At 70.0% G+C, this 56,612-nt stretch carries 54 protein-coding genes (1 of these 54 running past the window's edge); 34 read left to right on the top strand and 20 right to left on the bottom strand.

Annotation, left to right across the window (positions count from 1 at the left end; translation table 11 throughout):
* A protein-coding gene (uvrA, locus tag OKJ99_RS27505) for an excinuclease ABC subunit UvrA (protein ID WP_326020326.1) crosses the window boundary here: on the top strand, positions 1-2,542 show its 3' portion. It extends 518 nt beyond the left edge of the window; 2,542 of the gene's 3,060 nt are visible here — the last part of the coding sequence; its start codon lies off the left edge, out of view; it ends in the stop codon at positions 2,540-2,542.
* A 94-nt stretch (positions 2,543-2,636) separates the two neighbouring features.
* Here uvrA and OKJ99_RS27500 read toward each other — a convergent pair whose 3' ends face one another.
* Positions 2,637-3,572 (bottom strand): carbohydrate kinase family protein, encoded by a 936-nt coding sequence (locus tag OKJ99_RS27500; protein ID WP_326020325.1) that lies wholly within the window; start codon positions 3,570-3,572, stop codon positions 2,637-2,639.
* A gap of 171 nt (positions 3,573-3,743) precedes the next feature.
* A complete protein-coding gene (locus OKJ99_RS27495; protein ID WP_326020324.1) occupies positions 3,744-4,694 on the bottom strand; it encodes a hypothetical protein in 951 nt (316 codons plus the stop codon).
* A 188-nt stretch (positions 4,695-4,882) separates the two neighbouring features.
* Here OKJ99_RS27495 and uvrC point away from each other — a divergent pair, with 188 nt between their 5' ends.
* The 12 genes from uvrC to OKJ99_RS27435 all read left to right on the top strand — a co-directional run bounded on the left by uvrC (position 4,883) and on the right by OKJ99_RS27435 (position 19,886).
* Complete coding sequence (gene uvrC / locus OKJ99_RS27490; RefSeq protein WP_326020323.1) at positions 4,883-6,952, top strand: excinuclease ABC subunit UvrC; 2,070 nt, start codon at positions 4,883-4,885, stop codon at positions 6,950-6,952.
* Positions 6,949-8,043 (top strand): RNase adapter RapZ, encoded by a 1,095-nt coding sequence (rapZ, locus tag OKJ99_RS27485; RefSeq protein ID WP_407700773.1) that lies wholly within the window; start codon positions 6,949-6,951, stop codon positions 8,041-8,043. Before uvrC ends, rapZ begins: the two co-directional genes overlap by 4 nt.
* Positions 8,040-9,077, top strand: a complete 1,038-nt coding sequence (locus OKJ99_RS27480) for a gluconeogenesis factor YvcK family protein (protein WP_326020321.1) — start codon at positions 8,040-8,042, stop codon at positions 9,075-9,077. The genes rapZ and OKJ99_RS27480 overlap by 4 nt, the downstream gene beginning before the upstream one ends.
* On the top strand, positions 9,068-10,093 hold the full coding sequence (whiA, locus tag OKJ99_RS27475) for a DNA-binding protein WhiA (RefSeq protein WP_326020319.1): 1,026 nt from the start codon (positions 9,068-9,070) through the stop codon (positions 10,091-10,093). Before OKJ99_RS27480 ends, whiA begins: the two co-directional genes overlap by 10 nt.
* 203 nt (positions 10,094-10,296) lie before the next feature.
* Positions 10,297-13,245, top strand: coding sequence for a M14 family metallopeptidase (locus OKJ99_RS27470; protein ID WP_326020317.1), 2,949 nt, complete (start codon positions 10,297-10,299; stop codon positions 13,243-13,245).
* 192 nt (positions 13,246-13,437) lie between these two features.
* Positions 13,438-14,448 (top strand): type I glyceraldehyde-3-phosphate dehydrogenase, encoded by a 1,011-nt coding sequence (gene gap / locus OKJ99_RS27465; RefSeq protein ID WP_326020316.1) that lies wholly within the window; start codon positions 13,438-13,440, stop codon positions 14,446-14,448.
* 155 nt (positions 14,449-14,603) lie between these two features.
* Positions 14,604-15,815 carry a phosphoglycerate kinase gene (locus OKJ99_RS27460; protein WP_326020314.1) on the top strand — a complete coding sequence of 404 codons (1,212 nt, stop codon included), beginning with the start codon at positions 14,604-14,606 and terminating at the stop codon, positions 15,813-15,815.
* Between the two features lie 6 nt (positions 15,816-15,821).
* Positions 15,822-16,610 carry a triose-phosphate isomerase gene (gene tpiA, locus OKJ99_RS27455; RefSeq protein ID WP_326020313.1) on the top strand — a complete coding sequence of 263 codons (789 nt, stop codon included), beginning with the start codon at positions 15,822-15,824 and terminating at the stop codon, positions 16,608-16,610.
* A 116-nt stretch (positions 16,611-16,726) separates the two neighbouring features.
* Complete coding sequence (gene secG, locus OKJ99_RS27450) at positions 16,727-16,957, top strand: preprotein translocase subunit SecG (protein WP_326020312.1); 231 nt, start codon at positions 16,727-16,729, stop codon at positions 16,955-16,957.
* A gap of 229 nt (positions 16,958-17,186) precedes the next feature.
* Positions 17,187-17,522, top strand: a complete 336-nt coding sequence (locus OKJ99_RS27445) for an RNA polymerase-binding protein RbpA (RefSeq protein ID WP_003976875.1) — start codon at positions 17,187-17,189, stop codon at positions 17,520-17,522.
* A gap of 153 nt (positions 17,523-17,675) precedes the next feature.
* Entirely contained in the window at positions 17,676-19,331 is a 1,656-nt protein-coding gene (gene pgi, locus OKJ99_RS27440; protein ID WP_326020310.1) for a glucose-6-phosphate isomerase, read from the top strand.
* Between the two features lie 342 nt (positions 19,332-19,673).
* Positions 19,674-19,886 carry a DUF2087 domain-containing protein gene (locus OKJ99_RS27435; RefSeq protein ID WP_326020349.1) on the top strand — a complete coding sequence of 71 codons (213 nt, stop codon included), beginning with the start codon at positions 19,674-19,676 and terminating at the stop codon, positions 19,884-19,886.
* 65 nt (positions 19,887-19,951) lie between these two features.
* Here the strand turns inward: OKJ99_RS27435 and pgl are convergent, their stop codons facing one another.
* From pgl to tkt, 5 genes are read right to left on the bottom strand one after another with little or no spacing between them, the layout of a single operon-like run.
* On the bottom strand, positions 19,952-20,731 hold the full coding sequence (gene pgl, locus OKJ99_RS27430; RefSeq protein WP_326020309.1) for a 6-phosphogluconolactonase: 780 nt from the start codon (positions 20,729-20,731) through the stop codon (positions 19,952-19,954).
* Positions 20,732-20,755: 24 nt separating this feature from the next.
* Positions 20,756-21,832 (bottom strand): glucose-6-phosphate dehydrogenase assembly protein OpcA, encoded by a 1,077-nt coding sequence (gene opcA / locus OKJ99_RS27425; protein WP_326020307.1) that lies wholly within the window; start codon positions 21,830-21,832, stop codon positions 20,756-20,758.
* Positions 21,829-23,364: a glucose-6-phosphate dehydrogenase gene (gene zwf, locus OKJ99_RS27420; RefSeq protein WP_326020306.1), complete on the bottom strand. Its 1,536-nt coding sequence runs from the start codon at positions 23,362-23,364 to the stop codon at positions 21,829-21,831. The genes opcA and zwf overlap by 4 nt, the downstream gene beginning before the upstream one ends.
* Before the next feature lie 4 nt (positions 23,365-23,368).
* A complete protein-coding gene (tal, locus tag OKJ99_RS27415; protein WP_326020304.1) occupies positions 23,369-24,487 on the bottom strand; it encodes a transaldolase in 1,119 nt (372 codons plus the stop codon).
* A 34-nt stretch (positions 24,488-24,521) separates the two neighbouring features.
* Complete coding sequence (tkt, locus tag OKJ99_RS27410; protein ID WP_326020303.1) at positions 24,522-26,609, bottom strand: transketolase; 2,088 nt, start codon at positions 26,607-26,609, stop codon at positions 24,522-24,524.
* Between the two features lie 391 nt (positions 26,610-27,000).
* Here tkt and OKJ99_RS27405 point away from each other — a divergent pair, with 391 nt between their 5' ends.
* From OKJ99_RS27405 to OKJ99_RS27395, 3 genes are all read left to right on the top strand, one after another.
* Complete coding sequence (locus OKJ99_RS27405) at positions 27,001-27,951, top strand: heme o synthase (protein WP_326020348.1); 951 nt, start codon at positions 27,001-27,003, stop codon at positions 27,949-27,951.
* Positions 27,952-28,044: 93 nt separating this feature from the next.
* A complete protein-coding gene (locus OKJ99_RS27400) occupies positions 28,045-28,380 on the top strand; it encodes a hypothetical protein (RefSeq protein ID WP_326020301.1) in 336 nt (111 codons plus the stop codon).
* A gap of 72 nt (positions 28,381-28,452) precedes the next feature.
* Positions 28,453-29,556: an amidohydrolase family protein gene (locus tag OKJ99_RS27395; RefSeq protein WP_326020299.1), complete on the top strand. Its 1,104-nt coding sequence runs from the start codon at positions 28,453-28,455 to the stop codon at positions 29,554-29,556.
* Between the two features lie 28 nt (positions 29,557-29,584).
* Here OKJ99_RS27395 and OKJ99_RS27390 read toward each other — a convergent pair whose 3' ends face one another.
* The 4 genes from OKJ99_RS27390 to OKJ99_RS27375 all read right to left on the bottom strand — a co-directional run bounded on the left by OKJ99_RS27390 (position 29,585) and on the right by OKJ99_RS27375 (position 33,256).
* Positions 29,585-30,580: a COX15/CtaA family protein gene (locus OKJ99_RS27390; RefSeq protein WP_326020298.1), complete on the bottom strand. Its 996-nt coding sequence runs from the start codon at positions 30,578-30,580 to the stop codon at positions 29,585-29,587.
* Positions 30,581-30,689: 109 nt separating this feature from the next.
* Positions 30,690-31,478: an ABC transporter permease gene (locus tag OKJ99_RS27385; RefSeq protein WP_326020297.1), complete on the bottom strand. Its 789-nt coding sequence runs from the start codon at positions 31,476-31,478 to the stop codon at positions 30,690-30,692.
* Complete coding sequence (locus OKJ99_RS27380) at positions 31,475-32,398, bottom strand: ABC transporter ATP-binding protein (protein WP_326020295.1); 924 nt, start codon at positions 32,396-32,398, stop codon at positions 31,475-31,477. Before OKJ99_RS27380 ends, OKJ99_RS27385 begins: the two co-directional genes overlap by 4 nt.
* A 66-nt stretch (positions 32,399-32,464) precedes the next feature.
* Complete coding sequence (locus tag OKJ99_RS27375) at positions 32,465-33,256, bottom strand: aminoglycoside N(3)-acetyltransferase (protein ID WP_326020294.1); 792 nt, start codon at positions 33,254-33,256, stop codon at positions 32,465-32,467.
* 204 nt (positions 33,257-33,460) lie between these two features.
* Between OKJ99_RS27375 and OKJ99_RS27370 the strand changes: the two genes are divergently transcribed.
* From OKJ99_RS27370 to dapD, 11 genes are all read left to right on the top strand, one after another.
* Entirely contained in the window at positions 33,461-34,183 is a 723-nt protein-coding gene (locus OKJ99_RS27370; RefSeq protein WP_326020292.1) for a helix-turn-helix transcriptional regulator, read from the top strand.
* Complete coding sequence (gene sufB / locus OKJ99_RS27365; RefSeq protein ID WP_326020291.1) at positions 34,180-35,604, top strand: Fe-S cluster assembly protein SufB; 1,425 nt, start codon at positions 34,180-34,182, stop codon at positions 35,602-35,604. Before OKJ99_RS27370 ends, sufB begins: the two co-directional genes overlap by 4 nt.
* Positions 35,605-35,698: 94 nt before the next feature.
* On the top strand, positions 35,699-36,880 hold the full coding sequence (gene sufD / locus OKJ99_RS27360) for a Fe-S cluster assembly protein SufD (RefSeq protein WP_326020290.1): 1,182 nt from the start codon (positions 35,699-35,701) through the stop codon (positions 36,878-36,880).
* Positions 36,880-37,209, top strand: coding sequence for a bifunctional 3-phenylpropionate/cinnamic acid dioxygenase ferredoxin subunit (locus OKJ99_RS27355; RefSeq protein WP_326020288.1), 330 nt, complete (start codon positions 36,880-36,882; stop codon positions 37,207-37,209). The genes sufD and OKJ99_RS27355 overlap by 1 nt, the downstream gene beginning before the upstream one ends.
* Before the next feature lie 7 nt (positions 37,210-37,216).
* The gene (gene sufC / locus OKJ99_RS27350) at positions 37,217-37,981 is read left to right on the top strand and encodes a Fe-S cluster assembly ATPase SufC (RefSeq protein ID WP_266720902.1); all 765 of its coding nucleotides are present in this window, start codon (positions 37,217-37,219) and stop codon (positions 37,979-37,981) included.
* The gene (locus tag OKJ99_RS27345; protein ID WP_326020285.1) at positions 37,978-39,237 is read left to right on the top strand and encodes a cysteine desulfurase; all 1,260 of its coding nucleotides are present in this window, start codon (positions 37,978-37,980) and stop codon (positions 39,235-39,237) included. The genes sufC and OKJ99_RS27345 overlap by 4 nt, the downstream gene beginning before the upstream one ends.
* Before the next feature lie 12 nt (positions 39,238-39,249).
* Positions 39,250-39,708, top strand: a complete 459-nt coding sequence (gene sufU, locus OKJ99_RS27340) for a Fe-S cluster assembly sulfur transfer protein SufU (protein ID WP_326020284.1) — start codon at positions 39,250-39,252, stop codon at positions 39,706-39,708.
* Positions 39,705-40,043 (top strand): metal-sulfur cluster assembly factor, encoded by a 339-nt coding sequence (locus OKJ99_RS27335; RefSeq protein WP_266720908.1) that lies wholly within the window; start codon positions 39,705-39,707, stop codon positions 40,041-40,043. Before sufU ends, OKJ99_RS27335 begins: the two co-directional genes overlap by 4 nt.
* Positions 40,044-40,130: 87 nt before the next feature.
* A complete protein-coding gene (locus tag OKJ99_RS27330; RefSeq protein ID WP_326020283.1) occupies positions 40,131-40,451 on the top strand; it encodes a DMT family transporter in 321 nt (106 codons plus the stop codon).
* The gene (locus OKJ99_RS27325) at positions 40,451-40,990 is read left to right on the top strand and encodes a TetR/AcrR family transcriptional regulator (RefSeq protein WP_326020281.1); all 540 of its coding nucleotides are present in this window, start codon (positions 40,451-40,453) and stop codon (positions 40,988-40,990) included. Before OKJ99_RS27330 ends, OKJ99_RS27325 begins: the two co-directional genes overlap by 1 nt.
* Positions 40,991-41,094: 104 nt before the next feature.
* Positions 41,095-42,084: a 2,3,4,5-tetrahydropyridine-2,6-dicarboxylate N-succinyltransferase gene (gene dapD, locus OKJ99_RS27320; RefSeq protein WP_326020280.1), complete on the top strand. Its 990-nt coding sequence runs from the start codon at positions 41,095-41,097 to the stop codon at positions 42,082-42,084.
* Positions 42,085-42,157: 73 nt separating this feature from the next.
* Here the strand turns inward: dapD and OKJ99_RS27315 are convergent, their stop codons facing one another.
* From OKJ99_RS27315 to dapA, 3 genes are all read right to left on the bottom strand, one after another.
* Positions 42,158-42,481: an SCO4225 family membrane protein gene (locus OKJ99_RS27315; RefSeq protein ID WP_326020279.1), complete on the bottom strand. Its 324-nt coding sequence runs from the start codon at positions 42,479-42,481 to the stop codon at positions 42,158-42,160.
* Positions 42,482-42,524: 43 nt separating this feature from the next.
* Entirely contained in the window at positions 42,525-43,124 is a 600-nt protein-coding gene (locus OKJ99_RS27310; protein ID WP_326020278.1) for an SMI1/KNR4 family protein, read from the bottom strand.
* 64 nt (positions 43,125-43,188) lie between these two features.
* Complete coding sequence (gene dapA / locus OKJ99_RS27305; protein WP_326020277.1) at positions 43,189-44,076, bottom strand: 4-hydroxy-tetrahydrodipicolinate synthase; 888 nt, start codon at positions 44,074-44,076, stop codon at positions 43,189-43,191.
* 212 nt (positions 44,077-44,288) lie between these two features.
* Between dapA and OKJ99_RS27300 the strand changes: the two genes are divergently transcribed.
* The 4 genes from OKJ99_RS27300 (at position 44,289) to OKJ99_RS27285 (ending at position 46,233) form a co-directional block, all read left to right on the top strand.
* Positions 44,289-44,588, top strand: a complete 300-nt coding sequence (locus OKJ99_RS27300; RefSeq protein ID WP_326020275.1) for a hypothetical protein — start codon at positions 44,289-44,291, stop codon at positions 44,586-44,588.
* Positions 44,585-44,755 carry a hypothetical protein gene (locus tag OKJ99_RS27295; RefSeq protein ID WP_326020273.1) on the top strand — a complete coding sequence of 57 codons (171 nt, stop codon included), beginning with the start codon at positions 44,585-44,587 and terminating at the stop codon, positions 44,753-44,755. The genes OKJ99_RS27300 and OKJ99_RS27295 overlap by 4 nt, the downstream gene beginning before the upstream one ends.
* A complete protein-coding gene (locus OKJ99_RS27290) occupies positions 44,752-45,417 on the top strand; it encodes a hypothetical protein (RefSeq protein WP_326020271.1) in 666 nt (221 codons plus the stop codon). Before OKJ99_RS27295 ends, OKJ99_RS27290 begins: the two co-directional genes overlap by 4 nt.
* A 63-nt stretch (positions 45,418-45,480) precedes the next feature.
* Positions 45,481-46,233 (top strand): SRPBCC family protein, encoded by a 753-nt coding sequence (locus OKJ99_RS27285; RefSeq protein ID WP_326020269.1) that lies wholly within the window; start codon positions 45,481-45,483, stop codon positions 46,231-46,233.
* 51 nt (positions 46,234-46,284) lie between these two features.
* Here OKJ99_RS27285 and OKJ99_RS27280 read toward each other — a convergent pair whose 3' ends face one another.
* Positions 46,285-48,126: an endonuclease/exonuclease/phosphatase family protein gene (locus OKJ99_RS27280; protein ID WP_326020267.1), complete on the bottom strand. Its 1,842-nt coding sequence runs from the start codon at positions 48,124-48,126 to the stop codon at positions 46,285-46,287.
* A gap of 276 nt (positions 48,127-48,402) precedes the next feature.
* Here OKJ99_RS27280 and OKJ99_RS27275 point away from each other — a divergent pair, with 276 nt between their 5' ends.
* Positions 48,403-49,842, top strand: a complete 1,440-nt coding sequence (locus tag OKJ99_RS27275) for a hypothetical protein (RefSeq protein WP_326020265.1) — start codon at positions 48,403-48,405, stop codon at positions 49,840-49,842.
* A gap of 149 nt (positions 49,843-49,991) precedes the next feature.
* Here the strand turns inward: OKJ99_RS27275 and OKJ99_RS27270 are convergent, their stop codons facing one another.
* From OKJ99_RS27270 to OKJ99_RS27255, 4 genes are all read right to left on the bottom strand, one after another.
* A complete protein-coding gene (locus OKJ99_RS27270) occupies positions 49,992-50,438 on the bottom strand; it encodes a hypothetical protein (protein WP_326020263.1) in 447 nt (148 codons plus the stop codon).
* 14 nt (positions 50,439-50,452) lie between these two features.
* On the bottom strand, positions 50,453-51,607 hold the full coding sequence (locus OKJ99_RS27265; RefSeq protein ID WP_326020262.1) for a chymotrypsin family serine protease: 1,155 nt from the start codon (positions 51,605-51,607) through the stop codon (positions 50,453-50,455).
* A 50-nt stretch (positions 51,608-51,657) separates the two neighbouring features.
* Positions 51,658-51,897, bottom strand: coding sequence for a hypothetical protein (locus OKJ99_RS27260; protein ID WP_326020260.1), 240 nt, complete (start codon positions 51,895-51,897; stop codon positions 51,658-51,660).
* A 174-nt stretch (positions 51,898-52,071) separates the two neighbouring features.
* On the bottom strand, positions 52,072-52,836 hold the full coding sequence (locus tag OKJ99_RS27255) for an SDR family NAD(P)-dependent oxidoreductase (RefSeq protein ID WP_326020258.1): 765 nt from the start codon (positions 52,834-52,836) through the stop codon (positions 52,072-52,074).
* 116 nt (positions 52,837-52,952) lie between these two features.
* On the opposite strand from OKJ99_RS27255, the gene OKJ99_RS27250 reads away from it, so the two are divergent.
* Positions 52,953-54,392: an alkaline phosphatase PhoX gene (locus tag OKJ99_RS27250; RefSeq protein ID WP_326020257.1), complete on the top strand. Its 1,440-nt coding sequence runs from the start codon at positions 52,953-52,955 to the stop codon at positions 54,390-54,392.
* A 4-nt stretch (positions 54,393-54,396) separates the two neighbouring features.
* Here OKJ99_RS27250 and OKJ99_RS27245 read toward each other — a convergent pair whose 3' ends face one another.
* A complete protein-coding gene (locus OKJ99_RS27245) occupies positions 54,397-55,890 on the bottom strand; it encodes an amino acid permease (protein ID WP_407700775.1) in 1,494 nt (497 codons plus the stop codon).
* Between the two features lie 136 nt (positions 55,891-56,026).
* On the opposite strand from OKJ99_RS27245, the gene OKJ99_RS27240 reads away from it, so the two are divergent.
* Positions 56,027-56,612, top strand: a 586-nt coding sequence (locus OKJ99_RS27240; RefSeq protein WP_326020255.1) for a TerD family protein, incomplete at its 3' end; no start/stop codon positions are given.

Genomic DNA, 56,612 nt, shown 5'->3' with positions numbered 1-56,612 from the left:
GGGCTACTCCCGCGCCCGCGTGGACGGGCAGACGATCCAGCTGTCCGAGCCGCCGACGCTGAAGAAGCAGGAGAAGCACACGATCGAGGTGGTCGTCGACCGCCTCACCGTGAAGAGCTCCGCCAAGCGCCGTCTGACCGACTCCGTGGAGACCGCGCTCGGCCTCTCCGGCGGCATGGTCGTGCTCGACTTCGTCGACCTCCCCGAGGACGACCCGGAGCGCGAGCGCATGTACTCGGAGCACCTGTACTGCACGTACGACGACCTGTCGTTCGAAGAGCTGGAGCCGCGCTCCTTCTCCTTCAACTCGCCCTTCGGCGCCTGCCCCGACTGCACCGGCATCGGCACGCGCATGGAGGTCGACCCCGAGCTGATCGTTCCCGACGAGGAGAAGTCGCTCGACGAGGGCGCCATCCACCCGTGGTCGCACGGGCACACGAAGGACTACTTCGGCCGCCTCATCGGCGCCCTCGCGGACGCGCTCGGCTTCCGTACGGACATCCCCTTCGCCGGCCTCCCGCAGCGCGCCAAGAAGGCGCTCCTGAACGGCCACAAGACGCAGATCGAGGTCCGCTACCGCAACCGGTACGGGCGCGAGCGCCGCTACACGACGCCGTTCGAGGGCGCCGTCCCGTTCGTGAAGCGCCGGCACAGCGAGGCCGAGTCGGACACGAGCCGCGAGCGCTTCGAGGGCTACATGCGCGAGGTGCCCTGCCCGACCTGTGCGGGCACGCGACTGAAGCCGCTCATCCTGGCCGTCACGGTCCTGGGGAAGTCGATCGCCGAGGTCTCGGCCATGTCGATCAGCGACTGCGCCGACTTCCTGAGCGAGATGAAGCTGAACGCGCGCGACAAGAAGATCGCCGAGCGCGTCCTGAAGGAGGTCAACGAGCGGCTGCGCTTCCTCGTGGACGTGGGCCTCGACTATCTGTCGCTCAACCGCGCGGCGGGCACCCTCTCCGGCGGCGAGGCCCAGCGCATCCGGCTCGCCACGCAGATCGGGTCCGGCCTCGTCGGCGTCCTGTACGTGCTCGACGAGCCGTCCATCGGCCTGCACCAGCGCGACAACCACCGGCTCATCGAGACGCTCGTCCGGCTCCGCGACATGGGCAACACGCTCATCGTGGTCGAGCACGACGAGGACACCATCAAGGTCGCCGACTGGATCGTCGACATCGGTCCCGGCGCGGGCGAGCACGGCGGCAAGGTCGTGCACAGCGGTCCCTTGAAGGAGCTGCTGGCGAACCCCGAGTCGATGACCGGCCAGTACCTGGCGGGCAAGAAGGCCATCGCGATGCCGGACATCCGGCGGCCCGTGGACCCGGGACGCCGCCTGACCGTGCACGGCGCCAAGGAGAACAACCTCCGGGACATCGACGTGTCGTTCCCGCTGGGCGTCCTCACGGCCGTCACCGGCGTATCGGGCTCCGGCAAGTCGACGCTGGTGAACGACATCCTGTACACGCACCTGGCAAGGGAGTTGAACGGGGCGCGCTCCGTCCCCGGCCGGCACACGCGCGTGGACGGCGACGACCTCGTCGACAAGGTCGTGCACGTCGACCAGTCGCCCATCGGCCGCACGCCGCGGTCGAACCCGGCGACGTACACCGGAGTCTTCGACAACGTCCGCAAGCTGTTCGCCGAGACGACCGAGGCGAAGGTCCGCGGCTATCTGCCGGGACGCTTCTCCTTCAACGTCAAGGGCGGCCGCTGCGAGAACTGCTCCGGCGACGGCACCATCAAGATCGAGATGAACTTCCTGCCGGACGTGTACGTCCCGTGCGAGGTCTGCCACGGCGCGCGCTACAACCGGGAGACGCTGGAGGTCCACTACAAGGGCAAGTCCATCTCCGAGGTCCTGGACATGCCGATCGAGGAGGCGCTGAGCTTCTTCGAGGCCGTCCCGGCTATCGCCCGCCACCTCAGGACGCTCAACGACGTGGGCCTCGGCTACGTCCGGCTCGGACAGCCCGCGCCGACGCTCTCCGGTGGTGAGGCGCAGCGTGTGAAGCTCGCCAGTGAACTGCAGAAGCGTTCCACGGGCCGCACGGTGTACGTGCTCGACGAGCCGACCACCGGTCTGCACTTCGAGGACATCAGCAAGCTCATCACGGTGCTCTCGGGCCTCGTCGACAAGGGCAACACGGTCATCGTCATCGAGCACAACCTCGACGTCATCAAGACCGCGGACTGGGTCGTCGACATGGGCCCCGAGGGTGGCAACGGCGGCGGTCTCGTGGTCGCCGAGGGCACCCCGGAGGAGGTCGCGTCGGTCCCGACGAGCCACACCGGCAAGTTCCTGCGCGACGTCCTCGGTGCCGACCGGGTCAGCGACGCGGCCGTGCCGACCGCACGCCCCCGTAAGGCGGCGAAGAAGACCGTGGCGGCGACGAAGGCCCCGGCCAAGAAGACGGCCGCGGTGAAGGCGACCGCTTCCGAGACGACGGCGAAGCCGGCGGCCAAGAAGACGGCCAAGACGGCCAAGACGGCCGCGAAGAAGCCCGCCGCCAAGAAGGCGACCGGGAAGGCCCGTAAGGCCTGACGGCGGCCCGGCTTCGCCGGTAGACGAGCGACGGCGCCCCGTGGGAACTCCCCACGGGGCGCCGCGCGTTCAGCGGTCGACCGGAACCTCTCCGTCAGGCAGGGCCCGCCAGTTCGGTGGCGTAGGGCGGCTCCGCGCCCGCCCGTGAGCAGGTGATCGCCGCCGCCCGCGCGGCGAACCCCAGCAGCCGGGACCAGTCGTCGCCTGCGAGCCCGGCGATCGCGGCGGGGGAGAGGGAGCCCTGGCGCGAAAGCCCGTGCAGCAGCGCGGCGTTGACGGTGTCACCGGCGCCGATCGTGTCCACGACGTCGACCCGCTCGCCCGGCACCGAGTACTCGCCCCCGTCCCGCGTGAGCGCGGTGAGCCCCTCCCCGCCGCGCGTGATCACCACGGCGGCGGGCCCCGCGGCCAGCCACTCCTGCGGCGTGCCGCCCAGCCACTCGGCGTCGTCCTCGGAGAGCTTCAGCAGGGTCGTCGACGCGAGCCAGTTCTTGAAGCGCGCCCGATAGGCGTCCGCGTCCGGGATCAGGCCCGCCCGGATGTTCGGGTCGAGCGCCGTGCACACGCCCTGCGCGGCGGCCGAGCGCATCACGTCCTCGTACGCAGTGGCGCCGGGCTCGAGCGCCAGCGAGCAGGTGCCGAACGACATCGCGCGCGTGCCGCTCGGCAGCGCCTCGGGCACCGCGAAGAGCCGGTCGGCGGTCCCCTCCACGTAGAAGGAGTACCCGGCGGAGCCGTCGGCGCCGATCGAGGCCACGGCCAGCGTTGTCGGTTCGTCGCCCCGCTGCACCGGGGACACATCCACCCCGGCCCCCCGCAGACCGCCGAGCAGGGCCTCCCCGAAGGCGTCCCGCGACACCCGCGAGCAGAACGCCACGGACGAGCCGAGGCGGCCGAGCGCCACCGCCGTGTTGTACGGTCCGCCGCCGAGCCGCGGGGCGAGGGCGGGCAGCGCGGTGCCGGGGGCGCCGTCGGTGGGCACGCCCTGGGGGACGAGGTCGATCAGTGCCTCTCCGGCGACGACAATCACGGTGTTTCCTTCCGAGCGGGCGAGCGGGTGAGCAGGCGGGGACGGTGGAGTCTGTGGGCAGCATCGACGCTAGAGCCTCACGCCGAGCGCGGCACCCGCCTCCCCCGAACCGGGCACGCACGCCGTGGACCCGGGCACGTACGCCCCGAACCCGGGCACGGCGGGCACGGATCACTCCCAGTCCCACTCGATGCCCACAAGACCCGCCCGCACCTGCGGCTCCACCATGTGCACCGACCGGTGCGGGCCGCTCAGCGCGAGTTCGTGGCGGCCGCCGCGCGGGCTCGCGGCCGACTGCTGGGTGAAGCGGTGGCAGCGCACGGGCAGCGCGTCGTCCGCGAACCGGACCTGGAGCGCGTACTGCCCTCCGGCGAAGCCGAATCCGCGGACGTACTCGGAGGCGGAACCGGCCGTCCCGTCCTCGAAGCCGTAGTGGAACAGATGTGTGTCACCCGCCCTGAGCGGCGCGTCGAAGAGCAGCTCCGCGACGAGGACGCCCGTCCCCTCGTCCCAGCACACCCGCCCCGTACGGCAGTTCTCCATGGCGCAGACCGCCACATCCGCCGGGGAACACCCCGGGTCGCCATGGTGGATGGCCATATAGCGGTCCACGCCGTCGCGGTGCGCCCGCACGATGTGCTGCGAGTCCCTGCCGAGGAACTGCCGGTGCGCCCCGATCCGCACCCGCTCGTGGTGGCCGACGGTGTGCAGTCCGCCGTCCAGTGGGGACTCCAGCTCCGCGAGCAGCCGCTCGACGGCCCCGGACGCCTCGATGAGCGACCGGTACGAGCGGGCCGCGGGGCGCTTGGGCACAGTCGTTCCGGGAACCGGACCGAGCAGCCGGATCAGCGACTCCTCGGGCAGTTCGAGGATCTCCTCCAGGGCGCGCACGGCCCGCATCGATTCGGGGCGCTGCGGCCGCCGCGCGCCCTGCTGCCAGTAACTGAGGCTGGTGACGCCGATGTTGACGCCGTGATGGGCGAGGTGGTGGCGCACGCGGTGCAGGGGCAGTCTGCGGGCGGCGATCGCGGCCCGCAGGGCGCTGTGGAACGGGCCGGCGCGCAGGGCCGCGTCCAGCTCCGGTGCCTGTGCCGCTTCCTTCTGCCGTTCGCCGAGCCGCATCCGGGCCTCCCGCTAGTGCGACGCCATTCACTGCCCTGAGGCACCGGCATTGAAGCGTGTTGACCTGCCCCCGACAAGACTCGCCGCACACCGCGCTGCACAGTGCCCCGCGCACCGCGCCGTCCACCGCGCCGCCCACCCCGCTGACGCACCCCGAACTGTCACACACCGCCAGTAGGGTGTCTGACATGGCCGACCCCTCCAGCTACCGCCCCAAGCCGGGACAGATCCCCGACTCCCCAGGGGTGTACAGGTTCCGCGACGAGCACCGCCGGGTGATCTACGTCGGGAAGGCGAAGAGCCTGCGCCAGCGCCTGGCGAACTACTTCCAGGACCTGGCGAACCTGCACCCCCGTACGCGCACGATGGTCACCACGGCGGCGTCCGTGGAGTGGACGGTGGTGTCCACGGAGGTCGAGGCGCTGCAGCTGGAGTACTCCTGGATCAAGGAGTACGACCCCCGGTTCAACGTCAAGTACCGCGACGACAAGAGCTACCCGTACCTCGCGGTGACGATGAACGAGGAGTTCCCGCGGGTCCAGGTGATGCGCGGCCAGAAGAAGAAGGGCGTGCGCTACTTCGGTCCGTACGGGCACGCGTGGGCGATCCGCGACACCGTGGACCTGCTCCTGCGCGTCTTCCCCGTACGCACCTGCTCCAAGGGCGTGTTCAACAACGCGGAGCGCACCGGCCGCCCCTGCCTGCTCGGCTACATCGGCAAGTGCTCGGCGCCCTGCGTGGGCCGCGTCACACCCGAGGAACACCGCGAACTGGCCGACGAATTCTGCGACTTCATGGCGGGGCGTACGGGGACGTACATCCGGCGCCTCGAAAAGGACATGGCCACGGCGGCCGACGAGATGGAGTACGAGCGGGCGGCCCGCCTGCGCGACGACATCGAGGCGCTCAAGAAGGCCATGGAGAAGAGCGCGGTCGTCCTCACCGACGCCACCGACGCCGATCTCATCGCCCTGGCCCAGGACGAGCTGGAGGCGGCCGTCCAGATCTTCCACGTGCGCGGCGGCCGCGTACGCGGCCAGCGCGGCTGGGTCACCGACAAGGTCGAGGCCGTCACCAGCGGTGACCTCGTCGAGCACGCGCTGCAGCAGCTCTACGGCGAGGAGACCGGGGACGCCGTCCCCAAGGAGGTCCTCGTCCCCGCGCTGCCCGAGCCCCTGGAGCCCGTCCAGGCCTGGCTCACCGAGCGCCGCGGCGCGAACGTGTCGTTGCGCATCCCGCAGCGCGGCGACAAGAAGGCGCTCATGGAGACGGTCCACAGGAACGCGCAGCAGAGCCTCGTCCTGCACAAGACGAAGCGCGCCTCCGACCTCACCACGCGCTCGCGCGCGCTGGAGGAGATCGCCGCGGCCCTCGACCTGGACAGCGCGCCGCTGCGCATCGAGTGCTACGACATCTCGCATCTCCAGGGCGACGACGTCGTGGCCTCCATGGTCGTCTTCGAGGACGGTCTTGCCCGCAAGAGCGAGTACCGGCGCTTCCAGATCAAGGGCTTCGAGGGACAGGACGACGTCCGTTCCATGCACGAGGTCATCACCCGGCGCTTCAAGCGCTACCTCTCCGCCCAGGAGAAGTCGGCCGACTGGTCCGACGAGGAGCCGGACACGGGCGAGGAAGCGGTGGTCGAGGAGTCGCGCCTCACGGAGGACGACGGCCGCCCCAAGAAGTTCGCCTACCCGCCGCAGCTCGTGGTGGTCGACGGCGGCCAGCCCCAGGTCGCGGCGGCCAAGCGGGCCCTCGACGAGCTCGGCGTCGACGACATCGCGGTGTGCGGCCTCGCCAAGCGCCTCGAAGAGGTCTGGGTGCCGGACGAGGAGGACCCGGTGGTCCTTCCCCGCACCAGCGAAGGGCTCTATCTGCTCCAGCGCGTACGGGACGAGGCGCACCGCTTCGCGATCACCTACCAGCGCACCAAGCGGGCCAAGCGCTTCAGGGCGGGCCCGCTGGACGATGTGCAGGGGCTCGGGGACTCGCGTAAGCAGGCCCTGCTCAAGCACTTCGGGTCGGTGAAGCGGCTGCGGGCCGCCACCATCGACCAGATCTGCGAGGTCCCCGGCATAGGCCGCAAGACGGCCGAGGCCATTGCGGTGGCCTTCGCCAAGGCCGCGCCCGCCGGGCCCGCGGTGAACACCGCCACCGGAGAGATCATGGAAGACGAGGACGGCACGACGGACGTGCCGACCGGCGGGGACCCCGTCAGCGCGGGCGCCCCGGAGGAACGACGGGGGCAGGAGTCATGAGCGAGCAGGACCACGAGAGCAGCGACACCGGCGGCGCGCCACAGGGCCCCGCAGCACATGAACAGCCGCAACCACAGCACGGAGCACAAGTGAGCACGGGCACCGGATCAGGGACAGGACCAGGTACGGAACCAGACACAGGACCAGGTACGGAACCAGACACGGGCGCAGACGCGGACACCGGAGCGGGAGCGGGCAAGTCCGGCGATGCGCCGGGCGTCCCCGACGCCGCCATCCCCGAGCTCGTGATCATCTCCGGGATGTCGGGCGCGGGCCGCTCCACGGCGGCGAAGTGCCTGGAGGACCTCGGCTGGTTCGTCGTCGACAACCTGCCGCCCGCGCTGATCCCCACCATGGTGGAGCTCGGCGCCCGCTCGCAGGGCAACGTGGCGCGGATCGCGGTCGTCGTCGACGTACGGGGACGACGCTTCTTCGACAACCTCCGGCAGTCCCTCGCGGACCTGGAGGCCAAGAACGTCACGCGCCGCATCGTCTTCCTGGAGTCCTCCGACGAGGCTCTGGTGCGCCGCTTCGAGTCCGTGCGCCGCCCGCACCCCCTCCAGGGCGACGGCCGCATCGTCGACGGCATCGACGCCGAGCGCGAGCTGCTGCGCGAGCTGCGCGGCGACGCCGACCTGGTCATCGACACCTCCAGCCTCAACGTCCACGAACTGCGCGCCAAGATGGACGCCCAGTTCGCCGGCGAGGAGGAGCCCGAGCTGCGGGCCACCGTCATGTCCTTCGGCTTCAAGTACGGCCTGCCGGTCGACGCCGACCTCGTGGTCGACATGCGCTTCCTGCCGAACCCGCACTGGGTCCCCGAGCTGCGCCCCTTCACCGGGCTCAACGAAGAGGTGTCGAACTACGTCTTCTCGCAGCCCAGCGCCAAGGAGTTCCTCGACCGCTACACCGAGCTGCTCCAGCTGATCGCCGCCGGCTACCGCCGTGAGGGCAAGCGCTACGTGACGATCGCCGTCGGCTGTACGGGCGGCAAGCACCGCTCCGTCGCGACCTCGGAGAAGCTCGCCGCGCGCCTCGCCGCGCAAGGCGTGGAGACCGTGGTCGTCCACCGCGACATGGGACGGGAATGACGGGACGTACCCTGCGGCTCACCAGCAGGATCCGCCGCAGAACCTCGCCGGTGAAGCCGGGCAAGGGCACCACGCCCAAGGTCGTCGCCCTTGGCGGCGGCATGGGCCTGTCGGCGTCCCTGGCCGCGCTGCGCCGCATCACGAACAACCTCACCGCCGTCGTCACGGTCGCCGACGACGGGGGCTCCAGCGGGCGCCTGCGCGACGAGCTGGGCGTGCTGCCGCCCGGTGATCTGCGCAAGGCCCTCGCGGCCCTGTGTGGTGACGACGACTGGGGCCAGACCTGGTCCCGCGTCATCCAGCACCGCTTCCAGTCCAAGGGCGAGCTGCACGAGCACGCGGTCGGCAATCTGCTGATCGTCGCCCTGTGGGAGCAGCTCGGCGATCACGTGCAGGCACTGGACCTGGTCGGCAAGCTGCTCGGCGCGCAGGGGCGGGTGCTGCCCATGTCCGCCGTCCCGCTGGAACTCCAGGCTCAGGTGAAGGGCCACGACGCGACACGCCCGGACGACATCGAGACCGTGCGCGGTCAGGCCACGGTCGCGCTCACCCGCGGCGAGGTCCAGTCCGTCCACGTGGTGCCGCACGATCCGCCGGCCGTCCCGGAGGCGGTCGCAGCGGTGCTCGACGCGGACTGGGTGGTGCTCGGCCCGGGCTCCTGGTTCTCCTCCGTGATTCCGCATCTGCTGGTCCCGGAGTTGCTCGACGCGCTGGTCGAGACGAAGGCCCGTAAGGTCCTCTCGCTGAACCTCGCGCCGCAACCCGGAGAAACTGAGGGGTTCTCCCCGCAGCGTCATTTGGAAGTTTTGGGACGACACGCACCTAAACTCGCCCTGGACGTGGTGCTGGCCGACGAGGCCGCCGTGCCCGATCGCGAGTCCCTGACCGAAACCGCGCGTGCGCGTTTCGGTGCCGCGGTCGAGCTGGCGCCGGTGGCCAGGCCCGACGGCACTCCGAGGCACGACCCGGAGCTGTTGGCCGCCGCGTACGACCGTATTTTTCGGATGCATGGAAGGATCGGCCCATGGCGATGACGGCAGCGGTGAAGGACGAGATCTCCCGGCTCCCCGTCACCCGGACCTGCTGCAGGAAGGCCGAGGTCTCGGCCATTCTGCGGTTTGCGGGCGGCCTTCACCTGGTGAGCGGCCGCATCGTGATCGAGGCGGAGCTGGACACCGCGATGGCCGCACGGCGGCTCAAGCGGGACATTCTCGAGATCTTCGGGCACAGCTCGGAGCTGATCGTGATGGCGCCCGGCGGGCTGCGCCGCGGCTCGAGGTTCGTAGTACGAGTGGTGGCGGGCGGCGACCAGCTGGCCCGTCAGACGGGCCTGGTGGACGGCCGCGGCCGTCCGATCCGGGGCCTGCCGCCGCAGGTGGTCTCGGGGGCCACCTGCGACGCTGAGGCAGCCTGGCGCGGCGCGTTCCTGGCGCACGGCTCGCTCACCGAGCCGGGGCGCTCCAGCTCGCTCGAGGTGACGTGCCCGGGCCCCGAGGCGGCGCTCGCCCTGGTCGGCGCGGCCCGCAGGCTGCAGATCGCGAGCAAGGCCCGTGAGGTGCGCGGCGTGGACCGCGTGGTGGTGCGCGACGGCGACGCGATCGGCGCGCTGCTCACCCGTATGGGAGCGCACGAGTCGGTGCTCGCCTGGGAGGAGCGGCGGATGCGCCGCGAGGTGCGCGCCACGGCGAACCGCCTCGCGAACTTCGACGACGCGAACCTGCGCCGCTCGGCCCGCGCCGCGGTCGCGGCCGGCGCCCGGGTGCAGCGCGCCCTGGAGATCCTCGCCGACGACGTGCCCGAGCACCTCGCCGCGGCGGGTCGCCTGCGCATGGACCACAAGCAGGCCTCCCTGGAGGAGCTGGGCGCGCTCGCCGACCCGCCGCTGACCAAGGACGCCGTCGCGGGCCGGATCCGCCGCCTGCTGGCCATGGCGGACAAGCGGGCCCAGGACCTCGGCATCCCCGGCACGGAGTCCAACATCACGGAGGACATGGCGGACGACATGACGGAGGAGATGGCGCAGAGCCTCGCGGAGAACATGGCGGGCTGACCCGCACGACGACTCCGACTCCGCACGACCTCTTCGACCAGCCGGTGGCGGCGCCCGATCGCGGGCGCCGCCACCGGCTTTTCCATGTCCGCGAACGAGGCTTGAGGTCCCCTTGACTTGACCATGGACGGTCACGATTCTGGCGCTTGTTCGCTTCTGCGGCATCGCGCCACAACCGTGGCAGACAACTGCAAGGGGGGCTCATGCGACGAAGTGTGGGACGAAGAACGGAACAGACGGGACGAAGAGCGAGATCGATCCTCGCTGTCGGAGCGCTTGTTCTGGGAGTGGGAGGCGCCGCACTGGCGCCCGTCGCCCATGCGGACAACGGCCCGGCGAAGGACAGCCCAGGCGCGGACGCCGTCAAGGTGTTCCGCGCCGACGTGTCGAAGGAGCAGATACCGCTGCTCCTCCAGGCCGGCCAGGACGGCCACGAACTCGGCGAGCAGGCGCCCGACAAGGGCACGTCGAAGGTCGAGGTCTACCTCACCGACAAGCAGGCCGACGGCCTTCGTAAGAAGGGCGTCGAGCTCACCGAGCACAAGCTGACCGCCAGGGCCACGGCCCGCGTCGAGGCCGCCGGCGACGGGGTCTTCCGCCCGTACAGCGGCAAGGGCGGCCTCCAGGAGGAGGTCCTGCGCACCGCCCAGGAGCATCCCGACCTCACCAAGGTCGTCTCCATCGGCAAGACGCTCCAGGGCCAGGACATCCTCGCGCTCAAGCTCAGCAAGGGTGCCAAGAAGGTCAAGGACGGCGCGAAGCCGTCGGTGCTCTACATGTCGAACCAGCACGCGCGCGAGTGGATCACCCCGGAGATGACCCGCCGCCTGATGCACCACTACGTGGACAACTACTCCAAGGACGCGCGCGTCAAGAAGCTCGTCGACTCCACGGAGATGTGGTTCGTCCTCTCCGCCAACCCCGACGGCTACGACTGGACGTTCAAGGACGCGGCCAACCGCCAGTGGCGCAAGAACATGCGCGACAACAACGGCGACGGCAAGTACACCACCGGCGACGGCGTCGACCTCAACCGCAACTTCGCCTACAAGTGGGGCTACGACGACGAGGGTTCGTCACCCGAACCCGCCAACCAGACCTACCGCGGCGCGAGCCCGAACTCCGAGCCGGAGACCAAGGCCCTCGACGCCTTCGAGAAGCGCGTCGGCTTCGACTACGCCATCAACTACCACTCCGCCGCCGAACTGTTGCTCTACGGAGTGGGCTGGCAGGTCGCCACGCCGACCCCGGACGACGTGCTCTACAAGGCGCTCGCCGGTACCCCGGAGAAGTCCGCGATCCCCGGCTACCACCCGCAGGTCTCCTCGGAGCTGTACACGACGAACGGCGAGGCCGACGGGCACGCAGGCAACGTCAACGGCATCTCGATGTTCACGCCCGAGATGAGCACCTGCCAGACCGCGTCGAACGTGGACCCCAACGACGCCTGGAAGCCCGGCGACTGCGCGTCGGTCTTCACCTTCCCGGACGACGAGAAGCTCATCCAGGCCGAGTTCGAGAAGAACATCCCCTTCGCGATGTCGGTCGCCGAGACCGCCTCGCACCCGGACCAGCCGTCGTCCTCGGTCGGCATGGAGGCGCCCGACTTCACCCCGGCGAAGTTCACGACTTCGTACGCCCGCGGTGGTGACCAGGAAGTCTCCGTGATCGCGCGGAAGTCCGTGTCCGGCAAGGAGCTGAACTACCGCGTCAATGGCGGCCGTTCGCACGATGAGGAATTGCGCGCCTGGAAGGGCGGCGAGACCTACGGGGGCGACGACAATCTGCACTTCGACGCCTATCGGGCGAAGGTCGAGGGCGCCGATGTCGGTGACAAGGTAGAGGTGTGGTTCACGGGACGGACGAAATCCGGAAAGCGCACAAGTAGCGAGCACTTCACCTACACCGTCGCCGCACGCGACAAGGGCGACACTCTTGTCGTCGCGGAGAACGACGCCGCAGGTGTGCAAACAGCCGCCTACGTAGCCGCGCTCAAGGCCGCGGGCCGCTCCCCGGTCGTCTGGAACGTCGCGAAGCAGGGCGCTCCCGACCCCCTCGCCGTCCTCGGCCACTTCAAGGCGGTCGTCCACTACACGAGCGCCGACCGTCCCGGCCTCGCCACCCAACTCGCCGTACGCGACTACCTGAACGAGGGTGGCAAGCTCGTCGAGGCCGGCGAGAAGGCGGGCGGCTCCGTCGACATCGGTGACACCACGACGAACGACTTCAGCCAGTACTACCTGGGCGCCTACTCGCGCACGGCCGCCCCGGTGGCGACCCGCTTCGACGGTTCCGGCGCCCTCGACGGCGTCGCCGCGTCCCTCGGCGACGCCCCCGGCAACCCGCTGAACGGCGCGGGCCTTTACGAGGCGACCTCCGCCACGCTGCCGCGGTTCACCAGCGCGGGAGCGGGCGAGTACGAAGGCGCGGGCATGGCGGCCGCCGTCCACACGGACGACGCGTACAAGCGCCTGACCCGCACCATCGACCTCTCCGGGGTCACCGCGGCCCAGCAACCGTCCCTGCGGATGCAGCTCCTGTGGGACACCGAACCGGGCTACGACCACGTACTCCTGGAGGCGCACACGACCGGTGCGGAGGACTGGACGACCCTGCCCGACAGGGACGGCCTGACCTCGAACAAGGTGCCCACGGAGTGCGAGGCCGGGTTCTTCATCCAGGACCACCCGGCGCTCGAGCGCTACCTGACGCCGGACGGCGCCGCCTGCGGCAACACCGGGACCTCCGGCCAGTGGAACAGCCTCACCGGCTCCTCGGACGACTGGAAGACGGTCACGTACGACCTGAGCGCCTACGCCGGCAAGTCCGTCGAGGTCTCCCTGAGTTACGTGAGCGACCCCGGCACCGGAGGCGAGGGCGTGCGCGCCGACAACGCCTCCGTCGTCATCGGGGGGCAGGCCACCGACACCGAGGGCTTCGAGACGTCCCTGGGCGTCTGGAAGGTCCCCGGGCCGCCCGCGGGCAGCCCGCCCGCAGTGAAGGACTGGGCGCTCGCCAAGGACCTGTTCACGACCTACGGGGCGATCAGCACTCCGGACACGGTGCTCCTCCGATTCGGTCTGGAACACGTCACCACGACGACCGATCGAAATGCGCTCATCAGAAAGGCCCTGCGCTCAATTAGCGACTGATCGGGTCTGAATTACCCGCGAAATACACGGCGACCCGTACGTTACTCACGAGTACGGGTCGCTGTGTCCTGCATGGAGTCGCTCGATGTCACCCCGAGCGCTTATGGGAGGTAGGGTCGGAGGCGGTCGGGGACATCCCAAATAAATCTCGCCGGCGTCGATACTCCGGCGTACCAACGAGGAGATCGGTTCGTGACGATCCGCGTAGGCATCAACGGCTTTGGCCGCATCGGTCGCAATTATTTCCGCGCCCTTCTTGACCAGGGTGCAGACATCGAGATCGTGGCTGTCAACGACCTGGGTGACACCGCGACCACCGCACACCTTCTGAAGTACGACACCATCCTGGGCCGACTCAAGGCCGAGGTGTCGCACACGGAGGACACCATCACGGTCGACGGTCACACCATCAAGGTGCTGTCCGAGCGCAACCCCGCCGACATTCCGTGGGGCCAGCTGGGCGTCGATATCGTGATCGAGTCCACGGGCATCTTCACGAAGAAGGCGGACGCCGAGAAGCACATCGCCGGCGGCGCCAAGAAGGTCCTCATCTCGGCTCCGGCCAAGGACGAGGACATCACGATCGTGATGGGCGTCAACCAGGACAAGTACGACGCGGCCAACCACCACGTCATCTCGAACGCCTCCTGCACCACCAACTGTGTGGCGCCGATGGCCAAGGTTCTCGACGAGAACTTCGGCATCGTCAAGGGCCTGATGACGACGGTCCACGCGTACACGAACGACCAGCGCATCCTGGACTTCCCGCACAGCGACCTGCGTCGCGCGCGTGCCGCCGCCGAGAACATCATCCCGACCACGACGGGTGCCGCCAAGGCCACCGCCCTGGTCCTGCCGCAGCTCAAGGGCAAGCTCGACGGCATCGCGATGCGCGTCCCGGTCCCGACCGGCTCGGCCACCGACCTGGTCGTCGATCTGCAGCGTGAGGTCACCAAGGACGAGGTCAACGCCGCGTTCAAGAAGGCCGCCGACGACGGCGACCTCAAGGGCATCCTGTACTACACCGAGGACCCGATCGTGTCCTCGGACATCGTGAGCGACCCGGCCTCCTGCACCTTCGACTCCTCCCTGACGATGGTCCAGGAGGGCAAGACGGTGAAGATCCTCGGCTGGTACGACAACGAGTGGGGCTACTCCAACCGCCTCGTCGACCTCACGGTCTTCGTCGGCGGTCAGCTCTGAGACCTCTAAGGTTCTAGAGCAGCAAGGCACTTAGATGTGAGCGAAGGGCCCGGACCCGCGCGAGGCCGCGCGACAGTCCGGGCCCTTCGCGCGTCAGCCTCAAGGCCCGCCCTTCTCAAGAATGTGCACGACCAGCCCTCTCAAGGAGCCCATCCATGAAGACGATTGAGGAACTTCTCGCCGAAGGGGTCGACGGGAAGCGGGTGTTCGTCCGCGCCGACCTCAACGTGCCGCTGGCCGACGGCCTCATCACCGACGACGGCCGCATCCGCGCCGTCCTGCCCACCGTGCAGGCCCTGGCCGCCGCGGGCGCCAAGGTGATCGTGGCCTCCCACCTGGGTCGCCCCAAGGGCGCCCCGGACCCGCAGTTCTCCCTGCTGCCCGCCGCCGAGCGCCTCGGCGAGCTGCTGGGCAAGCCGGTCGCGTTCGCCCAGGACACGGTCGGCCCCGCCGCCAACGAGGCCGTGGACGGCCTTGAGCCCGGCCAGGTCGCCGTCATCGAGAACCTGCGCTTCAACGCCGGCGAGACGAGCAAGGACGACGCCGAGCGCGGCGACTTCGCCGAGCAGCTCGCCAACCTCGCCGACATCTACGTAGGCGACGGTTTCGGCGCGGTGCACCGCAAGCACGCCTCCGTGTACGACCTTCCGAAGCGGCTGCCGCACTACGCCGGCTACCTCATCGCCACCGAGGTCGGCGTCCTGAAGAAGCTCACCGACGACGTCAAGCGCCCCTACGTGGTCGCGCTCGGCGGCGCCAAGGTCTCCGACAAGCTGGCCGTCATCGACCAGCTCCTCGGCAGGGCCGACCGCCTCCTCATCGGCGGTGGCATGGCGTACACCTTCCTCAAGGCCAAGGGCTACGAGGTCGGCATCTCGCTCCTCCAGGAGGACCAGCTCCCGGTCGTCACCGAGTACATGGAGCGCGCCGAGAAGAACGGCGTGGAGCTCGTGCTCCCGGTCGACGTCCTGGTCTCCGGCGAGTTCCCGGACCTCAAGGGCAAGACCCCGGCCAACCCCTCGACCGTCGCCGCGGACGCCATCCCGGCCGACCAGGAGGGCCTGGACATCGGCCCGGAGACCCGCAAGCTGTACGCCTCGAAGCTCGCCGACGCCGAGACCGTGTTCTGGAACGGCCCGATGGGCGTCTTCGAGCACCCCGACTACGCCGAGGGCACCAAGGCGGTCGCCCAGGCCCTCATCGACGCTCCCGGCTTCACCGTGGTGGGCGGCGGAGACTCCGCCGCGGCGGTCCGTACCCTGGGCTTCGACGAGAAGGCATTCGGCCACATCTCGACCGGCGGTGGCGCCTCCCTCGAGTACCTCGAGGGCAAGACGCTGCCCGGTCTCGCCGCACTGGAGGACTGACCCCGCATGACTGCTCCCGTACAGGGCCGCACGCCGCTGATGGCGGGCAACTGGAAGATGAACCTCAACCACCTCGAGGCCATCGCGCACGTCCAGAAGCTCGCCTTCGCTCTCGCGGACAAGGACTACGACGCCGTCGAGGTCGCCGTTCTGCCGCCGTTCACCGACCTGCGCTCCGTGCAGACGCTGGTCGACGGCGACAAGCTGAAGATCAAGTACGGTGCCCAGGACCTCTCGGCGCACGACTCCGGCGCGTACACCGGTGAGATCTCCGGCCCGATGCTCGCCAAGCTCAAGTGCACCTTCGTGGCGATCGGCCACTCGGAGCGCCGGCAGTACCACGACGAGACCGACGAGATCGTCAACGGCAAGGTGAAGGCCGCGTACAAGCACGGCCTGACGCCGATCCTGTGTGTCGGTGAGGAGCTGGACGTCCGCGAGGCGGGCGACCACGTCTCCCACACGCTCGGCCAGGTCGAGGGCGGCCTCAAGGACCTGTCCGCCGAGCAGGCCGAGACCATCGTCATCGCCTACGAGCCGGTGTGGGCCATCGGCACCGGCAAGGTGTGCGGCGCCGACGACGCGCAGGAGGTCTGCGCGGCCATCCGTGGCAAGCTCGCCGAGCTGTACTCGCAGGACGTCGCCGACAAGGTCCGCATCCAGTACGGCGGCTCGGTGAAGTCCGGCAACGTCGCGGAGATCATGGGCAAGCCGGACATCGACGGCGCGCTGATCGGTGGCGCCTCGCTGGACGCCGACGAGTTCGTCAAGATCGTCCGCTTCCACGAGCAGTGACACGAGCAGCGAGTAGGCGCTAGCCGCCATACGTCGTACCCTGGCGGGGCCGAGGCTCTTGCCGAGCTTCGGCCCCGTCGTCCAAAAGTTCCGAGGAAGTTGGTCCAGCCGTGGTTATGGGGTTCTCGATCGCCCTGATCGTCTTCAGCCTGCTGCTGATGCTCCTTGTGCTGATGCACAAGGGAAAGGGCGGCGGCCTCTCCGACATGTTCGGTGGCGGCATGCAGTCCTCTGTCGGTGGCTCCTCGGTCGCCGAGCGGAACCTCGACCGGATCACGATCGTGATCGGTCTCCTGTGGTTCGCGTGCATCGTGGTGCTCGGCATTCTGATGAAGATCAACAGCTGATATTCGGGACCGGTCCCTGGGGCCGGCCCGCCACAACCGCATATCTCCCACGTAAAGCCCCATGTTCGGTACGCGCTCAACAACGCGGCCTATCATGGGGCTTGCGTCTGGGGAGAGAGGTAACTCCAAGCACTGGACGCGCGTTGGGCCTTACGTAGACTGAGGCGCTCCGCGGCGAAGCGCGAACGCCGACGCGTTTCGCGGCACCATGACGCAGGGAGTTACGACCGTGGCAAGTGGCAACGCGATCCGAGGAAGTCGGGTCGGGGCGGGGCCGATGGGCGAGGCCGAGCGCGGCGAGTCCGCGCCGCGCCTGCGCATCTCCTTCTGGTGCTCGAACGGGCACGAGACGCAGCCGAGCTTCGCCTCCGACGCGCAGGTGCCGGAGACCTGGGACTGTCCGCGCTGCGGCTTCCCCGCCGGGCAGGACCGGGACAACCCGCCGGACCCACCGCGTACGGAGCCGTACAAGACGCATCTGGCCTACGTGCGGGAGCGGCGCAGCGATGCGGACGGCGAGGCGATCCTCGCCGAGGCGCTCGCGAAACTGCGGGGCGAGATCTGACCCACCGAAAGGGCCGGGCACCAAGGTGCCCGGCCCTTTCTCGTACCTCTTTCGTGTGGCTACGGAAAGGCCCGATTCACCCTGATCAATTAGGTTGGGGAGCAGCAGCGGGCACCGTACGTACGCAGGTACGAGAGAAGGCTGAAGTTCGAGATGAACGCGTCCGACAAGCAGACAGCACTCACCCAGACGCCCGAATGGCAGGCGCTCGCCAAGCACCGGGAGCAGCTGGGCGCCGTACAGCTGCGGGAGTTGTTCGAGGCCGATCCCGCGCGCGGGTCCGGCTGGGCGCTGCGGGTCGGTGACCTGCACGTCGACTACTCCAAGCACCTGGTCACCGACGAGACGCTGCGGCTGCTGCGCGAGCTGGCCGTCGCGACCGACGTGTTCGGCCTGCGCGACGCCATGTTCCGCGGCGAGAAGATCAACACGACCGAGGACCGGGCCGTCCTGCACACCGCGCTGCGTGCGCCGCGCGACGCGGTGATCGAGGTCGACGGCGAGAACGTGGTGCCGGGCGTGCACGCCGTGCTCGACAAGATGGCCGCATTCGCCGACCGGGTCAGGTCGGGGGAGTGGACCGGGCACACCGGCAAGCGGATCAGGAACGTCGTCAACATCGGCATCGGCGGCTCCGACCTCGGCCCCGCGATGGCGTACGAGGTGCTGCGCTCCTTCGCCGACCGCGAGCTCACCGTCCGCTTCGTGTCGAACGTCGACGGGGCCGACCTGCACGAGGCCGTACGGGACCTGGACCCGGCCGAGACGCTGTTCGTCATCGCCTCGAAGACCTTCACCACCATCGAGACCATCACCAACGCGACGTCCGCGCGCGACTGGCTGCTCACCGGGCTGAGGGCCAGTCAGGAAGCCGTCGCCAAGCACTTCGTGGCGCTTTCGACGAACGCCGAGAAGGTGTCGGAGTTCGGCATCGACACGGCCAACATGTTCGAGTTCTGGGACTGGGTCGGCGGCCGCTATTCGTATGACTCCGCGATCGGCCTGTCGCTGATGATCGCGATCGGCCCGGCCGCCTTCCGCGAGATGCTCGACGGGTTCCACCTCGTCGACGAGCACTTCCGCACCGCGCCCGCCGAGTCCAACGTCCCTTTGTTGATGGGCCTGTTGGGAATCTGGTACGGAAACTTCCACGACGCCCAGTCGCACGCCGTGCTGCCGTACTCGCACTACCTCTCCAAGTTCACGGCGTACCTCCAGCAGCTCGACATGGAGTCGAACGGCAAGTACGTGCAGCGCAGCGGCGAGGAGGTCCGGTGGCAGACCGGCCCCGTGGTGTGGGGCACGCCGGGCACGAACGGGCAGCACGCCTACTACCAACTCATCCACCAGGGCACGAAGTTGATCCCGGCGGACTTCATCGGATTCGCCGAACCCGTCGCCGATCTGCTGCCGGGGCTCGTCGGCCAGCACGATCTCCTCATGGCCAACTTCTTCGCGCAGACCCAGGCGCTGGCGTTCGGCAAGACGCCGGACGAGGTGCGCGCCGAGGGCGTGCCCGAGGAGCTGGTGCCGCACAAGACGTTCAAGGGCAACCACCCGACGACCACGATCCTCTCGAAGGACCTCACGCCGTCCGTGCTCGGGCAGTTGGTCGCCCTCTACGAACACAAGGTGTTCGTGCAGGGCGCCGTCTGGAACATCGACTCCTTCGACCAGTGGGGCGTCGAGCTCGGCAAGGTGCTCGCCAAGCGCGTCGAACCGGCGCTCACCGAGGGTGCGGAGGTGCCGGGGCTCGACACGTCGACCCAGGCGCTGGTCGCCAAGTACCGGGAGCTGCGGGGGCGTTAATACTTATTGGGGTGCGCAAAGTCCTCCCGGCACGTGAGACTGCCGGTTCGTGATCCAGCCGGGAGGCACCCTGTGGACCAGCTCATGTCGGCGCTCGCCGACCCCGAACGACTCAGGCTGTACGCGCGCATCGTCCTCGACGACCTGCCACCACGGGAGGAGGACTCCCCGGCGGCCCGCCGACATCTGGGCCGGCTGATCGGCGCGGGGCTCGTCGAGCGGTGCGAGGACGGGTCGCTGCGGGCGGGGCCCGAGGTGTTCCGCAGGCACCGGACACCGGAGCCCGCCACGGGCGTCCCGCGCCACCTCACCGGGTTCTTCGCGCGCGGCCGGCTCACGGCCATACCGGTGCGCCCGGCCGTCCGCCACGAACTCCTCGTGCATCTCACGGACACCCTCTTCGAGGCCGACCGCACGTACAGCGAGCGCGAGGTCAACGCGGCGCTGCGCACCGTCCACGACGACACGGCCGCGCTGCGCCGCCACTGCGTCACCGACGGCCTGCTCGTCCGGGAGAAGGACGGGTCGGACTACCGGATGCCTCAGCACGCCTGAGGCCCCACTTCTTAAAGAAGTGGGGCCTCAAGCGCTACGCGTCTACGTATGCCGCGTATGCCGCACTACGCGACGGCCGGCGGATACAGCTCCGGCGGCAGTTGCGACGCCGCGGCCGCGTCCAGCAGCCACAGCGTGCGGGAGCGGCCGTACGCGCCCGCGGCCGGGGCCTGGATCTCGCCCGCGCCGGACAGCGCGATCGCGGCGGCCTTCGCCTTGTCCTCGCCCGCGGCCAGCAGCCACACCTCGCGCGCGGCCCGGATCGCCGGGAGCGTGAGCGTGGTGCGGGTGGGCGGGGGCTTGGGGGCGCCGTGCACGCCGACGACCGTGCGCTCCGTCTCGCGGACCGCCGGGAGCTCCGGGAAGAGCGACGCGACGTGTGTGTCCGGGCCGACGCCGAGCATCAGGACGTCGAAGGTCGGCACGGGGCCGTGGTCCTCGGGTCCCGCGGCATTGGCGAGCTCGGCCGCGTACGCCTCGGCCGCGGCGTCCGCCTCGAAGAGACCGTCCGACGCGGGCATGGGGTGCACGCGCGCGGGGTCGAGCGGCACCGCATCGAGCAGGGCCTCCTTCGCCTGCGTGTAGTTGCGCTCGGGGTCGCCGTCCGGCAGGAAACGCTCGTCGCCCCACCAGAGGTCGAGGCGGCCCCAGTCGACGGCGTCCCTGGCGGGGGCCGCGTGCAGCGCGGCCAGCAGGCCGTTGCCGTTGCGGCCGCCCGTCAGGACGACGGAGGCGGAGCCGCGGGCGGACTGGGCGTCGACGATCTTGGTGATCAGCCGGGCCGCGGCCGCCTGCGCCATCAGCTCCTTGTCGCGGTGGACGACGAGTTGGGGTGCTGCACTCACTTGTCTGCACTCATTTGTCTGCGCTCACTTCGTCGTTGCCTTCTTGGCCGGAGCCTTTTTGGCAGGGGCCTTCTTGGCCGGTGCCTTCTTCGCGGCCGCCTTCTGGGCGGGCGCCGCCGCGGGAGCGGCCGAGGCTGCCGACGACACCGGCTCCGGCACCGTCTTCTGGTCCTCGGGCTCGCCCAGCCGGTCGACACCGAACCGCAGCGCGGCCGCGTACGTGTCGTCCGGGTCGAGCCGGCGCAGCTCCTCCGCGATCAGCTCGGACGTCTCGCGGCGCTTGAGCGCGACCGCGCGGTCCGGCTGGCCCTGGATGGAGAGCGTGGCGAGGGTGCCGTCGGCCCGGTCGAGGACGATCGGGCCGCAGGTGGACTCCAGGCGTACGCCGGTCAGGCCAGGGCCCGCCGACAGGCTGCGCCGCACCGGGACGTCAAGACGGCCCGCGAGCCACATGGCCAGCAGCTCGCAGCTCGGGTTGAACTCCTCGCCCTCGACCTCGACCGAGGTGACGTCGCAGGCCACCTGGTCGAGCGCGGCGGCCAGCATCGAGCGCCACGGCGTGATCCGGGTCCACGACAGATCCGTGTCCCCGGGGGCGTAGGACTCGGCCCTGGCCTCCAGTTCGTGAACCGGCTGCTCGGCCGCGTACGTGTCCGTGACGCGGCGCTGGGCCAGCGCGCCGAGGGGGTCGTTCGCGGGGTCGAGCGGCGCGTCCACCGGCCACCAGACGACCGTCGGGGCGTCGGGGAGCAGCAGCGGCAGCACGACCGACTGGGCGTGGTTGATCACCTCGCCGTACAGGCGCAGGACGACGGTCTCGCCGGTGCCCGCGTCCGCCCCGACCCGCACCTCGGCGTCGAGCCGGGACTTCGTACGGTCGCGGGGGGAGCGCGAGACGCGCTTGATGACCACGAGGGTGCGCGAGGGGTGCTCGCGCGAGGCCTCGTTGGCGGCCTTCAGGGCGTCGTAGGCGTTCTCCTCGTCGGTGACGATGACGAGGGTCAGCACCATGCCGACGGCGGGTGTGCCGATGGCGCGGCGGCCCTTGACGAGCGCCTTGTTGATCTTGCTGGAGGTGGTGTCCGTAAGGTCGATCTTCATGGCCGGCGCCAGCTCCGTCCGTCTCGTGCGAGCATTTCGTCCGCCTCGGCGGGCCCCCACGTGCCGGACGGGTACTGGGCGGGCTTGCCGTGCGTGTCCCAGTAGTTCTCGATCGGGTCGAGGATGTTCCAGGACAGCTCGACCTCCTCCGTGCGCGGGAAGAGGTTGGCGTCGCCCAGCAGGACGTCCAGGATGAGCCGTTCGTACGCCTCGGGGCTCGACTCCGTGAAGGACTCGCCGTACGCGAAGTCCATCGACACGTCCCGGATCTCCATCGACGTGCCCGGCACCTTCGAGCCGAAGCGGACCGTGATGCCCTCGTCCGGCTGGACGCGGATCACGATCGCGTTCTGCCCCAGCTCCTCCGTCGCCGTGTGGTCGAAGGGGGAGTGCGGCGCCCGCTGGAAGACGACGGCGATCTCGGTGACCCGCCGCCCGAGACGCTTGCCCGTACGCAGGTAGAAGGGCACGCCCGCCCAGCGGCGGTTGTCCACCTCCAGCTTGATGGCCGCGTACGTGTCGGTCTTCGACTTGGGGTCGATGCCGTCTTCCTGGAGGTAGCCGACGGCCTTCTCGCCGCCCTGCCACCCGGCCGCGTACTGCGCGAACACCGTGTCGCGGCCGATGTCCTTCGTCAGCTTCACCGCGCCGAGCACCTTGGCCTTCTCGGCGACGAGCGCGTCCGCGTCGAAGGAGGCGGGCTCCTCCATGGCGGTCAGCGCCATCAGCTGGAGGAGGTGGTTCTGGATGACGTCGCGTGCGGCGCCGATGCCGTCGTAGTAGCCGGCGCGGCCGCCGATGCCGATGTCCTCGGCCATCGTGATCTGGATGTGGTCGACGTACGACCGGTTCCAGATCGGCTCGAACATCTGGTTGGCGAAGCGGAGCGCCAGGATGTTCTGGACGGTCTCCTTGCCGAGGTAGTGGTCGATCCGGAACACCTGGTCCGGGTCGAACACCTCGTGCACGATCGCGTTCAGGTCCTTGGCGGAGGCGAGGTCGTGGCCGAAGGGCTTCTCGATGACGGCACGCCGCCAGGAGCCCTCGGGCGCGTCCGCGAGGCCGTGCTTCTTCAGCTGCTGGACCACGTTCGGGAAGAACTTGGGCGGTACCGAGAGGTAGAACGCGAAGTTGCCGCCCGTGCCCTGCGACTTGTCCAGGTCGTTGATGGTCGCCTTGAGCTGCTCGAACGCGTCGTCGTCGTCGAAGTTGCCCTGGACGAAGCGCATGCCCTGGATGAGCTGCTGCCAGACCTCTTCGCGGAACGGCGTGCGCGCGTGCTGCTTGACCGCGTCGTGCACTTCCTGCGCGAAGTCCTCGTCCTGCCACTCGCGACGGGCGAACCCGATGAGCGAGAAGCCGGGCGGGAGCAGACCCCGGTTCGCGAGGTCGTAAACGGCGGGCATCAGCTTCTTACGTGACAAATCGCCCGTAACGCCGAAAATCACCAGGCCCGACGGCCCCGCGATGCGCGGGAGCCGTCGGTCGGCGGCGTCACGGAGCGGATTGCTGTTCGCTCCGTGTGCGGTCAAGGGATCAGCCCTCCGAGGGGGCGAGGCGCTTGAGCTCCGCCTCGGTCGACTTCAGCAGGTCGTTCCAGGCCGCCTCGAACTTCTCGACGCCCTCGTCCTCCAGGAGCTGCACGACCTCGTCGTACGAGATCCCCAGCTTCTCGACGGCCTCGATCTCCTTGCGGGACTGGTCGTACGTGCCCGCGATCGTGTTGCCGGTGATCTGGCCGTGGTCGGCCGTCGCCTCCAAGGTGCCCTCCGGCATGGTGTTCACCGTGCCGGGAGCGACCAGGTCGTCGACGTACAGGGTGTCCTTGTACGCCTTGTCCTTGACGCCCGTCGAGGCCCACAGCGGACGCTGCTTGTTGGCCTGCGCCTTGTCGAGCGCGGCCCAGCGGTCGCTGCCGAAGACCTCTTCGTACGCCTCGTAGGCGAGCCGGGCGTTGGCGAGGCCGGCCTTGCCGCGCGCCGCCTTCGCGTCGTCCGTGCCGAGAGCGTCGATCCGCTTGTCGATCTCGGCGTCCACGCGGGACACGAAGAACGAGGCGACCGAGTGGATCGTCGACAGGTCGAGGCCCTTGGCCTTGGCCTTCTCCAGGCCGGCGAGGTAGGCGTCCATGACCTCGCGGTAGCGCTCGAGCGAGAAGATCAGCGTGACGTTGACGCTGATGCCGTTGCCGATCGTCTCGGTGATCGCGGGCAGGCCCGCCTTGGTCGCCGGGATCTTGATCAGCGTGTTCGGCCGGTCCACCAGCCATGCCAGCTGCCGGGCCTCGGCGACCGTCGCCTTGGTGTTGTGCGCCAGGCGCGGGTCGACCTCGATCGACACGCGGCCGTCCTGGCCGCCCGTCGAGTCGAAGACCGGGCGCAGGATGTCGGCGGCGTCGCGGACGTCCGCCGTCGTGATCATGCGGATGGCCTCTTCGACGGTGACCTTGCGGGCGGCGAGGTCGGCGAGCTGCTGCTCGTAACCGTCACCGCTGGAGATCGCCTTCTGGAAGATCGAGGGGTTGGTGGTGACGCCCACGACGTGCTGCTCGTCGATCAGTTCGGCGAGGTTGCCGGACGTGATCCGCTTGCGCGACAGGTCGTCCAGCCAGATCGCGACGCCTTCCTCGGAGAGGCGCTTGAGTGCGTCTGTCATGGAAAATGCATCTCCTACGTGTCGTGTATGGGCGTCAGCGCTGGGCCGCGGCGAGAGATTCCTTGGCCTTGGCGACCACGTTCTCCGCAGTGAAGCCGAACTCCTTGAAGAGGACCTTGCCGTCCGCGGACGCGCCGAAGTGCTCCAGCGAAACGATGCGTCCGGCGTCCCCGACGAAGCGGTGCCAGGTCAGACCGATCCCGGCCTCGACGGCGACACGCGCCTTCACGGCGGGCGGCAGGACGCTGTCCCGGTACCCCTGCTCCTGCCCGTCGAACCACTCGACACACGGCATCGAGACGACGCGGGTGGCGATGCCCTCGGACTCCAACTGCTCACGGGCCTCGACGGCCAGGTGCACCTCGGAGCCGGTGGCGATCAGGATCAGGTCCGGCGTCGCCTTGGAGGCCTCGGCCAGGACGTAGCCGCCCTTGGCGGTGTCCTCGTTGGCGTCGTACGTCGGCACGCCCTGACGGGTCAGCGACAGGCCGTGCGGGTGCGAGACGCCGTACTCCTTCTTGCCGCGCCTGAGGATCTCGCGCCAGGCGATCGCCGTCTCGTTGGCGTCCGCCGGGCGGACGACGTTGAGGCCGGGGATGGCGCGCAGCGAGGCGAGGTGCTCGACCGGCTGGTGCGTCGGGCCGTCCTCACCGAGACCGACGGAGTCGTGCGTCCACACGTAGGTGACGGGCAGCGACATCAGCGCGGACAGGCGCACGGCGTTGCGCATGTAGTCGGAGAACACCAGGAAGGTGCCGCCGTAGATGCGCGTGTGGCCGTGCAGCGCGATGCCGTTCATCTCCGCGGCCATGGAGTGCTCACGGATACCGAAGTGGATCGTGCGGCCGTACGGGTCGGCCTCCGGCAGCGGGTTGCCCTTCGGCAGGAACGACGACGTCTTGTCGATCGTCGTGTTGTTCGAGCCGGCGAGGTCGGCGGAACCGCCCCACAGCTCGGGGATCACACCGCCGAGCGCCTGCAGCACCTTGCCGGAGGCGGCACGGGTGGCGACGCCCTTGCCGGTCTCGAAGACGGGGAGCTTCTCCTCCCAGCCGGCCGGCAGCTCGCCCGCGTTGATGCGGTCGAACTCGGCGGCCCGCTCGGGGTTGGCGGAGCGCCACTCGGCGAACTGCTTGTCCCACTCGGCCTTGGCCTGCGCGCCGCGCTCCAGGGCGCCGCGCGTGTGGCCGATGACCTCGTCGGAGACGTCGAAGGACTTCTCCGGGTCGAAGCCGAGGACGCGCTTGGTGGCGGCCACCTCGTCGTCGCCGAGCGCCGAGCCGTGCGCGGCCTCGGTGTTCTGCGCGTTCGGGGCGGGCCAGGCGATGATCGAGCGCATCGCGATGAACGACGGCTTGTCCGTCACGGCCTTCGCGGCCTCGATGGCGTGGTAGATCGCCTCGTGGTCCAGGTCGCCGTCCGCCTTCGGGGCCACGCGCTGGACGTGCCAGCCGTACGCCTCGTAGCGCTTGCAGGTGTCCTCGGAGACCGCGGTCTCGGTGTCACCCTCGATCGAGATGTGGTTGTCGTCCCACAGCAGGACCAGATTGCCGAGCTGCTGGTGACCGGCCATGGAGGAGGCCTCCGCGGAGATGCCCTCCTGGAGGCAGCCGTCACCGGCGATCGCGTAGATGTAGTGGTCGAACGGGCTCTCCCCGGCAGCGGCCTCGGGGTCGAACAGGCCGCGCTCGTAGCGGGCGGCCATGGCCATGCCCACCGCGTTGGCGACACCCTGGCCCAGCGGGCCCGTGGTGGTCTCCACGCCGGTGGTGTGCCCGTACTCCGGGTGGCCCGGCGTCTGGGAGCCCCAGGTGCGGAACGCCTTCAGATCGTCCAGCTCCAGGCCGAAACCGGCCAGGTACAGCTGGATGTAGAGGGTCAGGGACGAGTGCCCCGCGGACAGGACGAAACGGTCCCGCCCGACCCAGTCGGCGTCCGCCGGGTCGTGCCGCATCACCTTCTGGAAGAGGGTGTACGCGGCCGGGGCCAGGCTCATCGCCGTACCGGGATGGCCGTTGCCGACCTTCTGTACGGCGTCGGCGGCCAGGACGCGAGCGGTGTCAACGGCCCGCTGGTCCACATCGGTCCACTCGAAGTCTGTGGTGGTCGGCTTGGTGCTCACCCTGAGTCAGGGCTCCTCTCCACATGTCTCATGCCGGTGACGTCTGTCACCAGCCGTTGTCGAGCCTACCCTCGCTGGAACGTGCTTTTTTTCGAGTCATTCCAGACTGCCGGGAGTCTGTCGGATCCGCCTCCTGACGCGGATCGACGCGCTTTCGACACGTGAATACGCAGCCGCTCAGATGGGGGCTCATCCGTGACCGGAATTGCTCATCCGGACGGGCCTCCAAAGAGGGGTGCGAAGGGGCGTTACGGCATGCGGGCCAACACGACCCACCCCCACGAAGGGCTGGGTATGGGCAACGTCTAGAGTGGCGTGGTACGCGCGAGCCTTTACCGGGACTTCACATCAAGTGGTCCGCAACGGGGGCTCGCTGGAGTCTCTGTCAGGGGTGTGCGTGACGGCCGTCGAATCCCGTCCAGCGGGAGCGCTGACAAACAGCAGTCGGGGCCAGCGGCCGTTCGGGGCCCGCATCAAGGCGTTCGTGGCGCTGACCAAGCCGCGAATCATCGAACTGCTCCTCATCACCACCGTTCCGGTGATGTTCCTTGCCGAACAGGGTGTGCCCGACCTCTGGCTCGTGCTGATCACCTGCGTCGGCGGTTACCTGTCGGCGGGCGGTGCCAACGCCCTGAACATGTGGTACGACCGCGACATCGACGCCCTCATGGAGCGCACGTCGCAGCGTCCGCTGGTCACCGGCATGGTCAGTCCCAACGAGTGCCTGGCCTTCGGCATCGCCCTCGCGGTGATCTCGACGCTGCTGTTCGGCTTCGCGGTGAACTGGCTGTCGGCCTGGCTCTCCCTGGGCGCGCTGCTCTTCTATGTAGTCGTCTACACGATGATCCTGAAGCGTCGTACGGCGCAGAACATCGTGTGGGGCGGCATCGCGGGCTGCCTGCCCGTCCTCATCGGCTGGTCTTCGGTCACGAACTCCATGTCGTGGGCGCCGGTCATCCTCTTCGGGGTCATGTTCTTCTGGACGCCGCCGCACTACTGGCCGCTCTCCATGAAGGTGAAGGACGACTACGCGCGCGCGGGCGTGCCGATGCTTCCGGTCCTCGCCTCCAACAAGGTCGTGGCCAAGCAGATCGTCGCCTACAGCTGGGTGATGGTCGCGGTGTCGCTGCTGCTCCAGCCGCTCGGCTACACGGGCTGGTTCTACACGGCGGTCGCGCTGCTCGCCGGCGGGTTCTGGCTGTGGGAGGCGCACGGTCTGCAGAGCCGCGCCAAGGCCGAGGTCTCGGGCGTGAAGCTCAAGGAGATGCGGCTGTTCCACTGGTCCATCACCTATGTGTCGCTGGTGTTCGTGGCGATCGCGGTGGACCCCTTCTTGCGCTGACCGCTCTCTTCGTTCTTCTGTAGTGGGGTACGTGGCCCAGGCCACGTACCCCACTTGTCGCTTGCCGGGCTACTCGTCGGTAGCATCCTGTCCATGGCAGAGACTCAAGCGGTTGAGGCGCCCCGCGGGGCGGCCAAGGACGAGCGTCGCGCGGCCAAGCTGGCCAAGGAGATCGGCGTGTTCGCCAAGGCGCACGGTGGCGTCGAGGGACAGCTCGCGTACATCGGGGAGCACGGCACGCGCATCGTGCTCGTCGGCGAGGACGGCGGCTGGGGAGACCTGGTGGCCCGCACGTACGAGATCGCGCAGAAGGCCGTCGAGAAGGCGGGCATCACCGTCCACGAGGACTTCGACGGCGATTTCGCGGCCAAGGTCGAGACGGGACCGTACGAATGGAAGCGGATGGCGGGCATCCAGCTCGGCGGTTGAATTTCGAGCAACACCAGGCGCCCTTTCACCCGTTAGGACTGTAGAAGCACGGTCCATATACGGGGAGCCCGGATGATCGAAACGCCGTCCCTCGTGGATCAGTACTGCCATGGGGTGCTGCGTACGGAGCTGGGCCTCGGCACGTTCGAGGCCCACCTCGGCCGGGGCGAGGGGCCGCCCGCTCCCGGCACCACCTTCTTCGACACCCAGACCGGGTTCGCGGTGCGCCGCTGGTGCCCGCCGCTGCTCGGTCTTGAGCCGCACTGTCCGCCCGCCCGCTATCTGGCCAGGCGCCGCGAACTGGGCGTCGTCGAGGCGGGGCGCAGGCTGCTGCGCGGCAGCGGCATCACCACGTATCTCGTGGACACGGGTCTCGCCGACGATCTGACCGGGCCCGCCGAGCTGGCCTCCGCAGCCCAGAGCGAGGCCCACGAGATCGTCCGCCTCGAACTCCTCGCGGAGCAGGTCGCGGACACCTCCGGGACCGTCGACTCCTTCCTCGCGAACCTCGCCGAATCGGTGCACGCCGCGGCCTCAGGCGCGGTCGCCTTCACCTCGGTCGCCGGCGTGCGCCACGGGCTCGCGCTCGACCCGCAGCCGCCGGGACCCGGCGAGGTGCGCGGCGCGGCGGGGCGGTGGCTGGCGGGGCGGCAGGTCGGCGGCGCCCTCACGGACCCCGTGCTGCTGCGGCACCTGCTGTGGATCGCGATCGCCTCGGGGCGCCCGCTGCAACTGCGCTGCGGAACCATCGACCAGGCCGTCCACACGGACCCGGTGTCGCTCGTCGAGTTCGCCCGCGCCACGGCGGGGCTCGGCACGGACGTGGTGCTGCTGCACGGCTACCCGTACCACCGCCACGCGGCGCATCTGGCGGGCGTCTTCCCGCACGTCTACGCGGACCTGGGGCCCGCGCTCGCCCGTACGGGGACGCGGGCGGCGGGGCTGCTCGCGGAGTTCCTGGAGCTGGCGCCGTTCGGAAAGCTGCTGTTCTCGACCGGCGCGCGGGGGCTGCCCGAGCTGCACGTGGTGGGCGCGCGGCTGTTCCGGCAGGCGCTCGGGCGGGTGCTCGGGGAGTGGGTCGCCGACGGGGCGTGGTCGCTGAGCGACGCGCAGCGGGTGGCGGGGATGATCGCGGCGGGGACGGCGCGGCGGGTGTACGGGCTCGGGGGCGCCTGAGCGTTCCCCGAGCGCGTAGGACTCCTCGTCAGACCGCCGAGAGTTCCTGATCCGTCTGCGAGGGCAGGTCCGGTTCCGCCACCGGGCGTTCGCGCAGCGCGAGGACCACGCGCAGTACGCCGATCCACACCAGCGCCGAGCCCAGCATGTGCAGGCCGACCAGGACCTCCGGCAGGTCCGTGAAGTACTGGACGTAGCCGATGACCCCCTGCGCGAGCAGGATCAGGAACAGGTCGCGGGTGCGGTGCAGCGGGCCCTTGGGGGCGTCGACCGCCTTCAGGACGAACCAGAGCGCGAAGGTCAGCGTCACGACGATCCAGGCCAGGACCGCGTGCACCTTGGAGACCGTCTCCCAGTCCAGCGGCATCCGGTGGACGTCGCTGGAGTCGCCCGCGTGCGGGCCCGCGCCGGTCACCACCGTGCCGACGAGGATCAGCAGCGCCGCCGCCGCGACCAGGGCCCAGACCAGCTGCTTGATGGCCTTGCCGACCAGCGGGCGCGGCTCGCCGTCGCCCTCGCGGGTGCGCTGCCACATCACGACGGCGACCGTGAGCAGGGCGGTGGTCAGGACGAAGTGGGCGGCCACCGTGTACGGGTTGAGGCCGACCAGGACGACGATGCCGCCCAGCACGGCGTTGCCCATCACGATCCAGAACTGGGCCCAGCCGAGCCGGGTCACCGTGCGCCGCCACGGCTTCTGCGAGCGGGCGGCGATGATCGCCCAGCCGACCGCGGCGCACAGCACGTAGGTGAGCATGCGGTTGCCGAACTCGATGGCTCCGTGGAAGCCCATCTCGCTCGTCGCGGTCAGCGACTGGTCGGTGCACTTGGGCCAGGTCGGGCAGCCGAGGCCCGAGCCGGTCAGGCGCACGGCGCCGCCGGTGCAGACGATGAGCACCGTCATGACGACGGCGGACATGGCCGCGCGCTGGACGGTCCGCTGCGCGGGAGTCCAGTACTCGGCGATGAAGGCGAGCGGATTGCGCAGCGCCCGCGCGGCGTCGGTGGGGGTCAGCTTTGGCACGGGCCCATCGTAGGCGGCCGCTTGTGCACGGCTTCACGAGGGGGACGTAACTGGGCCATCTGTGACGCAAGTTACGCTCCCGTGGCCGGTGCGTGCCCGCCCCGCGGGGTCACTCCCAGCGGAAGAAGCGACCCGCCGCGCCCAGCCCCACGACCGCCCAGACGGCCAGGATCCCCAGGTCGCCCCACGGCATCGCCGCGCCGTGCTGCAGCACGTCCCGCAGGCCGTCGGAGAGCGCCGAGATGGGCAGCAGGCCGAGGACCGACTGGGCCGCGTCGGGGAACTTGTCGAGCGGCACGATGACGCCGCCGCCGACCAGGAGCAGCAGAAAGACGAGGTTCGCCGCGGCCAGCGTGGCCTCCGCCTTGAGGGTGCCCGCCATGAGGAGACCGAGGCCGGAGAACGCCGCCGTGCCGAACACCAGGAGGAGGAGAACGGCGAACGGGTTGCCGTGCGGGGACCAGCCGAGCGCGAACGCGATGACCGTGAGGAGGAGCACCTGGAGCACCTCGGTGACCAGGACGGAGAGCGTCTTCGCCGTCATCAGCGCCCAGCGCGGCAGCGGCGAGGCGCCGAGCCGCTTCAGCACCCCGTAGCGGCGCTCGAAGCCGGTGGCGATGGCCTGGCCGGTGAAGGCGGTCGACATCACGGCGAGCGCCAGGATGCCGGGGGCGAGGAAGTCGACGGCCTTGCCGGAACCCGTGTCGACGATGTCGACCGCCGAGAACAGGACCAGCAGCAGCGTCGGGATGACGACCGTGAGCAGCAGCTGTTCGCCGTTGCGCAGCAGCATCTTCGTCTCGAGCGCGGCCTGCGTCGCGATCATGCGGGGGAGCGGGGCGGCTCCGGGGGCGGGGGCGTACGTACCGGTGCCGCGCTGGGTTTCGGTGGCGCTCATCCGCGCAGCTCCTTGCCGGTCATTTCCAGGAATACATCTTCCAGGGTGTGCCGCTCGACGGAGATCTTGTCCGGCATCACGCCGTGCTGGGCGCACCAGGAGGTGACCGTCGCGAGGAGCTGGGGGTCGACCTTGCCGCTGACGCGGTAGGAACCCGGGGTGAGTTCGACGGCCGCCGAGTCGGCGGGCAGGGCCTTGAGGAGCGAGGCCACGTCGAGCCCCGGCCGCCCGGAGAAGCGGAGCGTGTTCTCGGCGCCGCCCTTGCACAGCTGCTCCGGGGAGCCCTGCGTGATGACCTTGCCGGCGTCGACGATCGCCACGTCGTCGGCGAGCTGCTCCGCCTCGTCCATGTAGTGCGTGGTGAGGATGACGGAGACGCCGTCGGCGCGCAGGTCCCGCACCAGGTCCCAGGTGGCGTGCCGGGCCTGCGGGTCGAGGCCCGCGGTCGGCTCGTCGAGGAAGACGAGCTCGGGCCGGCCCACCACGGCCATGGCGAGCGCGAGCCGCTGCTGCTGGCCGCCGGAGAGCCGCCGGTACGTGGTGCGACCGCAACTGCCGAGGCCGAGGCGCTCGATGAGGTCGTCCACGTCGAGCGGGTGGGCGTGCAGCTTGGCGATGTGGCGGAGCATCTCGTCGGCGCGGGCGCCGGAGTAGACGCCGCCGGACTGCAGCATCACGCCGATCCGGGGGCGTAGCGCGGAGGCCTGCTTGACCGGGTCGAGGCCGAGGACGCGGACGGTGCCGGAGTCCGGCCTGCGGTAGCCCTCGCAGGTCTCGATCGTGGTGGTCTTGCCCGCGCCGTTGGGGCCGAGGACGGCCGTGATGCCGGGGGCCGCCGTGAGGTCGAGGCCGTCGACCGCGGTCTTGGTTCCGTACCGCTTCACCAGACCGGTGATGTGGACGACTGGCTCACTTCGCATGGTGGGCAAGTCTAGGGAGGCGGCGCGGCTGCCGGACGCCCGGGGCGCAGGAACGCGGCAGACCCGTCAGTCGGCGGCGGGCCGGTGTGCGGGCAGCCACTTCTCCGCGTAGGCCACGGCGTCCGCGAGCGGGAAGAGCCGGGCCTCGGCGGCGCCGACCCGGCCGAGGGTGACCGGAGTGTCGCGCTCGAAGGCTGCGCCCAGCTCGTCGAACCGGTCGGCGTCGATCGTCACCTCGCGCACGTGTTCCCAGCCGTGGGGGCCCGGCCGTCCGGCGTCCTCGTGACCGGCCGGGATGCGGTATTCGGCCAGGTGGAAGCCCGTACACGCCTCGTATCCCGCGCCGAGGAGCAGTACGCGCGCGTGCAGCTCCTCCAGACGGGCCAGCGGGCTGCGCTCACCGAGCCGACAGTCGACCGCGTGCCCCTCGGTCACCGCGGCGGCGCGCGGCCCGAGCGCCGCGAAGGACGTCTGCGGATGCGCGCTGCGCAGGGCGCCCGGCCACGTCCGCACGGCCTCCGGGACGACGCCGACACCGCGCGTGGGCGTGATCGCCGGGTCGTACGCGGGCATGGTCGCCCGGATCGTCTCCCACCACTCCTGCGGCACCGGCGGTCGAACCCACTCGGCCGGATCCGTGAGCTCCCCGGACTGCGTCGGGACGACGAGCGTGCCGTCGGTGCCGAGCGCGTCGAGGAGTGCGCGGACGACCGTGGCCGCGCCGCCGTTCACCCAGCCGAGGCTGCTGAGCGAGGTGTGGACGAGGAGCGTGTCGCCCGGTTGGACGTGGAGGGCGCGGAGATCTGCCGTGAGGGACGTCTGCGTGACGAGTGGGCCGGTCGGGAGGGGTGTGGGCATGGGGCGAGTGTCCATGCGGGGGTGGTCGGGCGTCACGGGATTTGTTGGCGTCGGCCCCCTCCCGCATGCGCGGTCCGATCGATCAAAGATCGTTTCCGCAGGTCACGGCGGGTGACTACTTAGGCCTGCCTAAGTGATGCACGGCACCGAGCGCGATCACCGCCGCGCTTGTCAGGGTCTGAGGAATTACGCAACAATGGTGTTGTGAAAAACGTCGGCGAGGCCCCAGAGGAGCTCACGACCGGAGAGCGGTCCACCCGCAACCGGGTCGCGCGCTCCATCCTGGACCACGGCCCGTCCACCGTCGCCGAGCTCGCGGGACGCCTCGGTCTCACCCAGGCCGCCGTCCGCCGCCACCTCGACGCCCTCGGTGCCGACAATGTCGTGGAGCCCAAGGAACGGCGCGTCTACGGGGCCCGCACCCGCGGCCGCCCCGCCAAGGCCTTCGCGCTGACCGACTGCGGCCGGGACGCCTTCGACCAGTCCTACGACAAGCTCGCCGCGGAAGCGCTCCGCTGGATCAAGGAGCAGGCCGGCGGCGACGAGGCGCTCGTCTCCTTCGCCCGCGCGCGGATCGCCGCGCAGGCCGGTCCCTACCGGGCGGCGATCGAGGCGGCGGCCCCCGAGGAGCGCGCCCAGGCCCTGGCGAGGGCCTTGAGCGCGGACGGGTACGCTGCTACGGCGCGTAGCGCACCGGTCGGTGAGCAGCTCTGCCAGCACCACTGCCCAGTCGCCCACGTCGCCGAGCAGTTCCCGCAACTGTGCGAGGCCGAGACGGAAATGTTCTCGCAACTGCTCGGCACCCACGTACAGCGGCTGGCGACCATCGCCCATGGCGACGGGGTCTGCACGACGTTCATTCCCAAGAACACCCCCAATACGACCACCAACGCATCTGCAAGCACGGCCGGGAGGAACCCCGCATGACGCTCCCCATCGAGGAGACTGCTCACCCCGAGCTCGAGGGCCTGGGCAAGTACGAATACGGCTGGGCGGACTCCGACACGGCCGGTGCCTCTGCCAGGCGCGGCATCAACGAGGACGTCGTCCGCGACATCTCCGCCAAGAAGTCCGAGCCCGAGTGGATGACCAAGCTCCGCCTCAAGGGGCTGAAGCTGTTCGGCAAGAAGCCCATGCCGAACTGGGGCTCGGACCTGTCGGGCATCGACTTCGACAACATCAAGTACTTCGTGCGTTCCACGGAGAAGCAGGCGGAGTCCTGGGAGGACCTGCCCGAGGACATCAAGAACACGTACGACAAGCTCGGCATCCCCGAGGCGGAGAAGCAGCGCCTCGTCGCCGGTGTCGCGGCCCAGTACGAGTCCGAGGTCGTGTACCACCAGATCCGCGAGGACCTGGAGGAGCAGGGTGTCATCTTCATGGACACCGACACGGCCCTGAAGGAGCACCCGGAGCTCTTCAAGGAGTACTTCGGGACCGTCATCCCCGTCGGTGACAACAAGTTCGCGTCGCTGAACAGCGCCGTGTGGTCCGGCGGCTCCTTCATCTACGTGCCGAAGGGCGTGCACGTCGAGATCCCGCTCCAGGCCTACTTCCGTATCAACACGGAGAACATGGGTCAGTTCGAGCGCACGCTGATCATCGTCGATGAGGACGCGTACGTGCACTACGTAGAGGGCTGCACCGCGCCCATCTACAAGTCGGACTCCCTGCACAGCGCCGTCGTCGAGATCATCGTCAAGAAGGGCGCGCGCTGCCGTTACACGACCATCCAGAACTGGTCGAACAACGTCTACAACCTGGTCACCAAGCGCGCCGTGGCGTACGAGGGCGCGACCATGGAGTGGATCGACGGCAACATCGGTTCCAAGGTCACCATGAAGTACCCGGCCGTCTACCTGATGGGCGAGCACGCCAAGGGCGAGACGCTGTCCATCGCCTTCGCGGGCGAGGGCCAGCACCAGGACGCCGGTTCCAAGATGGTCCACATGGCGCCGAACACGTCGTCCAACATCGTCTCGAAGTCCGTGGCGCGCGGCGGCGGTCGTACGTCGTACCGCGGTCTCGTCGAGATCGGTGAGGGCGCCCCCGGCTCGAAGTCGAACGTGCTGTGCGACGCGCTGCTCGTCGACACCATCTCGCGCTCCGACACGTACCCGTACGTGGACGTCCGCGAGGACGACGTGTCCATGGGGCACGAGGCGACCGTCTCCCGCGTCTCCGAGGACCAGCTCTTCTACCTGATGAGCCGCGGTCTGAGCGAGTTCGAGGCCATGGCGATGATCGTGCGCGGCTTCGTCGAGCCGATCGCCAAGGAGCTGCCCATGGAGTACGCGCTCGAGCTCAACCGGCTGATCGAGCTCCAGATGGAAGGCGCGGTCGGTTAAGACCGCGCGGCCGGTTGAGCCCCTTCCAGGGTCGCCAACCGCCGCTCCCGTCAAGCCACTTACGTACGTAACGAAAGCGAGCACTACGACAGCCATGGCTGAGGCTCAGAACATCCCCGCGGGGTCGACGACCACCGGAAACATCGCGGTGGCCGCCGAGTCGACCGTCGCCACGCGCATGAGCGCGCCCCCGTCCTACGACGTGCAGGACTTCGCCGTCCCGCACGGCCGTGAGGAAGAGTGGCGGTTCACGCCACTGGAGCGCCTTCGCGGGCTGCACGACGGCACCGCCACCGCGACCGGCACCGGCGTGAAGATCGATGTCCAGGCCCCGGCCGGCGTCACCGTCGAGTCGGTCGGCCGCGAGGACGCCCGCGTCGGCAAGGCCGGCAAGCCCGTCGACCGGGTCGCCGCGCAGGCGTACTCCGCGTTCGAGCAGGCGTCGGTCGTCTCCGTTCCCAAGGAGACCGTCCTCGACGAGCCGATCCGGATCGCCGTGCACGGCGAGGGCGGCGTGGCCTACGGCCACCAGATCGTCGAGCTGGGCGCCTTCGCCGAGGCCGTCGTCGTCATCGACCACACCGGCGACGCGGTGCTCGCCGCCAACGTCGACTACCTGCTCGGCGACGGTGCGAAGCTGACCGTCGTCTCCGTGCAGGACTGGGACGACAAGGCCGTGCACGTGGCGCAGCACAACGCGCTCATCGGCCGCGACGCCTCCTTCAAGTCGGTCGTCGTCACCTTCGGCGGCGACGTCGTCCGGCTGCACCCGCGCGTGAACTACGCGTCCACGGGCGGCGAGGCCGAGCTGTTCGGCCTGTACTTCACGGACGCGGGCCAGCACCAGGAGCACCGCCTCCTGGTCGACCACGCGACCCCGCACTGCAAGTCCAACGTCGTCTACAAGGGCGCGCTCCAGGGCAACGAAGCGCACGCCGTGTGGATCGGTGACGTCCTCATCGAGGCCGCCGCCGAGGGCACGGACACGTACGAGCTGAACCGCAACCTGGTCCTCACGGACGGCGCGCGGGTCGACTCGGTGCCGAACCTCGAGATCGAGACCGGCGAGATCGTCGGCGCGGGCCACGCCTCGGCGACCGGCCGCTTCGACGACGAGCAGCTCTTCTACCTGATGGCCCGCGGCATCCCGGCCGACGAGGCGCGCCGCCTCGTCGTCGGCGGCTTCTTCGCCGAGCTCGTCCAGCAGATCGGTGTCCCGGACATCGAGGAGCGCCTGCTCGCGAAGATCGCGACCGAGCTGGAGGCCACGGTCTGATGGCCTTCGTCCGCGCCTGTGACCTCAGCGAGCTGGAGAGCGACACCCCCAAGCGGGTCGAGCTCGACGGCACGCCGGTCTCGGTCGTCCGCACCGAGGGCGAGGTGTTCGCGATCAACGACATCTGCTCGCACGCGAACGTGTCGCTCTCCGAGGGCGAGGTGGAGGACTGCCAGATCGAGTGCTGGCTGCACGGCTCCGCCTTCGACCTGCGTACCGGCAAGCCGTCCGGCCTTCCCGCCACGCGCCCCGTCCCCGTATACCCCGTACAGATCGAAGGGGGCAGCGTCCACGTCGACGTCACCGCCTCCCTCACCCAGGAGTCCTGAGACACCCATGGCTACGCTTGAAATCCGAGACCTGCACGTCACCGTCGAGGCCGACAACGCCACGAAGGAGATCCTCAAGGGCGTCGACCTCACCGTGAAGCAGGGCGAGACGCACGCCATCATGGGCCCGAACGGCTCCGGCAAGTCGACCCTCGCCTACTCCATCGCGGGACACCCCAAGTACACGATCACGCAGGGCACCGTCACCCTCGACGGCGAGGACGTCCTCGAGATGTCCGTCGACGAGCGCGCCCGCGCCGGCATGTTCCTGGCCATGCAGTACCCGGTCGAGGTCCCCGGCGTCTCCGTCTCCAACTTCCTGCGCTCGTCCGCCACGGCGATCCGCGGCGAGGCCCCCAAGCTGCGCACGTGGGTGAAGGAGGTCAAGGGCGCGATGGAGACCCTCCAGATGGACCCGGCCTTCGCCGAGCGCAACGTGAACGAGGGCTTCTCCGGCGGTGAGAAGAAGCGCCACGAGATCCTCCAGATGGAGCTCCTCAAGCCGAAGATCGCGATCCTCGACGAGACCGACTCCGGCCTCGACGTCGACGCCCTGCGCCAGGTCTCGGACGGCGTCAACCGCGTCCGTGAGACCGGTGAGGTCGGCACGCTGCTGATCACGCACTACACGCGCATCCTGCGCTACATCAAGCCGGACTTCGTGCACGTCTTCTCGGCGGGCCGGATCGTCGAGTCCGGCGGCCCCGAGCTGGCCGACACCCTCGAGGCCGAGGGCTACGAGAAGTACACGAAGGGTGGCGTATCGGCGTGACGCATCAGCTGCCGGGCCTCCTCGACACCGAGGCGATCCGCAAGGACTTCCCGATCCTCGACCGGGTGCTCCACGACGGCAAGAAGCTCGTGTACCTGGACAACGCGGCGACCTCGCAGACGCCGCGCCAGGTCCTCGACGCCATCGACGAGTACTACACACAGCACAACGCCAACGTCCACCGCGGCGTCCACGTGCTCGCCGAGGAGGCCACGGCGCTGTACGAGGGCGCGCGCGACAAGGTCGCCGCGTTCATCAACGCGCCGAGCCGCGACGAGGTCATCTTCACGAAGAACGCCTCGGAGTCGCTCAACCTCGTTGCCAACATGCTCGGTTGGGCCGACGAGCCGTACAAGGTCGATCACGAGACCGAGATCGTGATCACGGAGATGGAGCACCACTCCAACATCGTTCCGTGGCAGCTGCTCTCGCAGCGCACCGGCGCGAAGCTGAAGTGGTTCGGCCTCACCGACGACGGCCGCCTCGACCTGAGCAACATCAACGAGGTCATCACGGAGAAGACGAAGATCGTCTCCTTCGTGCTCGTGTCGAACATCCTGGGCACCCACAACCCGGTCGAGGCCATCGTGCGCCGCGCCCAGGAGGTCGGCGCCCTGGTCCTGATCGACGCCTCGCAGGCCGCTCCGCACATGCCTCTCGACGTGCAGGCGCTGCAGGCCGACTTCGTGGCCTTCACCGGCCACAAGATGTGCGGCCCGACCGGCATCGGCGTGCTGTGGGGCCGGCAGGAACTCCTTGAGGACCTGCCGCCGTTCCTCGGCGGCGGCGAGATGATCGAGACCGTGTCGATGCACTCGTCGACGTACGCTCCCGCGCCGCACAAGTTCGAGGCCGGTACGCCGCCGATCTCGCAGGCCATCGCCCTCGGTGCGGCGATCGACTACCTGAACTCGATCGGCATGGACAAGATCCTCGCCCACGAGCACGCGCTCACCGAGTACGCGGTCAAGCGCCTCCAGGAAGTCCCGGACCTCAAGATCATCGGCCCGACCACGGCCGAGGACCGGGGCGCGGCGATCTCCTTCACGCTCGGCGACATCCACCCGCACGACGTGGGCCAGGTTCTCGACGAGCTGGGCATCGCGGTCCGGGTCGGCCACCACTGCGCGCGGCCGGTCTGCCTGCGGTACGGAATTCCTGCGACCACGCGAGCGTCGTTCTATCTGTACTCCACGCCCGGCGAGATCGACGCTCTGGTCGACGGCCTGGAGCACGTACGGAACTTCTTCGGTTAAGGGCTGGGGACAGTGAAGCTGGATTCGATGTACCAGGAAGTCATCCTGGACCACTACAAGCACCCGCACGGCCGGGGCTTGCGGGACGGCGACGCCGAGGTGCACCACGTCAACCCGACGTGCGGCGACGAGATCACGCTGCGGGTGAAGTACGACGGCGAGAAGATCGCGGACGTGTCGTACGAGGGCCAGGGCTGCTCCATCAGCCAGGCCTCGGCGTCCGTCCTCAACGACCTTCTGGTCGGCAAGGAACTCATCGACGCGCGGAAGATCCAGGCGACGTTCCTGGAGCTGATGCAGTCCAAGGGGCAGCTGGAGCCGGACGACGACATGGAGGAGATCCTGGAGGACGCCGTCGCGTTCGCAGGGGTCTCCAAGTACCCGGCACGAGTCAAGTGCGCCCTCCTGAGCTGGATGGCGTGGAAGGACGCGACGGCCCAGGCCTTCGCGGAGGAGGCGAAGACCGCATGAGTGACAGCACAGCAGTGGAGATGAAGCCGGCCTCCGAGGAGGAGGTCCGCGAGGCGCTGTACGACGTCGTCGACCCCGAGCTGGGCATCGACGTCGTCAACCTGGGCCTGATCTACGGCATCCACGTCGACGACGCGAACATCGCGACGATCGACATGACGCTGACGTCGGCGGCCTGTCCGCTCACGGACGTCATCGAGGACCAGGCGAAGTCCGCGACCGACGGCATCGTCAACGAGCTCCGGATCAACTGGGTCTGGATGCCGCCGTGGGGCCCGGACAAGATCACGGACGACGGCCGCGAGCAGCTGAGGGCGCTCGGCTTCAACGTGTGAGCTGATCAAGCCCCTCCGGTCACCGGAGGGGCTTTTTCGTGGCCTGGTTGTGTACGGGTGTACGCAACGATGTGTACACTCGTACGCATGGGATACGTGCTGCTGGCCGGCGCCATAGCCGCCGAGGTGGGAGCCACCACCGCCATGAAGTACAGCGAGGGGTTCAGCAGGCTCTGGCCCTCGCTGCTCACCGTCGCCGGCTACATCGTCGCGTTCGCGCTGCTCGCGCAGACGCTGAAGACCGTGCAGATCGGCACCGCCTACGCGATCTGGGCGGGCACCGGCACCGCCGTCATCGCCGCGATCGGCATGCTGTTCCTCGGCGAGGGCCTGACGCTCGCCAAGGTCGGCGGGATCGTCCTCGTCATCGGCGGGGTCGTGCTGCTCAATATGGGCGGGGCGCACTGATGAGGACGCGCCGCTACGACCCCGAGCGCCGCCAGCGGATCATCGACGCCGCGATCCGGGTGGTCGGGTCGAAGGGCATCGGCGGGCTCAGCCACCGCTCCGTCGCCCGCGAGGCCGACGTGCCGCTCGGCTCGACCACTTACCACTTCAAGACCCTCGACGAGCTGATGGTGGCCGCACTGCGGCAGGCCAACGAGGGCTTCGCGAAGGTCGTCGCGGCGCACCACGCCCTCGCGGACACGGGCAGCGATCTGCCCGCCGAGCTCGCCGACCTGCTCGGCGAGTGGCTGGCGGGGGACCGGGTCGGCGTGGAGCTGGAGTACGAGCTGTACCTGGCCGCGCTGCGCCGACCCGCGCTGCGGCCCGTCGCCGCCGAGTGGTGCGAGGAGCTGGCGGAGGTCGTCGCCCGGCGCACCGACCCGGTCACCGCGCGGGCGATGGTCGCGCTGATGGACGGCATCTCGCTCCAAGTGCTGCTGACGGGCGGCGAGTACGACGCCGGGTACACGCGGGAGATGCTGGCGCGGCTGATTCGGTGACATGTCGGAGACGCGGGGGTCGGGCGGGCGGTCGGCGCCCGGCACGTGAGACGGGGGCACCGACCGGTTAGCCTCCGCGGGCCGGCGCCGATTAGGTTTGGGGCATGACCGACACCACTGCCTCCCGCTCCACCGGCGCCGTCGCCGCCGGCCTCGCCACCGTTACGTCCGACGGCACCGTTCTCGACACCTGGTTCCCCGCCCCCGAACTCGTCGCGGAGCCGGGTCCCGCCGGGACCGAGAAGCTCTCCGCCGAGAAGGCCGTCGAGCTGCTCGGCGCGGGCGCGGCGAAGGCGATCGGCCCCGACGCCCGCCGTGGCGTGGAGACCGTGGCCGTCCGTACGGTCATCGCGTCCCTCGACGACAAGCCGCTCGACGCGCACGACGCGTACCTGCGCCTGCACCTGCTCTCCCACCGCCTGGTGAAGCCGCACGGCCAGAACCTGGACGGCGTGTTCGGCCTCCTCGCCAACGTCGCCTGGACCTCGCTCGGCCCGGTCGCCGTCGACAACCTGGAGACGGCCCGGCTGAACGCCCGCGCGGAGGGCCTGCACCTGGCCGTGACCTCCGTCGACAAGTTCCCGCGCATGACGGACTACGTCGCCCCCAAGGGCGTGCGCATCGCCGACGCCGACCGCGTCCGCCTGGGTGCGCACCTCGCCGAGGGCACCACGGTCATGCACGAGGGCTTCGTGAACTTCAACGCCGGCACGCTCGGCACGTCGATGGTCGAGGGCCGCATCTCCGCCGGCGTCGTCGTCGGCGACGGCTCGGACATCGGCGGCGGCGCCTCCACGATGGGCACGCTGTCCGGCGGCGGCAACGTCCGCATCGTCATCGGCGAGCGCTGCCTCGTCGGCGCCGAGGCGGGCGTCGGCATCGCGCTCGGCGACGAGTGCGTCGTCGAGGCCGGCCTGTACGTCACCGCGGGCACCCGCGTGACGATGCCCGACGGCCAGGTCGTCAAGGCCCGCGATCTCTCCGGCGCCTCGAACATCCTCTTCCGCCGCAACTCGGTGACCGGCACGGTCGAGGCCCGCCCGAACAACGCGGTGTGGGGCGGCCTCAACGAGGTGCTGCACAGCCACAACTGACCTGCGACAGGCCGGTACAGGCGAGCGCCCTCCCGTGGCTCACGGGAGGGCGCTCGCGTGTCCGCGGAAGGTGTCAGGCGGTCCGGCCGCCGAGGCGGCGGCCGCGCAGCGCCTCGTAGGCCGCGCCGAGGGCCAGGGACTGGAGCAGCGCGCTCACGACGATGCCGGCGGCGAGGAGCCACATGGGCGCCTCGATGCCCCCGACCGCGCCGATGATCCCCATCGCGAGCAGGGACGTCGGGGCGGTGAAGAAGACGGGCCAAACGCCGACGAAGCCCGGGTCGGAGGACGTCAGCAGGACGACACCGGTGAACACGACGGACGCGCCGACGAGGCCGAGGTAGATGGCCGACGCCGGGTTGGTGACGGTCAGGCGCAGAAGGGTGCGGGCATTCATCGGTCGACTCCCCGTGGGTGATGGTGCCGTTCTTCCCCCATGGTCACGCCGGGTCCGCGGCCCCGTCATGAGTATCCGTACCTGGTTCGGGTGCCGAGTGCCCCCAGACCAGGGCGCGCAGGTCCATCGTGCCCGGTCTGGGCCCGTCCAGCAGGTGGGGTGACTCCAGGCGGTCGGCCATCTCCTCCAGGTAGTCGGTCACGGACTCGTAGCGAGGGCTGCGCTCGCCGTAGCGGGAGCAGAAACAGACGCGTCCCGTCTCCAGGTCGACGTACAGCAGCGGATAGCGCTCGTAGTGGCTGCCTGCGCAGAGCGGGATCCAGGACGCGCGCCAGTACGGGACGGCCCCTTCCTCGTCCTCGTCGATGCCCGAGTGCCGGTGCACGCTCATGTGGAACTCGTACAGCTCGGCGACCCGGTCCAGCGGTAGCAGCGCCATCTCTTCGAGCATGAACGCCGCCCAGGGCAGTTCGTCGTACGTGCCCGGGCGCAGCGCCGCCAGCGAGCCGCGCGCGTGCTCCCCGAGCCACGCCTCGATCCGCCCCCACGCGGCCGCCACCTGCCGCTGCTCCGCCGCGATCCGCTGCGCTTCCATCAGGCCGCGCAGCGTCTTCTCGTCGATCGGTTCTCTGCCGTTGTCCACCCGGGGAAGTTACCCGGAAGAATTCCCGCCTGAGCGACTTCCGCAAGGCGTTGGTCGCCCCAGTTCACGACGCGCTGAGCAGCTTCTCCAGCGCCGCCCGCAGTCCGTCGGCCGTCTCCTGGTCGGCGGGTTGCAGTGGTGCGCGGACCGGGCCGCCGAGGAGCGCCTTCACGGTGACCGTTCCCGGTAGGCCCGCGTTCATCATCAACTGGGTGAGCGGGACGGTGAGTTGCTGGCGGCGGGCGGCCTCCTTCGTGTCGCCCGCGTCGTACGCGTCGATGATGGCGCGGAAGGCGGCGGGCGCCACGTTCGAGACCGTCGAGACGTAGCCCGCGCCGCCCAGTGCGTACAGCGCCAGGACGTACTCGTCGCAGCCCGTGTAGTACGCCAAGTCCGTTTCGGACATGACCCGTTGGGTGCCGAGAAGGTCGTACGCGCAGTCCTTCACGGCGACGATCCTGGGGTGGTCCGCGAGCCGGATCATCGTGTCCGGCTTGACGCGGGTGCCGGTGCGGCCCGGGATGTCGTAGAGCATCAGGGGGAGGTCCGTGGCGTCGGCGATCGCGCGGAAGTGGGCCTCGATCGCGTCCTGCGGCGGGCGGCTGTAGTACGGAGTTACCACCAACAGGCCGTCCGCGCCCGCCTGTTGGGCCTGCCGGGCGACGTCGGCGGTGTGCCGGGTGTCGGACGTGCCGACGCCGGCGACGACCTTCGCGCGGCCGTCGACCGCCTCGCGCACCGCCCGCACGAGATCCGCCTTCTCCGTGTCCGTCGTGGTCGGCGACTCCCCGGTCGTGCCGGACAGGACGAGGCCCTCGCAGCCCTCGGTGACCAGCTGGTCGGCCAGCTTCTGGGCGGCGGCCAGGTCGAGCGTCCCCGTCCGTGTGAAGGGCGTGACCATGGCGCACAGGGCGCGGTTGAAGGGGGAGGGAGGTGGGGTTGCGTCGGTCATGAGGGGAGTGTCGGCCCGGGCGCGATGTAGCTCCACTTAATTCTGCTACGAGGTGGTGCGAAGCACTGCTGAAGTGTCGAGGTGGAAGCGGAGCCGTGGGGCTGGAATTCGCCACCCGACGTCCGGTTTGGCTGAGATGTGTGCTTCAGGTGGCGCGGCGGGAATCCGATGAACCGCAGTGAAGACGCTGGTCCGTTCGCGAGGTGCGTGTGGTGCGAGACGTGGTGATGGCGCTTGCCGCGCCCGCGGTGATGTGTGCGAGTGGGCTCTACGCGGCGTGCGCCGCCTGGTGGCGGCGCCGGCACCCGGCGCCCGAACCCTGGTCGCAGGCCGGGCTGCGGCTCGCGGGGGAGCGGGCGGTGGCCGTGGCCGAGGCGCTGGTGGCCGACGAGCACGCCCTGCTCGTGCAGGATGCCGAACGCGCTGGTGCCAAATCGAGCGGTCTGCGCCACCATGAGAGGCCGGTGACCGGCAACCAGGTCGCCGAAGGCCGTTCAGGGGAGGCACCATGAGGCTCGGCAAGGCACTCGCCACCGGAATCGCCGAAGAAGCGCCGCGGGAGACCGAGCGGCCCGAAATGGACGAACTGGCGCAGGAGTTGGCGGTCGACGCCGCCATGCGCGATGCCGTCGTGCGCGATGCCGTACCGGAGCCCGCCGAGGTCCCGGCGGAGCGATGAGGCCGCGGCTCCCTCAGGAGCGCCCGACGGAGCCGCCCACCGGTTACAAAATCGCCCACCCCGTGCTCGGCGCGGACGGTGGGGGCGCCGGATTTCTGGGTGTCTCGCTCGGTGCCGCCGCGCCCTACAAGGTGCTCGACGAGGCGCGCTGCGTGTACGGGCGGCGGCACAGCGCACCGCACCGGCGCTGCGACTGCGGATTCCACTGCGTACACGAACGCCGGTGCGCGGAAGGGCTGTTGGTGCAGGCCGAGCACCGTAGGGCGGTGCTGCTCGAGGTCTCCGTCCTCGGGCCCTACATCCGGTTCGAGCGCGGGTTCCGTTACGGGCGGCAGCGGGTGCGGGCCGCCACCGTCGGGCCGTGCCCGTGCGGCGCGGAGGCGGCGGTGCTCGCCGACGCCGGGTGGGGGCGTGCGGGTCGGTCGGTGCTGGAGGCGGCGTGTGCGGGGTGCGTGGGCGGGAGGCCGCGCTGGACCCTGGAGGCGTTCGCCCGGCTCGCGGGTGACGGGCTGCGGGTGCGCGCCGCACCCGGCGCGGGGTCGCGGGGGCCCGCCCCCGGAGTGCCCGAACTGGCCGCGGAGGCGGCGCTGCTCCAGGCTCGACTCGACTGGTTCCAGGGGCAGTTGGCGCGTCTGGGGCGGGCGATGGGAGGCGGTGGATAGTCGCGCGGGGGCGGGGTCGGTTGACCTGTGGGACCGTGAGTCCATGCGACGAAGGCGGCGGTCATGAGCGGGGCCCGTGACGGCGGAAAGCCGTTCGAGATCCCGCGCGAGTTCGAGGTCGGCGTCGCCCCCCAGCAGGTGTGGGACGCCGTCACCAAGGGGTCCGGCGGCTGGCTGTGGCCCATGGAGTACGAGCCCAAGGAGGGCGGCGAGGGCCCCTTCCGCTCCGTGCTGACCGTGTGGGACCCGCCGCGCCGGCTCACCGTCCGCTCCGACGACCCGGCCGCCCTGCCGCCCGGCCAGCCGCTCAACCAGATCGACTGGGCCATCGAGCCGCGCGACGGCGGCGGCCGGTCCCGCGTCCGCTACGTCCACAGCGGCGTCTTCACCGAGAACTGGGACGACCTCTACGACGGCGCCGACAAGCACACCGACTTCTACCTGCACACGCTGCGCCAGTACGTGACGCACTTCGCCGGCCGCCCGATCGCCTTCGCCACGCTCGACGGGCCCGGCAGCTCCGCGAACCGTGAGGCGCTCACCGCCGTCGGCCGCACGCTCGGCCTGCCCGTCGACGCGACGGAGGGCGCGCGGGTCCGCGTCCAGGGCCCGGCCGGACATGCCCTGGACGCCGTACTCGACTACCGCGACGCGTATTTCCTCGGCCTGCGCACGGAGGACGCCCTGTACCGCTTCTTCGGCCGCGGCCACTGGGGCGCGCCCGTCGGCATCAGCGTCCATGACTTCGCGCCGGACGCGGATGCCGCGCGGAACGAGGTCGAGTGGGGCGACTGGCTGGCGCGGATCTTCGCCTAGCCCCCGGCCCCAGCCCCAGCCTCGGCCCCAGCCCCGGCCCCGGGCTTGCCGTCAGGGACGGAAGCGCAGGACCTGCGGGTCGTGGTCGCTGATCTGGTCGTGGAACTCGCTGTTGATGTGCACGCTGTCGTAGGCGAACGCCTTCTTCGCCCTGACCGACGGGCTGATCAGGATCTGGTCGAGGACCTGGCTGTTGCCCTGGTAGTCATACGTATAACGCTCGTGCTTCGGCAGGGACTTGATCGCCGACCAGAGCCCACCGCCGGCCTCCAGGCGCTGGGTCGTGCCGGAGAACTCGAAGTCGTTGATGTCGCCGAGCGTGATCACGTCCGCGTCCGGCTGCGCCTTCAGGACATCCTTGGCGAAGGCGTTCACCACCGTCGCCTGCGCGTGCCGCTGCGTCTCCGAGGAGCGCGCGGGCGGCTGGTACTGGGAGGTCAGGCCCTGGTCGCCGCCCTTCGACGCGAAGTGGTTGGCGATCACGAAGACGGACTTGCCGCGGAACGTGAACTCGCCGGCCAGCGGCTTGCGGCTGTTCGCCCACGCGGCGTCGCCGGGTGCCACGCGGCCGGGCGACGCGGTGAGCGCCGCCTTGCCGTGCGCGCTGGTCACACCCACCGGTGTGGTCGCGTCGCCGCCGGGACGGTCGGTGAAGGACACGCGGTCCGGGTTGAACAGGAAGACCTGGCGGATGTTGCCGCCCGGCTCGCCGCCGTCCTTGTTGTTCTCCGGGTCGATCGAACGCCAGTCGTAGCGGGGTCCGCCCGCGGCGACGATCGCGTCGATGAGCTTGCGCATCGTCGCGTCGGCGGCGACCGTCCCGTCGTTCTTCGCGCCGTTGTTGTCCTGGATCTCTTCCAGGGACACGATGTCGGGCGAGCGCAGATGGTCGACGATCGCGGCGGCGTGCGCGTCGAAGGTGGCGTCGGACGGGTCGAGGTTCTCCACGTTGTACGTCGCCACGGCCAGCTCGCCGGACTTCTGCGCGCGGGTCGTCTCGCGCTCGACGCCCGACTGTCGCAGGTCGCCCAACTCCCGGGCCACCAGCGTGTATCCGCCGTACTGGTTGAAGTCGAGCGGGCCCTCTGTGGCGCCGGTCAGGACGTCGCCGACGTCGGCCGCGGGGAAGTCGTCGAGCGCCCCGAGCGACTGGATCTGCAGGCGCCCGCCGTTCTGGTCCTCGTACGAGGCGTAGCGGGTGCCGCCGCGCTTCGTGCGGTTCTCGTGCGGCTTGACGGTGACCCACAGCTCGCCGTACGCGTCGGACGCGGTGACGACGCGGGAGGAGCCGACGCGCACGTTCTGGCCCTCCAGGGACTCGTAGTAGTCGAGGGCGTACGCGCGCGGGCGCAGTGGCAGCTTGTTGACGGAGCCGTTCGCCGCCGGGTCGCCCTGCGGCGCGTACGCGGAGGGGACCGACGCGGCGCTGACCGTGGTGACCGGCACCGGGTTGCCCGACGAGTTCACGGTCACGGTCGGCTTCGTCAGCTCGGTGAGCGACTGGTTGCCGGACGAGGCGCCGCCGGGTACGTACTCGGAGACCGTTGCGGAGACGGTGACGGCGTCTCCGGCCTTCACGGTGGGAGTGGAACTCGTGAAGACGAAGACGCCCTCGCTGGTGGCCGGGTCGGCGTCGGGCCTGGTGTCCTGGAACCAGAAGCCGCGGGACGAGCCGTACGTTCTGACGCCCGTCACCACCCCCGTCACGCCCGTGACCTGCTGTCCGGTGAGCGGGGATATGCGGGTGGCGCCCTGGATGTCGTGGATGGCGACGTCGGCGGCCGCGGCCGGGTGGGCGGGGAGCGTGGCGAGGGTGCCGGACACCGCGGCGCAGGCGACGGCGAGCGCGGCGAGGCGCGACCGGGAGAACGAGTGGGACGTCGAACGGGACAACGGATCCTCCGGAGACGTGCGGCCGGCGGGTGCCGGGACGTGGTGGCGGAGCGGGACCTGGGACGGCGGGAGCGGTGCGGCGCGCGCAGGGCACCCCCGTACGCCCCCACGTACTTCTACGCGCGTCAATTTCCGTCCTGCGCCCGTGAGTTGTCAAGGTTTCGGGGATGTCGGGGACATGAGGGGATGTCGACCGGTCGATGAACCCGGCGGCATGGGGGCATATCCGTCTAGGGTGGGCGGTCGCAACGTAAGCCCCATGAGGAGAACCAGCCGATGTCAGACAGCTCCCCCCTGCCGCCGGTGCGGCTGCCCGCCGAAGCGGAGCTGGCGCGGGATGCCCTTGCCGCCCCTCTCCTGTCCCGAGCGGTGAAGCTCGCCCGCTGGGCCGGTCCCGGGACTCGCGTCGGCGCGGGCGGTGAACTCGTCGAGGAGCAGTTGCCCGCTGCCGCGGCCGAGCTCGGGCTCACCGGTTCCGTCGACGAGGCCGAAGGCGCCGCGTACGCGAGCGAGGCCTGGCGCATCGCCGTCGACACGGGCCTCGTGGAGGTCGTCGACGAGGAGGAGGGCACCGTCACGGTCGGCGAGGAGCTCGGCACGCTCACCTCCGGCGGCCCCTCCGACGTGCTCACGGTGTGGCTGGGCGCGCTCGACACCGTGCTCGCCGACGCGAGCGTGCCCGACCTCGACGACCTGGTCGGGGCCATGGAGGAGGGCGGCGAGATCGACTTCTCGCAGCTCGACTGGGACCCCGAGGCGGAGTCCGAGTTCCTGGAGGGCGTGCTCGGCAACCTGTATCTGCTGACCGTCAGCGAGGGCGGCGCCGGCGAGGAGGCCGTGCCGCTGCCCGCGCTCGCCGCGTCGATGATCGTGCCCGACGACATGGGCGAGCCGACCGACGACGTGCTTGAGCAGGTCTCGGACGCGATGATGCGGCTCGACGACCAGTTCCGGCTGCTCGACCCGATCGGCCTCGTGGAGTTCCAGCCGGTCGACGAGGCGCTGATGGCCGACGCCGACGAGCCGGTCGCGGAGCCGGTCGACGACTCGGACGTCTCCCGCTACGGGATGGTGCGGCTCACCCCGCTCGGCCTGTACGGGATCCGGTCCCGGATGCTCGACGCGGGCCTGGACGCCCCGGCCGTCGGCGACCTCGCCGACAAGGGCGCCGACGCGCTGCTCGACGGCACGAGCACGTTCCCCGAGGCGGCCGCGCAGGTCGAGATCGAGCAGTGGCTCGCGCGGCGCGAACCGCTCGCCGCGGCACGGGAGTTGCTGGGCGCGGCGCGCGGCGCCGACGCGTGGGCGCCGCTGCGGCGGCTGCGCTGCCAGCAGGCGCTCTCGCTCGTCGGCGTGGAGGCCGAGCCGGCGCTGCGTGAGGTGCTCGACGACGCGGAACTGGGCGGTCTGGCCCGGGTGTGGCTGGCCGAGCACGGGTTCGCGGATGTGCCGGCGCCGTCGCAGGACCTGGTGTTCTGGCTGACCGTCGACACGATTGCTGCGCAGCTTTCCATCGAGGGGAACTCGGAGGAGTTGCAGGCGTTGGTGGAGGGGCTCGCGGCGCAGCACAGTGGGTTCTTCTCGGCGGCGTGGCGGGTCGAACATCCCGCCACGGCGGATGTGTTGGAGGCGATGGGGCGCCTTCACCCGGACAAGAAGGTGGCCAAGGAGGCGCGGAAGGCGGCGTTCAAGGCGAGGTCCGCCACCGGGAGTTGATGTTGCGCGGCGCCGTGGTTGCGGTCGCGGGGCGCTGCCCCGGACCCCGCTGCTCAATCGCCGCAGGGGCTTAAATGGCTCACCCGCCGCCGAAGGCGCTTGATGAGTGCGCGCCCGCGTCCTCGGGACGCGGGCGCGCTGAAGCGCTGTTAGCAGAGATAGCGCGTCGTGTGCTTGAACGAGGATGATGCGCCGTCGAAGCCGTACGTGCCTCGGTACGACGGTGGGTTCTGGAATTCGCCGACCACGGTGATCGTGGAGGCGCACGAACCCTGGCCCGCCCGCTTCGCGTCCAGGCGGATGGTGTCGCCGATGAAGCCGCCCGTGATGTCCCACGGGGCGCCGCAGATGCCCGACGTGATCTGGCCGCCGGTCACCACGAAGGGGTGCGTGTTCGGGTTTATCTTCGCGGTGATGGCGAAGGTGACCGAGCCGTTGTTCAATTCCAGCTTGCAGTCGACCGTCAGCGCCTCCGCCGACACCTCGCGCGGCGCGGCGAACGCCTCGTCGCGGGTCTTGACCTCCGCGCCCTGCGGGTTGTGGAAGCGGTGTTCCGCGCGGGTCTGGCCCTTGCCCTTGCGTGCCTGAGTGGTCATGAGGTCACCTCCTCCTACGCCAGCTGCTCGGAGATCTCGACGCGCAACAGGGCGCGTACGTTCTCGATGTGGTTCTCGACCGTGACCGTCGACGACCCGGCGAACAGCAGGCCGACCGCCACGTTGTCGTAGGACGTCACGAGGGACCCGGAGTCGCCGCCCGCGGACATGTTGGTGGTGAGGATCTGGTCCTTGAAGCGGGCCGTGCCCGCCGTGCCGTAGTTGACGTCGATCGTCGCGTCGACCGCGACGATCCGGCCGAAGGACACGTTCGTCGTACGGCCCGTCTTCTTCACCAGGTCGCCGACCGCGACGTTCGCCTTGCGGCGCCAGGCGCGCGGCGCACCGCTGAAGTACTGCTCGCGCGTGGCGTCCTGGAACTGGACCTCGCCGAGCGCGGCGTCGACCACGTTGTTCTGCCGCTCCAGCGGCGTCTGCGGGGCGAACTGGATGGTGATGAAGCGGGACAGCGTGGCGATGCGGTCCGCGGGGTCCGTGCCGCCGTCGAACCGGCCGGGCTGCACGATGGCGCTGCCCAGTTGGGCCCGGTTGGAGTCGGCGAGGACGTGGTTGTTGGAGAGGACGTAGAACTTCGCCGGGGTGCCGAGGCCGGGTCCCGGCGGGTCCACCGTGGCGCCCGGCAGGAAGTCGTAGACCACGCTGCCGAGGGTGCCCGCGGTGATGGCGACGTTGCCGACCGAGAAGCCGGAGGGGCACGGCCGCATCCGGCGTACGAGCTGCTGCGGCTCGAACGCGCCGAGCCCGCCGAGCTCCTCGAGGAGCGGCTGGCCGACGCCGGAGAGCTGCTGGGCGATCCCGCCGTCGGGGCCGTACGAGACCTCTTCGGAGCGGGCTCCGGAGGGGCGGCTCTGCCGGCGCTGGGCGGAGATGTGGCCGACGGCCACGATGTCGGTCGGGGTGCCGTCGTCCATCTGACGCGGGATCACATCCCGTTCAGGGAGCAGGGATTCGGGCACCTTCTGGGTCACGAAGACGAGGACGGCCTCCTCGCCCGTCGGCTCGCCGTTCGACCATTTCACGCCGTGGCCGAAGCCGACCACATTGGCGAGGGGCGCCTCGCGCCGCAGGAAGTCACTGGTCGCTTGCTGCCGGGAGCTGTCGCTGAGCTGCCCTCCGGCGGGTCCGCGCATCAATTCGGGCTGGCGCACGCCAGACCACCTCTATTCCCCTGACTTGCCGCTGAAGTGCGGGGGACCCCTCACCGCTCGTCGTCCTGTGCGTGCACGTCGCCGATCGCGAGCACACGCACCGGTACCCCGTCGAGCGTTTCGGGGACGACGTCCTCCGCACGGAGCCGGTCGCGGGGCACTTTGCGGGTCACGAAGACGACGATGACGTCCTCGCCCGAGTGCTCGTCCTTCCCGGTCCCGACTCCGGTGACATTGGCCAGCCTCATCAGCCGGCTCTCATGGAGGCTGCGTGCCTGGCGTACGTCCATCGGCTCGCCACCCTCCGACCTTCGAACGGTCTGCTGCCGTCTGTCTATTGCCGCTCGGGGAGCCGGTCAAGGAGGTCCGCGCGAAATCATGGGTTTGGGGGTGAGATGCGCTTGTTGACCTTCTTTACGAAGATTCTGCCGGGCCCTGTGAGGACTCCGGCGGACGCGCCCGGGTCACGTACGCAGGTACGAGGCGCCGTTCAGGTCGAGGACGGTGCCGGAGGACCACTGGGCGGCCGGTGAGGCGAGCCACAGGACGGCCTCCGCGATCTCCTCGGCCGAGGCCACGCGGCCGAACGGGCTCTGCGCGCGCACCTCATCGGTCAGCCGGTGCGCCACCCGCTCCGTCTCGATGAAGCCGGGCGCCACCGACGCCACCCCGATCCCGTGCGGCGCGAGCGCCACCGCGAGGGACTGGCCGAGCGCGTGCACGGCGGCCTTCGTCGCCCCGTACGCCGGGTGGTCGGGCTCGCCCTTGAACGCGCCGCGCGAGCCGATGTTGACGATGCGGCCCGCCGTGCCCTGCCCGATCATGCGCTGCGCGGCGAGGTGGCTGAGGTGCGCGGTGCCGAGCAGGTTCACGGAGACGTGGCTCTGCCACTGCCGAACCCACTCCTCGTACGGGGTGCTGGCAGGCGGATGCGGGGTGTTCACGGCCGCGTTGTTGACCAGGACGTCGAGGCCGCCGAGGCCCTCGATCGCGCGCTCGGCGACGGACGCCGCGCCGTCGGGGCCGGAGATGTCGCCGCCGACGAGGACGTGCCCTTCGCCGGCGAGCGAGTCGAGCGTGGCCCGTGCCTCGTCCTCCCGCGAGCCGTAGTGCACGGCCACCCGGTCGCCGTTCGCCGCGAAGGCGCGGGCGAGGGCCCGGCCGAGGCCGCGCGAGGCCCCGGAGACGAGGACACGGCGGTCGGACGGTTCCAGGTTCACGGAAGTCATGTAAGCGGGCCCCTCGACGTCGGACGGTGTTCAACCGCCGTTTATACGCGAGCGAGAACGTATGGCCGAAAACAGGGCCCGTTCACTCTCATCGATCATTACGGGAGACAGCCAGCATGTCGCTCACTCGCAGGGACTTCACCAGACGATCCGCGGCCACCGGCGCCGGCATCGCACTCGCCGGGTCCGTCGGCTCCCTGGCCACCGCACCGAACGCGCTCGCGGCCACCGACGACGCCTCCGTCGAGGTCCTCAAGGGCAAGGACAGGGGCGTCGGCTACGGCCCGCTGATCGACGACCCCGACGGCATCCTCGCGCTGCCCGAGGGCTTCTCGTACAAGGTCATCACGTACTCCGGGAAGACCAAGCTGGAGTCCGGCGAGTTCACGCCCTCCAACCACGACGGCACCGCCACCTTCGCGGGCCCGCGCGGCGCCACGCTGCTCGTCAACAACCACGAGCTCGCGGGCGCCCGCGCCGACTGGCCGCACCCGGTGCCGCTGACCGAGGGCCTCGTCTACGACCCGATGGCGGCCGGCGGCTGCACGGTCGTCGAGGTGCGCCGCGGCGGCGAGGTCGCCGAGTGGGTCGGCATCGCCGGCACAGCCACCAACTGCGCGGGCGGCCACACCCCGTGGAACACCTGGCTGACCTGCGAGGAGACCGAGGACAAGGCCGGCAAGAACGGGTTCACCAAGGACCACGGCTACGTCTTCGAGGTCGACCCCGCCGATCGTCGTGCCAACAAGGCCCCCAAGCCCATCAAGGCGTTCGGCCGCTACGCGCACGAGGCCGTCGTCATCGACCCCAAGCGCGGCCACGCCTACCTCACCGAGGACGCGTCGGGCCCCAACGGCCTGCTCTACCGCTGGGTTCCGCCGAAGGGCTTCGAGCACGGCCGCGGCAAGCTGCGCACCCTCGCCGACGACGCGGGCGTGCTCCAGGCGACCCGGTGCTTCGACTCCGGCGGCCGCTTCGTCGACGACCTGTCCCGCGCCACGAAGCTCGGCACGACGTACGGCGTCGACTGGGTCGACGTCCCGGACCGCGACGCCAAGTCCGTCTCCACGCGCAAGCAGTTCAAGGACGGCGAGATCACCCGCGCCCGCAAGCTGGAGGGCATGTGGTGGGGTGACGGCGGCGCCTACGTCGTCTCCTCGTACGCCCGCGAGGAGAGCCCCGTCGCGCACGACGGCCAGGTCTGGTTCTACGACCCCAAGCGCCGCACCCTCACCCTGAAGGTGCTGCTCGGCGTGAACCCCGACCCGTCGAAGGACGGCGCCTTCGACGGCCCGGACAACATCACGGTCTCCCCGTACGGCGGTCTGGTCATCTCCGAGGACGGCGAGGGTATTCAGCACCTGTTCGGGGCGACCGAGCAGGGCCGTACCTACCCGATCGCGCGCAACGACCTCAACATCGGCACCGAAGCGGAGCCGGAGTACAGCGAGATGACGGGCGTGACCTTCTCGCCCGACGGCTCGACCCTCTACGCCAACATCCAGAACCCCGGCATCATGCTGGCCATCGAGGGCCCCTGGAAGCGTCAGCGCTGAGCTCTCACTCGAGCGGGTCCACCGGCGGCGCCTCGCGTTCCGAGGCGATCCGGTGGACCCGCCCCCGCACCGCGTACCAGCCGATCGTCAGACACACCGCGATCGGGACCAGCATCAGCACCGTGTCGCGGCCCGCGCCGTCCTTGTCGAACCACATCATCACGACCACGCCGAACAGGAACACGATCGTCGTCAGCTCGATCCACGGCGAGGCCCACAGCCGGAACGCGGGCCGGTGCACGACGCCTTCCCGCGCCCGCCGCACGAACACCAGGTGACAGAGCATGATCATGACCCAGGTGGAGATGACGCCGAGCGAGGAGATGTTCGTGACGATGGCGAACGCGTCCTCCGGTAGCCACGCGTTGAGCGCGACCCCGAACATCGCCACCGTCGCCGTCAGCAGGATCCCGCCGTACGGGACATGGCTGCCGCTCATCCGGGCCGTGAACGAGGGGGCCGAGCCCGCCATCGACATCGAGCGCAGGATGCGGCCCGTGGTGTAGAGCCCGGAGTTGAGCGAGGACATGGCGGCGGTCAGCACCACCAGGTTCATGATGCCGCCGGCCGAGGGGATCCCGATCTTGGAGAGGACCGTCACGAACGGGCTCTCGTTCGCCGAGTACGCCGTCCAGGGCAGCAGCAGCGTCAGCATCACGACCGAGCCGACGTAGAAGATGCCGACCCGCCACATGATCGAGTTCACGGCCTTCGGCACGACCTTCTCCGGCTCCGCGGTCTCGCCGGCCGTCACACCGACCATCTCGACCGCCGCGTACGCGAAGACCACGGTCTGCGTGATGAGGACGACGGGTAGCACGCCCAGCGGGAACCAGCCGCCGTTGTCGCTGATGAGCGAGATGCCGGGGTCGTGGGTTCCGTCCACGGGCTTCCCCGTCACCAGGAAGAAGATCCCGATCAGCAGGAACAGCACCAGGGCCGCGACCTTCACGATGGCGAACCAGAACTCCATCTCACCGAAGCTCTTCACGGAGATGAGGTTGATGGTCAGCACGATCGCGAGGGCGACCGCGGCCAGCACCCACTGCGGGATGGTCGTGAACATCGACCAGTAGTGCACGTACAGGGCGACGGCGGTGATGTCGGCCATCCCCGCCGAGGACCAGTTCAGTACGTACATCCAGCCGGCCACGAACGCGCCCCGCTCGCCGAGGAACTCGCGCGCGTAGCTCACGAAGGAGCCGGAGGATGGCCGGTGCACGACCAGTTCGCCCAGCGCCCGCACCACGAAGAACGCGAACACGCCGCAGATCGCGTACGCGAACGCGAGGGCGGGGCCCGCCTTGGCGAGGTTGCCGCCCGCGCCGAGGAAGAGCCCCGTACCGATCGCCCCACCGATCGCGATCATGCTGATGTGGCGGGACTTGAGACTCTTGCTGTACCCGAGGTCACCGGCGTCGGTGACCCCTTCGGCGGTGATCGGATCGTCCAGGTGGGGGTCTTCCCCCGCCGGTCCGGTTTGGTGGCCTTTGTGCATGTTCACGACGGGCACTCTCGCAAATTAACCGCCCGGCGTCGCAGCTACGCGCCGCAGGCCCGCGGGGGCGAGAAAAGTCCCCGGTGAAAGTCGCGGGTAAGGGAACGGTAAAGCGGGGTCGATCGTTACCCCAGGCATGACCGCAATGACTCCCGGCTCGAACATCCCGCTCACCGTGCAGCGCGTGGCGGTTGACGTCACGGCGCCCGTGCGGCTCGACGTATCGGGCCTGCTGCTCACCGCCGACGGCAAGGTGCGCTCGGACGACGACTTCATCTTCTACAACCAGCCCTCGGGGCCCGGTGTGACGTACACATCGGGTGGCGGCAGCGCGCCGGACTCCATCACGGTGGACACGTCCGCCGTCCCGCCGGGCATCGAGAAGATCGTCGTCACCGCGAGCCCGGACGCCGAGGGCCAGTCGTTCCAGGGCGTCGAACCGACCGCCACGATCCGCGGCGCGGACGACGGCTCGGTGCTCGCCACGTTCACGCCGCCGCAGCTCGGTGCGGAGACGGCGCTGGTGGTCATGGAGGTGTACCTGAGGAACGGCGCGTGGAAGGCGCGCGCGGTGGGCCAGGGGTATGCGAACGGGCTGGCGGGTATCGCCACGGACTTCGGTGTGTCGGTGGAGGAGCCGGCCGCCCCCGCCGCGACCCCGGCTCCCCAGGCCCCGCCCGCCCCGCCGGCCGCGATGCCCGCGCCGACGACGCCGCGGGTCG

The sequence above is a fragment of the Streptomyces endophyticus genome (genome assembly GCF_035798155.1).
Taxonomy (GTDB): domain Bacteria; phylum Actinomycetota; class Actinomycetes; order Streptomycetales; family Streptomycetaceae; genus Streptomyces; species Streptomyces endophyticus.
The sequence above is the reverse complement of the archived record's forward strand: the minus strand, read 5'-3'. Positions and strand labels throughout refer to the sequence as shown.

Bases quoted from the DNA above. Each gene is read 5' to 3' on its own strand.
- OKJ99_RS27495 (WP_326020324.1), bottom strand. From the start codon at position 4,694: ATGCGGCTCGGCGAACGGCAGAAGGAAGCGGCACAGGCACCGGAGCTG.
- uvrC (WP_326020323.1), top strand. From the start codon at position 4,883: ATGGCCGACCCCTCCAGCTACCGCCCCAAGCCGGGACAGATCCCCGAC.
- rapZ (WP_407700773.1), top strand. From the start codon at position 6,949: ATGAGCGAGCAGGACCACGAGAGCAGCGACACCGGCGGCGCGCCACAG.
- OKJ99_RS27480 (WP_326020321.1), top strand. From the start codon at position 8,040: ATGACGGGACGTACCCTGCGGCTCACCAGCAGGATCCGCCGCAGAACC.
- whiA (WP_326020319.1), top strand. From the start codon at position 9,068: ATGGCGATGACGGCAGCGGTGAAGGACGAGATCTCCCGGCTCCCCGTC.
- OKJ99_RS27470 (WP_326020317.1), top strand. From the start codon at position 10,297: ATGCGACGAAGTGTGGGACGAAGAACGGAACAGACGGGACGAAGAGCG.
- OKJ99_RS27460 (WP_326020314.1), top strand. From the start codon at position 14,604: ATGAAGACGATTGAGGAACTTCTCGCCGAAGGGGTCGACGGGAAGCGG.
- tpiA (WP_326020313.1), top strand. From the start codon at position 15,822: ATGACTGCTCCCGTACAGGGCCGCACGCCGCTGATGGCGGGCAACTGG.
- secG (WP_326020312.1), top strand. From the start codon at position 16,727: ATGGGGTTCTCGATCGCCCTGATCGTCTTCAGCCTGCTGCTGATGCTC.
- pgi (WP_326020310.1), top strand. From the start codon at position 17,676: ATGAACGCGTCCGACAAGCAGACAGCACTCACCCAGACGCCCGAATGG.
- opcA (WP_326020307.1), bottom strand. From the start codon at position 21,832: ATGAAGATCGACCTTACGGACACCACCTCCAGCAAGATCAACAAGGCG.
- tal (WP_326020304.1), bottom strand. From the start codon at position 24,487: ATGACAGACGCACTCAAGCGCCTCTCCGAGGAAGGCGTCGCGATCTGG.
- OKJ99_RS27400 (WP_326020301.1), top strand. From the start codon at position 28,045: ATGGCAGAGACTCAAGCGGTTGAGGCGCCCCGCGGGGCGGCCAAGGAC.
- OKJ99_RS27395 (WP_326020299.1), top strand. From the start codon at position 28,453: ATGATCGAAACGCCGTCCCTCGTGGATCAGTACTGCCATGGGGTGCTG.
- OKJ99_RS27385 (WP_326020297.1), bottom strand. From the start codon at position 31,478: ATGAGCGCCACCGAAACCCAGCGCGGCACCGGTACGTACGCCCCCGCC.
- OKJ99_RS27380 (WP_326020295.1), bottom strand. From the start codon at position 32,398: ATGCGAAGTGAGCCAGTCGTCCACATCACCGGTCTGGTGAAGCGGTAC.
- OKJ99_RS27375 (WP_326020294.1), bottom strand. From the start codon at position 33,256: ATGCCCACACCCCTCCCGACCGGCCCACTCGTCACGCAGACGTCCCTC.
- sufB (WP_326020291.1), top strand. From the start codon at position 34,180: ATGACGCTCCCCATCGAGGAGACTGCTCACCCCGAGCTCGAGGGCCTG.
- sufD (WP_326020290.1), top strand. From the start codon at position 35,699: ATGGCTGAGGCTCAGAACATCCCCGCGGGGTCGACGACCACCGGAAAC.
- OKJ99_RS27355 (WP_326020288.1), top strand. From the start codon at position 36,880: ATGGCCTTCGTCCGCGCCTGTGACCTCAGCGAGCTGGAGAGCGACACC.
- sufC (WP_266720902.1), top strand. From the start codon at position 37,217: ATGGCTACGCTTGAAATCCGAGACCTGCACGTCACCGTCGAGGCCGAC.
- OKJ99_RS27335 (WP_266720908.1), top strand. From the start codon at position 39,705: ATGAGTGACAGCACAGCAGTGGAGATGAAGCCGGCCTCCGAGGAGGAG.
- OKJ99_RS27330 (WP_326020283.1), top strand. From the start codon at position 40,131: ATGGGATACGTGCTGCTGGCCGGCGCCATAGCCGCCGAGGTGGGAGCC.
- OKJ99_RS27325 (WP_326020281.1), top strand. From the start codon at position 40,451: ATGAGGACGCGCCGCTACGACCCCGAGCGCCGCCAGCGGATCATCGAC.
- dapD (WP_326020280.1), top strand. From the start codon at position 41,095: ATGACCGACACCACTGCCTCCCGCTCCACCGGCGCCGTCGCCGCCGGC.
- OKJ99_RS27315 (WP_326020279.1), bottom strand. From the start codon at position 42,481: ATGAATGCCCGCACCCTTCTGCGCCTGACCGTCACCAACCCGGCGTCG.
- dapA (WP_326020277.1), bottom strand. From the start codon at position 44,076: ATGACCGACGCAACCCCACCTCCCTCCCCCTTCAACCGCGCCCTGTGC.
- OKJ99_RS27295 (WP_326020273.1), top strand. From the start codon at position 44,585: ATGAGGCTCGGCAAGGCACTCGCCACCGGAATCGCCGAAGAAGCGCCG.
- OKJ99_RS27290 (WP_326020271.1), top strand. From the start codon at position 44,752: ATGAGGCCGCGGCTCCCTCAGGAGCGCCCGACGGAGCCGCCCACCGGT.
- OKJ99_RS27285 (WP_326020269.1), top strand. From the start codon at position 45,481: ATGAGCGGGGCCCGTGACGGCGGAAAGCCGTTCGAGATCCCGCGCGAG.
- OKJ99_RS27275 (WP_326020265.1), top strand. From the start codon at position 48,403: ATGTCAGACAGCTCCCCCCTGCCGCCGGTGCGGCTGCCCGCCGAAGCG.
- OKJ99_RS27270 (WP_326020263.1), bottom strand. From the start codon at position 50,438: ATGACCACTCAGGCACGCAAGGGCAAGGGCCAGACCCGCGCGGAACAC.
- OKJ99_RS27260 (WP_326020260.1), bottom strand. From the start codon at position 51,897: ATGGACGTACGCCAGGCACGCAGCCTCCATGAGAGCCGGCTGATGAGG.
- OKJ99_RS27255 (WP_326020258.1), bottom strand. From the start codon at position 52,836: ATGACTTCCGTGAACCTGGAACCGTCCGACCGCCGTGTCCTCGTCTCC.
- OKJ99_RS27250 (WP_326020257.1), top strand. From the start codon at position 52,953: ATGTCGCTCACTCGCAGGGACTTCACCAGACGATCCGCGGCCACCGGC.
- OKJ99_RS27245 (WP_407700775.1), bottom strand. From the start codon at position 55,890: ATGCACAAAGGCCACCAAACCGGACCGGCGGGGGAAGACCCCCACCTG.